This window comes from Streptomyces sp. SAJ15, assembly GCF_007595705.1.
Lineage (GTDB): Bacteria > Actinomycetota > Actinomycetes > Streptomycetales > Streptomycetaceae > Streptomyces.
Window position 1 is genome coordinate 57,672 of record NZ_NISY01000018.1, and the last position, 49,563, is coordinate 107,234.

The window sequence follows — 49,563 nt, forward strand, 5'->3', positions numbered from 1 at the left end:
GGACGAAGAAGGTCGGCATGATCTTCGTGGACTTCCCCGACGCGCCCGCCACCGAGACCCCCGCTTCCAGCGCGGCACAGATCACGCCCGGCACCGACTGGCTGTGGTACGCCTCCTACGGGAAGACCTGGCTGGACATCACCCAGCACCGGCGCTGGGTGCGGATGCCGCACACGTCGACGGACTACGGCTTCGAGCGCGGCCTCACCCACGAGACGCACGAGGCGTACATCAAGGACGCCGTGGCCGCGGCCGACCGCGGTGTGGACTTCTCCGGCTACGACATGGTGTACGTCGTGGCGACGAAGAACGCGCCGGCCATCTCCTTCACGCCCACCTACCTCCACGAGCCCGGCACGGCGGGCGTGGTCGCCGACGGCAAGCGGATCAAGTGGGCGGTGACCTTCGGCCAGGACATGTGGCACTGGGGACCGAAACTGGTGGCTCACGAGACCGCCCACACCTTCGGCCTGCCGGACCTGTACGCGTTCGACGGCGCCGACGCCCACCGTCACGTCGGCGGCTGGGACGTGATGGGCCTGATAGGTGGCGCCGGACCGCAGTACTTCGCCTGGCACTCGTGGAAGCTCGGCTGGACCGCCGACAGGCAGGTGCGCTGCCGGGCCTCGGCGGGCAGCGACACGGTGCGCCTGACCTCGGTCGCCTACCGCGGTGGCACCAAGATGGCGGTGGTCCGCACCGGTCCCACCACCGCGTACGTCGTCGAGTCGAGGCGAGCGGTCCAGGCGGACTCGGAGGTCTGCTCGACCGGCGCGCTGGTCTACAGGGTCGACTCCTCCGTCCAGACCGGCGAGGGCCCGATCCGGGTGATGGACGCCAAGCCAACCGCCACCCCCGCCGAGGGCTGCCGCCCGCTGGACGACGCGCCGTACCAGGTCGGTGAGTCCTTCAGCGACCCCGCCGCGGGGGTGAGGATCGAGGTCCTGAGCGCGGACGGCTCCGGCGACACGGTCCGTATCACCAGGTCGTAGGCGGTTCCGCAGACACGGGTGCCCTGGATCCCAGTGGGATCCAGGGCACCGCGTCGTTCAGAGCCCCTCGGGGAAGTGGCAGGCGACCTCCCTGGCCTCGCCCGGACGCGCGATCCGCAGCAACGGGGCCTCGGTCCGGCAGATGCCCTGGGCCTTGGGACACCGCGGGTGGAAGGTGCAGCCCGGTGGGGGAGCGGCCGGGCTGGGAGGGTCGCCGAGCAGGGTGATCCGCTCGCGGCTCCGCTCGGCCGCCGGGTCCGGCAGCGGCACGGCGGACAGCAGGGCCCGGGTGTAGGGGTGGGCCGGGGCCGCGTACACCCGCGCCTTGTCGCCGATCTCCACGATGCGGCCCAGATACATCACCGCCACTCGGTCGCAGACCCGCTTGACCACCGACAGGTCGTGGGCGATGAAGAGGTAGGCGAGGCCGAGCTCGCGCTGGAGCCGCTCCATGAGGTTGACGATCTGGGCCTGTACGGAGACGTCGAGGGCGGAGACCGGCTCGTCGGCCACCACCAGGCGGGGGCTGGTGGCCAGTGAGCGGGCGATGCCGATGCGCTGGGCCTGCCCGCCGGAGAACTCGTGCGGATAGCGGTCGATGTGCTCGGGGATGAGCCCGACCAGCTCCATCAGCTCCACCGAGCGCTTGCGGGCCTGCGCCGCCGAACTGCCCTGCACCATGAGGGGGTCGGAGATGATCCGGGCCACCGTCTGGCGCGGGTTGAGGGACGAGTGCGGGTCCTGGAAGACCATCTGCAGGTCCCTGCGCAGGGGTTTGAGCGTGCGCTGCGTCAGATGGCTGATGTCGCGTCCGTCGTACGTGATGGAGCCGGAGGTGGGTTCCAGGAGCCGGACGATGAGGCGGCCCGTGGTGGACTTGCCGCAACCGGACTCGCCGACCAGGCCCAGGGTCTCACCGGCCGCGACGTCGAAGCTGACGCCGTCGACGGCCCGGACCGGGGCTGAGCGGGCCCGTCTTCCGGGGAACTCCATCGTCACGTCGCGCAGGGAGAGCAAGGGCCGGGTGACCGTGGCGGTGGCGGTGGCGGTGGCAGGGGCGGTGGTGGTCATGAGGCGACGCCTTCGAGTGCGGGGAGATGGCAGGCGACGGGGTGACCGGCGGGCTCGCCGAACAGCGGCCGCTCGCTCTCGCAGCGGGACCGCTCCTCACGGGAGGCCGTCGCGAGGCGGGGGCACCGAGGCGCGAACGCGCAGCCGGGAGCCGGGACGAGAAGGGAGGGCGGGCTGCCGGGGATGGCCCGCAGCGGCTCGTCGTCCTGGTCGTCCAGGCGGGGCAACGAGTCGAGGAGACCCCGGGTGTAGGGATGGGAGGGGGCGGCGAACAGCATGTCCACCGGCGCCTGTTCGGCGGCCCGGCCGCCGTACATCACCAGCACGTCGTGGGCGACGCGGGCGACCACCCCCAGATCGTGCGTGATCATGATGACGGCCAGGCCCCGGTCCTGTTGGAGCGTGGCGATCAGCTCCAGGATCTGCGCCTGGACGGTGACGTCGAGCGCCGTGGTCGGCTCGTCGGCGATGAGCAGATCCGGCTCGCACGCGAGCGCCATGGCGATCATCACGCGCTGGCGCATGCCGCCGGAGAACTGGTGCGGGTACTCGCCCGCCCGGCGGCGCGGCTCGGGGATGCCGACCTCGGCCAGGGCCTCGACCGCCCGCGCGCGGGCGGCCTTGCGGCCGGAGCGGAAGTGCACCCGGTGGTGCTCGGCGATCTGCTCGCCCACCGTGTAGTACGGATGCAGGCTGGAGAGCGGGTCCTGGAAGATCATGGCCATCTTCCGGCCGCGCAGTCGGTTCAGCTCGCGCTCCGGCAGGTCGACCAGCTCCTGCCCGCCGAGCCGTACGGAGCCGGTGATCTCGGCCCCGGTGTGCAGGCCCATCACCGCCATCGAGGTGACGGACTTGCCGGAGCCGGACTCGCCGACGATGCCGAGGGTCCGCCCCCGGCGCACCTCGAAGCCGAGAGAGTCCACGGCCCGGACGGGACCGTGCCGGGTCGGGAAGGTCACGCTCAGGTCCGTCACGGACAGCAGCGGCGCGGAGTCGTCCCCGGGAAGGCCGGCCGTCATCACGGGAACCGCCTTCAGTCGATCGGCCATCAGTACCTCACTCGCGGATCGATGACGGCGTACAGCAGGTCGACCGCCAGGTTGGCGACGACGATGAAGGTGGCGGCGAGGAGCGTCACGCCGAGGATCACCGGCTGGTCGCCGCTGGACAGCGCGCCGTAGAAGAGCCGTCCGATGCCGGGGAGCCCGAAGATGGACTCGGTGATCACCGCACCGGCGAGGAGGCCGCCCAGGTCCATGCCGAAGATGGTCAGGATGGGGGTCATCCCGGCGCGCAGCCCGTGCTTGACGACGACGGTGCGGCGCGGCAGGCCCTTGGCGCGGGCCGTGCGAATGTACGGCTCCGCCATCGTCTCGATCATCGAACTGCGGCTCTGCCGCGCGTACATGGCCGCGTACAGGACGGCCAGCGCCAGCCAGGGCAGCAGCAGGTTCGACGCCCAGTCCACCGGATCCTCGCCGAAGGGCACATAGCTCGGGTAGGGCAGCAGCCCGGCCGTCCGGATCACCCCGTAGATCAGCATCATCGAGGTGAAGTAGACGGGTAGCGAGGCGGCGGCGACAGCGCCGACCATCAGGGCCTTGTCGACGAGGGTGCCCTTGCGCAGGGCCGCGACGACACCCGCGGACAGACCGAGGGTCAGCCACACCACGGCGGCGCCCAGGGCCAGCGAGGCGGAGACCGGGAGACGGTCCATCAGCAGGTCCCAGACGGACTCGCTGTTCTCGTAGGAGTAGCCCAGGCACGGGAACTCGCAGTGCAGCTCGTACTGGCCGGTTCCCATGGTGCGGCCGGTGAAGATCCCGGTGACGAAGTCCATGAACTGCCGCCACAACGGCTGGTCGAGCCCCATGTGCTCGCGGATCGCCGCCAGCCGCTCGGAGCTGCACGACTTGCCGCAGGCCGCGGCGGCCGGGTCGGACGGCAGGACGTAGAAGATGGTGAAGGTGACGGCGGCGATGGCGATGAGCACGCCGGTCACCCCGAGCAGCCGGCGCACGATGTAGACGGTCATGTGCGACTCCCTCGCGGGTCCAGGACGTCCCGCAGCGCGTCGCCGAGCAGCGTGAACGCGAGCACGGTGAGGAAGAGACAGGTGCTCGGGATGACGAAGTACATGGGGTCGGTGTCGTAGAAGTTGACGCTCTCGGCGATCATCTGGCCCCAGGAGGGGGTGGGCGGGCGGACGCCGACGCCCAGATAGCTCAGCGCCGCCTCGGTGGAGATCATCCCCGGGATGATCAGGGTGGTGTACGCGATGACGGGTCCGGCGACGCCCGGGAGGATGTCGCGGGTCAGGATCCGCCAGGGGCCGGAGCCGCCGACGCGGGCGGCATCGACGTACTCGCGGTGTTTGAGCGAGAGGGTCTGGCCGCGCACCACGCGGGCGATGCCGGGCCAGCCGAACAGGCCGATGACCGCGATCATCAACACGATCCGGTTGACGTCCCGCGCCACCGACATCATCGCGATCATGAAGATGAGCGACGGGAAGGACATGGTGAGGTCCATCAGCCGGGACAGGACCCTGTCGGTGCGACCGCCGAAGTAGCCCGCGGCGATCCCGGCGGCGGTGCCGGTGACGACGACGATCGCGGTGGCGGCGACGGCGATGAGCAGCGAGACCTGGGCGCCGTGCACGACCCGGGCGAACAGGTCGCGGCCGGTGACGGGTTCCACGCCGAGCCAGTGGTCGGCGGAGACCCCGCCGAGCGGGCCGATCGGCTGCCCGCCCAGGTAGGGATCGACCGCGGTCTTGTCGAACTCCTCGGGCGACCAGCCGCCCAGCCTGCTGAGCAGCGGGGCGGCTACCGCCATGACCGCGAAGAGCGCGATCACGACGAGGGAGATCTTCACGGAGGTGCGCCGGCTCAGCTCCCGGCGGGCGAGCTGCCAGGGGCCGCTGCCCGCCGCGGCGGCCCCGGCGGCCGGGGTGTCGAGTGTCGTGGTGGCCATGGCGGGGTTCAGCCCTCGCTCTTGGAGGGGTCCTTGAGGCCGACCGAGGCGTAGTCGAGCTGGCCGCCGAAGGACGTCTGCCCGTACGCGCCCGCGATGTTGGTGCCCACCACCAGCGGCCAGCGCCGCACCAGGACCGGGACGGCGGGGGCCTTGGCGAGGATCTCGCCGTCCAGCTCCCGCCAGGCTTCCGCGGCCTTCCCGGCATCGGTCATCGCGGCGATCTCGTCCATCCGCCGCATGGTCGCCTTGTCGCGGAAGAGCGAGTGGTTGCCGGTGTTGCCCTTCTCCTTGATGTGGCGGCCGTCGAAGACGAACGGCAGGAAGGTGGAGCCGGACGGGTAGTCGGGGCACCAGCCGGTGTACACCATGTCGGTGCGGTTGGTCGTGTCGCCGATGGTGGTGTAGAAGGCGGCCGGGTCGACCGTCTCGATGGTCACCTTGATACCGGCCTTGCCCAGGGCCTGCTGGATGGCCTCGGCGCGGCCCTTGTCGCCGTTGGACACGGTCATCTTCGTGGTGAAGCCGCCCGGCTTTCCGGCCTGCTTCAACAGCTCCTTGGCCTTGTCGACGTCGCCGGTGACGGGGATCTTGAGCGTGTCGGGCTGCTTGCCGTCGAAGAGGGTGGCGGGCATGTAGGCGGTGGAGGCGTTGTTGAAGGCGGGGCCGCCGGAGGAGTTGACCACGATCTCCTTGTCGAGGGCGTACTGCACGGCCTGACGGACCTTCATGTCGTCGAAGGGGGCGCGGCCGGTGTGCATCTGCACCATGTCGGTGCAGTTGGTCGACTCGGCGAGCAGCCGCTTGCGCACCGCGGCGTTGGGCAGCACCTTGACCCCGCTCTCCGGCCGCAGCGCGTACCACGAGACGGCGGAGGCGTCCGCGCCCTGGCTGGCGATCATCCGGTCGTCGATCTGGTTGTGCTTGAGCCCCATGACCATGACCAGCTTGTCCGGGTACGCCTTGCGTATCCCGTCCGTCTTGGGGTCCCAGTGGGGGTTGCGGACCAGGACGAGCTTCTTGTTGCGCTGGTACGTCTGGATCTTGTACGGGCCCGAGGAGAACGGGCGGCTGTCGTACCTGGGCCCGGTGTCCCTCTTCTTGGGCACCGGCGCGAAGGTGGGCATCACCGTGGCGTTGGCGAACTCGGCGAAGGGCTTGCGAAGTTCGAAGACGATCGTGCGGTCGTCCGGCGTCTTGATGGAGTCGAGGTGCTCGCCGTCGGCCGGTCCTCTGTAGCCCTCGGCACCCTTGAGGTAGCGGGCCGCGTAGTCGGCGCCGCCGTACAGGTCGGGGGAGAACGACCGCTCCACGTTGTACTTGACGTCCTGGGCGGTGACCGGGGTGCCGTCCTCGTACCTGATCCCCTTCTTGAGGCGGAAGGTCCAGGTCTTGGCGCCGTTGGACGGGGTGCCGAGGTCGGTCGCGAGGTCGGGGACCAGCTCGCCGCCCTCGGCCCCCGGGGCCGCCTTGTAGGTCACCAGGGTGCGGTAGAGCAGCCGGGTGCCGAACTCCATGTCGCTCATGGTCCAGTTGCGGGCCGGGTCGAGGTGGGTGAAGTCCTGGTGGGACAGGACCGTGAGGGTGCCGCCCTTCTTCGGGGTGCCTCCGATCACCGCGCCGAGGTTGGCGGTGGCCGGGTTCTTTCCCTTCCGGCCGTCGCTGGAGCGCTTGCCGCTGGAGCAGCCGGTCGTGCCGAGGGTGAGGGCCACCGCCACGGCGGTGGCGAGGACGGTACAGGTGCGCTTGTTCATCAGGGTCACTCCGTGAACAGTCGGACAGCACAGTGGCTGGAATGTGACCTGTAACATAGTAATGTGAAATTGCACTGGCAAGGTCTTCTCGACTTTGTTCTGTAGTCGTGCCCCTCGCCTGGGGCCCGTGACCGGCGTCGGGCGCCCCGCTCGCCGCAACTCCCGGCGCCCCTCCGGGGTGTGAATCGCGGTCGACCTCTTGGTATCGCCGGTGCAATGTGAAATATTACTGCCGTGCTCACGAGAGATTCCGCGGATGTCATCGTCGTCGGGGCCGGCATGGTCGGCGCGGCCTGCGCCTACTACGCCGCCCGGTCCGGCCTGCGCGTCACCGTGGTCGACCGCGGCCCCGTAGCGGGTGGCAGCACGGGGGCCGGGGAGGGGAACCTGCTGGTCTCCGACAAGGAACCGGGGCCCGAACTCGACCTCGCGCTGCTCTCCACCCGGCTGTGGCGGGACCTCGCCCAGGAGCTTCCGCTCGGGATCGAGTACGAGGCGAAGGGCGGCCTGGTCATCGCCTCCCGCGAGACCGGGATGGCCACGCTGCGGGACTTCGCCGCCGCCCAGCGCACGGCGGGCGTCACGGCGGAGGAGGTCGCGGCGGACCGCCTGCACGACCTGGAGCCGCATCTGGCCCCCGGCCTGGCAGGCGGCTTCCACTACCCCCAGGACGCCCAGGTCATGCCCGCGCTGGCCGCCGCGCACCTGCTGCGTGCGGCCGGTTCCCGGGTGCGGCTGCGGCTCGGCGAGGAGGTCACCGGCCTGCTCGTCGGCGGGTCGGGCGAGATCCAGGGGGTGCGGACGGCCGCCGGGCCGGTCCACGCGCCCTATGTGGTGAACGCCGCGGGCACCTGGGGCGGCGAGTTCGCCCGCCTCGCCGGCGTGGAGCTGCCGGTGCTGCCCCGCCGGGGCTTCGTCCTGGTCACCGAGCCGCTGCCGCGCGTGGTGCGCCACAAGGTGTACGCGGCGGACTACGTCGCCGACGTGGCCAGCGGCTCCGCCGCGCTGCAGACCTCGGCGGTGGTCGAGGGCACCGCCGCGGGTCCGGTCCTCATCGGCGCCAGCCGGGAGCGGGTCGGCTTCGACCGCACGCTGTCGGTGGAGGTCCTGCGTCGCCTCGCCGCCCAGGCCACGGCCCTCTTCCCGGTCCTCGCCGGGGTGCGGGTCATCCGGACCTACCCCGGGTTCCGCCCGTACCTGCCCGACCACCTGCCGGCCATCGGCCCCGACCCGCGCGTGCCCGGGCTGCTGCACGCCTGCGGCCACGAGGGCGCCGGCATCGGCCTCGCCCCCGCCACCGGCCTGGCCGTCGCCCGCGCCCTGGTCGGCGGCGAACCCCCGCTCGACATGGCTCCGTTCCGGCCGGAGCGTTTTCCCTCAGCCGCCTGAGTCCGTCCGTCACGTCCGTCACGTCCGTCACGAGAGGAGGGCCACCGTGGCCCGTACCCCCGCCGAACTGGTCGGCGCACAGCCCGGTCCACCGTTCGAGATCACCATGGACGGCCGCACCGTGACCGCCCTGCCCGGGCAGTCCGTCGCCGCCGCCCTGTGGGGTGCCGGGATCGTCGCCTGGCGCTCCACCCGGAACGGCGGGCGCCCGCGGGGCGCGTTCTGCGGCATCGGCCAGTGCTACGACTGCCTCGCCACCATCAACGGCGAGCCCAACCGCCGGGCCTGCCTGGTTCCCGCCCGGCCCGGCGACGCCATCACCACGCAGGAAGGACACGGCCGTGCCGCTCTCGGCGTCTGAAGCGCATGAGGCGTCGAACGCGCGTGAACCGTACGACCTCGCGGTGATCGGCGCGGGCGCGGCCGGCCTCGCGGGCGCCGTCACCGCCTCCGAACTCGGCCTGTCCGTCGCCCTGCTGGATGCCTCAGGCCAGGTCGGCGGCCAGTTCTACCGCACCCCGGAACCGGGCCTCGGCGCCGCCCGGCCCGAAGCCCTGCACCACGACTGGGCCGCCTTCGCCGACCTGCGCGAGCGCCAGCGCGCCACAGACGGCATCGACCACCTCGCCGGACACCACGTGTGGACGGTGGCCCGGCGGAGCGACGAGCTGTGGGCGGTGCACGCCGTGACCGGTGCCGACGGGGCGGAGGAACGGCCGGTGCGCGTACGGGCGCGGGCGATCCTCATCGCGACCGGGGCCTACGAGCGCCAACTGCCCTTCCCCGGCTGGACCCTGCCCGGCGTCGTGAGCGCCGGAGGAGCCCAGGCGATGCTCAAGTCGGGTCTTGTGCTGCCCGGCAGACGGGTCGTCGTCGCGGGCAGCGGGCCGCTGCTGCTCGCCGTCGCCTCCTCGCTCGCCGCCGCCGGGGCGCGGGTCCCCGCCGTGGTGGAGGCGGCCGGCTACCTGCGCTACGCCCGCCATGTCCGCGCCCTCGCCACCAACCCGCACAAGCTCGCCGAGGCGGTGGTCCACGGCTCGGCGCTGCTGCGGCACCGGGTGCGGCTGCGCACCCGCAGCGCGATCACCGAGGTGCACGGCGATCAGCGGGTCGAAGCGGTGACGATCAGCCGGCTCGACGGCGACTGGCGGCCCGTGCGGGGGACGGGCCGCCAGATCGAGTGCGACACGCTGGCGGTCGGGCACGGCTTGGCCCCCCAGATCGACCTCGCCGTGGGACTCGGGTGCTCCACCCGCCCCACCGCGGACGGCGCCCTCGCCCTGGTCCTCGACGGACTCCAGGAGACCACGGTGCCCGGCGTATGGGCGGCGGGCGAGACCGGCGGGGTCGGCGGCGCCCAACTGGCCCGGGTCGAGGGCGAACTGGCCGCCATCGCGGTCGCCGCCCGGCTGGGCGGGCGATCGGTAAGGGCGCGGTCCGCGCGCGTGGCGCGGCTGCGCCGCACCCGCGACCGCATGCGCCGCTTCGCGGACGCCATGGCCGAGGCGCACGCCCCCGGTCCCGGCTGGCCCGAGTGGCTGGCCGAGGACACCGACGTGTGTCGCTGCGAGGAGGTGACCGCCGGGCACATCCGCGAGGCGGTCACCGACCTCGGGGCCCGCGACGCGCGGACCGTCAAGCTCCTCACACGAGCGGGGATGGGGTGGTGCCAGGGCCGGATGTGCGGTGCGGCCGTGGCCTGCCTCGCGGCCGGGGCGGACGGCCCCCCGGCGCCGCCGGCCGAGCGCCGCCCGCTCGCCGCTCCGGTTCCGCTCGGCGCGCTCGCCTCGCTCGAGCCTGCCGAGTCACCCGAGAAGTCCGTCGGGTCCGACCGCTGACGACTCGCCCCCGCTCACCCTCCCAGGTGCCCATCGGGCACCCCCGGCACCGCTATAAAATGTCACATGCCACAGAAGGGCTCATTCGCATGACCACCACCACCTGGAACTCCTCCCGTCCCTGGCGCGGCATCATGGTCGCCACCGCGCTCCCTCTTCGCGACGACCTCTCCGTCGACTACGACGCCTACGCCGAGCACGTCCGCTGGCTCGTCGACAACGGCTGCGACGGCGTCGTCCCCAACGGCTCGCTCGGCGAGTACCAGACCCTCACCGACGAGGAGCGCGCCCGCGTGGTCCGTACCGCGGTCGAGGCGGCGGGCGACCCGGCGCGGGTGATGCCCGGTGTCTCCGCGTACGGCAGCGGCGAGGCACGTCGCTGGGCCGAGCAGGCGGGCGAGGCCGGCTGCGGCTCCGTCCTCCTGCTGCCCCCGAACGCCTACCGCGCCGACGAGGCGTCCGTGCGGGCCCACTACGCCGAGGTGGCCGGGGTCGGAGTGCCCGTCGTCGCGTACAACAACCCCATCGACACCAAGGTCGACCTGACCCCGGCCCTGCTCGCCGGGCTCCACGCCGACGGGCACATCGTGGCCGTCAAGGAGTTCAGCGGCGACGTCCGGCGCGCCTACGAGCTCGCCGAGCTCGCCCCGGAGCTCGACCTGCTGATCGGCGCCGACGACGTGCTCCTCGAACTCGCCGTGGCCGGGGCCGTCGGCTGGATCGCCGGTTACCCGAACGCCTTCCCCGCCGCCTGCGCGCGGCTGTACCGGGCCGCCGTCTCCGGCGACCTCCGGACGGCGCTGCCCCTGTACCAGTCGCTGCACTCGCTCCTGCGCTGGGACTCCAAGACCGAGTTCGTCCAGTCGATCAAGCTCTCCATGGACATCGTCGGGCGCCACGGCGGTCCGGTCCGCCCGCCCCGCACCGCGCTCACCGGTGCGGACGAGGTCGCGGTACGCACCGCGACCGAGAAGGCCGTCGCCGAGGGCCACCGCTGACCGCCGGATCGCCACGCGGCCGGATCCCCGGCCCCATCCGACCCCCTGACCTTCCGACAGTCGAAAGGAGCCACCGGTGCGTACACGCCATGTCTTCCACGCGGTGGACTCGCACACCGAGGGCATGCCCACCCGCGTGGTCACCGGTGGTGTCGGGGTGATCCCCGGCGCCACCATGGCCGAACGACGACTGCACTTCATCGAGCACCTGGACCACATCCGTACGCTCCTGATGTACGAGCCGCGCGGCCACTCCGCCATGAGCGGCGCGATCCTCCAGCCGCCCACCCGGCCCGACGCGGACTACGGCGTCCTCTACATCGAGGTCTCCGGGCTGCTGCCGATGTGCGGCCACGGCACCATCGGGGTGGCCACCGTCCTGGTCGAGACCGGGATGGTGCCGGTCGTCGAACCCGTCACCACGGTCCGCCTCGACACCCCGGCGGGCCTGGTCAGCGTCGACGTACACGTCGAGGACGGCGCGGCGAAGGCGGTCACGCTCACCAACGTCCCCGCGTTCTGCGTCGGCCTGCACCGCCGAGTCGACGTCCCCGGCTTGGGCAAGGTGACCTATGACCTCGCCTTCGGCGGCAACTTCTACGCCTTCGTCGAACTCGACGCACTGGGCCTGCCGTTCGACCGCGCCCGCAAGGACGACCTGCTGGCCGCAGGGCTCGCCGTCATGGACGCCATCAACGCCACCGACCGGCCCGTGCACCCCGAGAGTCCGGAGATCGGCGGGGTGAAGCACGTCTATCTGGCGGCCCCCGGCTCCGACGCCGCGCACTCCCGCCATGCCATGGCCATCCACCCCGGCTGGTTCGACCGCTCGCCGTGCGGCACCGGCACCTCCGCCCGGATGGCCCAACTGCACGCCCGCGGCGAGCTGCCGCTGCACCGGGACTTCGTCAACGAGTCCCTCATCGGCACCCGCTTCACCGGCCGCCTCATCGGCGAGACGGAGGTCGGCGGCGTGCCGGCCGTCGTCCCCGCCATCACCGGACGCGCCTGGATCACCGGGACCGCCCAGTACTTCCTCGACCCGGACGATCCCTTCCCCGGAGGTTTCCTCCTGTGACCACCACCCTGTCCCCGGTTGTCTCCCGCAACCCGGCCGACCCCGCCGACGTCGTCGCGCACCTGCCCGCCGCCGGAGCGTTCGGCGCCGCCGAGGCCGTGGAGCGGGCCCGCGCCGCGCAGCCCGGCTGGCTGCGCGGCGGCGCGGCCGCCCGCTCGGCCGCCCTCGCCTCGATCGCGACCGCCCTCGAGACCGCCATGGACGAGCTCGCCGCGCTCGCCGTGCGGGAGGTCGGCAAGCCGTTTGCCGAGGCCCGTGCCGAGGTGGCTCGGACCGTCGCGATCTGGCGGTACTACTCCCAGGCCCCGTATGAACCGTCCGGCGCCGTCCACGAGATGGCCGCCGGGGCCGGGCTGCTGCTGACCCGCCGCCGCCCGCACGGGGTCGCGGGGCTGATCACGCCCTGGAACTTCCCCTTCGCCATCCCGAGCTGGAAGGCCGCCCCGGCGCTCGCGGTGGGCAACGCGGTCGTCCTCAAGCCCGCGCCCGAGGCCACGGCCTGCGCCCAGCGGCTCGCCGAGATCGTCCAGCGGGTGCTGCCGGAGGGGGTGTTCACGGCGGTGCCCGGTGGCGCCGCCGAGGGTGCCGCCGTGGTCTCCGCCGCCGACGTCGTCTCCTTCACCGGCTCGACCGAGGCGGGCCGGGCGGTCGCCCGCGCGGCCACCGCCCGCGGCGTTCCGCTCCAGGCGGAGATGGGCGGCCTCAACGCGGCCATCGTCCTCCCGGACGCCGACATCGCGCGGGCCGCCGCGCACCTGGCCGCCGCCATCGCCGGATACGCGGGCCAGAAGTGCACCGCCACCAGCCGGGTGATCGCCGTCGGCGCCGCCGCCGACCCCCTGCGGGAAGCCCTCACGGAAGCGCTGCGGAGCGTCCCGGCCGGGGATCCGGCCGACCCCGCCACGGTGTGTGGCCCGCTCATCTCCGAGCAGGCCCGCGAGCAGGTCGGCGGCGCCTGGGCCGGTCTGTCGGTGCTCACCGGCGGCATCCTCCCGGACGGCCCGGGCTGGTACGCGGCCCCGACCCTGGTCGAGAAGGTGCCCGCGGGCCACCGCCTGCTGCGCGAGGAGGTCTTCGGGCCCGTCGCCGCCCTGCTGAGGGCCGACGATCTGGCCGACGCGGTCCGCATCACCAACTCCGTGCCGCACGGCCTGGTCACCTCGGTGCACACGACCGACCTCGACGCGGCGCTGTACGGCCTCGACGAGCTGGACACCGGCATGATCCGCGTCAACGCCCCGTCCACCGGCGTCGACTTCCACCTGCCGTTCGGCGGCACGAAGTCCTCCGGCTACGGCCCGCGCGAACAGGGCCGCGCGGCGCTGGAGTTCTACACCGCCAGCCGCACGTACACCCTCTCACCAGGTAAAACCATGTGACATTGTACGCTGGTCCGGTCCAGCCAAGGCGCGAAGGGAAGACCGTGGGCCACCTGAAGCAGCACACCCTCATCACCACCAGGGAGCGCCTGCGCGACCAGGTCGCCCACGCCCTGCGTGCCGCCATGATCTCGGGCGAGCTGCGGCCGGGCCAGGTCTACTCCGCCCCGGGCCTCGCCGAGGACTTCGGCGTCTCCGCCACCCCGGTGCGCGAGGCGATGCTCGACCTGGCCCGCGAGGGCCTGGTCGAGCCCGTCCGCAACAAGGGCTTCCGGGTCACCGAGGTCACCGAGAGCGACCTCGACCAGTACACGGAGATCCGCGCCCTGATCGAGATCCCCACGGTGGGGCGCGTCACCCGGACCGCGACTCGCGACGAGCTGGAGGCGCTGCGGCCGGTGGCCGAGGAGATCGTGCGCGCCGCACGCGAGCACGACCTGATCGGCTACCTGGAAGCCGACCGACGGTTCCACCTCGCGCTCCTCAGGCTCTCCGGGAATGACCGGCTGGTCGAGACCGTCGGTGACCTGCGCAAGCGCACCCGCCTGTACGGCCTGAGCGCACTGGACGAGCGGGACCGGCTGATCCCGTCCGCCGAGGAGCACCTGGAGCTCCTCTCCCTGATGCTGGCGGGCGACGCCGAGGGCGCCGAGCGGTGCATGCGCCGACACCTGGGGCACGTGCGCTCGCTGTGGGCGACGTCTGAGTGAGCGCCCGCGTGGGCCACGCATAGCGGCACGTTATGCGGATCCGAGGGCTCCTGTGGACCGGCTCACCGCGCCAGGCTCTTCGTACGACGCCGTCCCCGTACCAGCTCACCGCCTGCGCCCGCCGCCCGCCACGTCCCTCAGGAGCCGAACCCTTGAACCCCGCGTACGCCACCGCCGACCATGTCTTCACCGTCCCCCTGGACCACACGCGCCCCGACGGCCCGACCATCGAGGTGTTCGCCAGGGAGGTCGCCGACCGGTCCCGGGCCGCCGACAAGCTGCCCTGGCTGCTCTATCTGCAAGGCGGGCCCGGCGGCAAGTCCCCCCGTCCGTACCGCGGATCGCCCGGCTGGCTGCCGCACGCGCTGAAGACCCATCGGGTGCTCCTGCTCGACCAGCGCGGCACCGGACGCTCCACCCCTGTCACGGCACGCGCGGCCGCCCGGATCGCCGACCCGGCGCGGCTCGCCGCGTACCTCACCCACTTCCGCGCCGACGCCATCGTCGACGATGCCGAGCTGATACGTCGTCAACTCTGTGGGGATGACCCCTGGGAGAGCCTCGGCCAGAGCTACGGCGGCTTCGTCACCCTCACCTACCTCTCCCGCGCGCCCCAGGGCCTCAGGGCGGCCTACGTCGCGGGCGGCCTGCCGGGCCTCGACGCGACCGCCGACGACGTGTACGCCCGCACCTACCCCCGTGTCCGCGACCGCGGGCGGGAGTTCTTCGCCCGCTACCCCGCCGACGCGGACCGGCTGCGCCGCATCGCCGACCTGCTCACCGCCACCGAGGTCCGCCTGCCCGACGGCGACCGCCTCACCGCCCGCCGCCTGCGCACCCTCGGCCTCGCCTTCGGCATGGGCGACGGCTTCGAGCGTGTGCACTGGCTCCTCGACGAGGCCCTCGACGCCCATGGCGAGCTGAGCGACACCTTCCTCCACCAGGTCATGAGTCTGACCGGCTTCACGGACAACCCGCTCTTCGCCGTCCTCCAGGAGTCGATCTTCGCCCAGGGGGCCGCCACCCGCTGGGCGGCGGACCGCGCCCTGTCCGCCTTCCCGGAGTTCACCGCCGACGCGGACCCCCTGCTGCTCACCGGCGAGATGATCTACCCCTGGATGTTCCGGGACATCGCGGGCCTGCGCCCTTTCGCCGACGCCGCCGACATCCTGGCCGACAAGGCCGACTGGCAGCCCCTGTACGACCACGCCGCCCTCGCCGCCAACCGGGTCCCCCTCGCGGCCGCCGTCTATCACGACGACATGTACGTCGACGCCGGCCTCTCCCTCGCCACCGCCTGCCAGGTGGGCAGCACCCGTGTCTGGGTCACCAACGAGTGGGAACACGACGGCATCACGGCCTCGGGCGACCGAGTCCTCTCCCGCCTGATGAAACTGGCACACGAGATCGACTGAGCGTGACGTGTGTGGGCAGGGGCCCACTGCTCGTCGGTCAGCGGGCGTGGGCGCCGCTCGTGATCACCGAAGCCTGTAGGCGGTGGCCAGCACGGAGACCGTGACCCAGCCGGGCAGGAGGCCGCCCTCGTTCAGCTGCGCCCGGCTCACGTGCCGTGCGCTCGGCGTCATCCCCACCAGGTCCAGGACTTCCCGTCAGGAGGCCGGCGTAGCCGTGGCGGGCGATGTCGAAGGTATGGCCCGCCGGACAGCGCAGTGCGCCGCGCTCGGCGTGCAGCAGGCGTGTGCGGCACGTCGGGCAGCGCAGCGGGTCGAGGGACAGTTCGAGGGCGGGGGGAAGCAACACGGGCACGAGGCACTCCTGGCAAGGGCGAAGGGAAGAGACCGTGCCTGCGCGAGCCCACAGAGGGCCACTGCCTCAGAAGGGAACGGGCAGTCCCAGGAAGGTGGTTCGCGCCGCAGGCACACCAAGGAGGGCGACGCCGTCCGACATCGCCCTCAACGCCTTCCGATCACAGGAAGCAGTAGTGCGGGGTGCTCATGAATGCCACACCATGAGTCTACGATCCTCGACGAGCCCTTATGCCCGCCGAAGTTCAGCAGTCGCACCACTCCCACGCACGGCACCACACCCCGAAGGGAGCGATCGGCACATGCCCAAGCCTGAGAGCGCGGGATACGACTACGACGTCGTCATCAGCGGAGCCAGCCTCGCCGGCAGCGCCGCGGCGATCCTGCTCGCTCGACGCGGTGTCCGCGTCGGACTGCTGGAACGTCGCTCGGACCCCGAAGCGTACAAGGTGCTCTGCACCCACTCCCTCCAGGCCAGTGCCTACCCGGTGCTGGACGAACTCGGTCTCATCCCCGCTCTCGAGAAGGCGGGGGCCGTCCGCAACGAGGCCCGCTGGTACACGCGCTGGGGATGGATCGAGCCGAGGGCCGCGCCGGCGGGTCCCGAGCTGCCGTACGCGTACAACGTTCGGCGCAGCACCCTCGATCCCTTGATCAGGTCCCACGCGGCGGAGACACCCGGCGTCGATCTGCTCCTTGGCCACCATGTGACCGGGCTGCTCCGGGAAGCCGGGCGAACCGAGGGGGCGCGCGCGTCGACACCACAGGGCGAGCGTGAGCTCCGGGCACGGCTGGTGGTCGGCGCCGACGGCAAGGACTCGGCCGTAGCGAAGTTCGCCGGGGTGCCCGCTCGGCAGTACGAGAACGCGCGGTTCGGCTATCTCGCGCACTTCCGCGATCTTCCGCTGCACGGCGGGTTCAGTCACACCTGGTTCCTCGAGCCCGACATGGCGTACGCGTTTCCCAACGACGACGGGGTGACGGTCATCGCGGTGCTCCCGGACAGGAAGCGGCTGCCGGCCTTCCGAGAAGACCTGGAGGGCAGCTTCCTCGACTTCGTCCGCGCCCTACCCGAGGGACCGCCCCTCGACTTCGCCGAGCGCATCACGAAGATCACCGGCACGGTCAGGTATCCGCTGCACAGCCGCAAGCCGACCGCGCCGGGCGTCGCGTTCATCGGCGACGCCGCCCTGACCGGCGACCCCCTGTGGGGAGTGGGATGCGGGTGGGCCCTGCAGTCCGCGCAATGGTTGGCGGAGTCGGTCGCCTCGGCCGCAACCGGTCGGGGTGACCTCAACAGGTCGCTCATGGCGTACGCACGCAGACACCGGCGCCGGCTGCGCGGTCACCAGTACCTGGCCGCCGACTTCGCCAAGGCCCGCCCCTTCAAGCCCCTGGAACGGCTGATGTTCTCGGCGGCGGCGCGCGACGGCGCGACACATGCACCTGTTCGCGTCCCGCCTGATCGGCCCACTGCGCTTCTTGAACCCCATGGCGGTCGCCAAGGCCGCGGCCGTCAACATCAGGCACCACGGGACGGCCGCGCCCCCCGTGCACCCGCCACACACAGGGGCATGACGGGCTCCGCCCTGGAGGTGAAACGCCGAGGGCGCTGACGGCGGCTCCTCAGCGCGGCGTTGTCTTGTCCTCCTCCAGGTGTACACGGCCTCGTCCACCGCCAGGGCAGTCGAGAGCTTCCAGGTCCAGCTCGCGGGCGCCTACTTCGGGGCCGTCGGTGCCGTCCAGGCGGACCCTGTAGGGGAAGGGGGTGGCGTACGGCCGTACCCAGGTGACGGTGCCTGTGGCTCCGGGGGACACACGATGGCGGACGATGCCCCTCTCACCCGGGTCCTGAAGCAAGCCGTCTTCGAGGTGCGGGTACGCGCCGACCAGTGCGGCCGTGAAGCGGACACGGTCGCCCCTGGCGAAACGCCGGGATGTGGGGTGCCGGTCCCCCTGTCGGACCACGCCCACCGGGCGCTGTTCGATATGGGCGGACAAATCCCGCGACGCATCTGTCATGACCACACCGTATGGAAGCCCTGACCAGGTAGGGAACGCAAAACTATGTGATCTTGGCCCCTGCATTCCGGCCATGAGGCCGAATCCCGCTCACGCGGGCAGCCGGCCCTGGTCGCGCCAGGTAGCCGTGCAGGCGGCGGTGGCGAATCCCGGTCCGAAGGCGAAGAGCACGCCGCGGGCGCCTTCGGCGGGCGGGTCGTCGTAGGTCCGGGCGAGGACGTCGAGGATGGCGACGCCGCCGAGGTTGCCGCGCTGGCGGAGGCTGGCCCAGGAGTGGCGGGTCATCTTGGCCTCGTCGTCCACGCCGGGTTCCTGGTCGATACCGAGGCCGCGTTCGGCGTCGGCGATGATGCGCGGGCCGCCGGGGTGGACGGCGACGAACTCGGGGGTGTCGATGCCGGCCCGGTCCAGGAACTCGTGGAGGGCGGGCATCACGTCGGTGGTGGACTCCGTTGCCGCCTTCGTGCTGAGGAAGTGCAGGCCCGTCGCGTCGAGCCGCCCGCGGTACCGGTCGCGGCTGACGGGGAGCACGTACTCCCACACGCTGTCGACCTCCAGGCCGGGCCCGAGTGGGGTGTCGGTCACGACGAAGGCGCCGGCCGAGTCGCCGAACAGGGCCTTGTAGATCATCGACTCGGTGGTGGTGTCGGCGTGGTTGTAGACGCTGCTGAGCGCTTCGGCGACGACCACCAGGACCCGGCTTCCGGGGTAGGCGGCGACGTGGTCGACGGCCTTGACGAGGGCTTGTGCTCCTCCGACGCAGCCGAGGGTGCTCATGGGGACGCGGCGGACGTCGCGCCGTATCCCGAGTTCGTCGAGCAGATGGACGTCGAGGCCGGGGACGGTCCAGCTCGTGGTGTGGCTGGTGATGACGCAGTCGATGTCCGTCGGCTCGAGGCCCGTCTGGGCCAGCGCTCGGGCGGCCGCGGTGGCGGCGAGTCGCGCGGCGTCGTGGTAGGCCGCGGCGTTCCGCTCGGTGATCGGCGCGTCGCCGGATATGGTCCGGTCACCGAGGGGTCTGGTGAAGCGGCGGGTGGCGACCTTGGTGGCGCGGGCGATACGCAGAAGGGCCGCCAGGCGGGGGTGGTCGTGGTGGGCGCGCGCGATGTCGGCGCAGATCTCGTCAGTGGTGATCTCGTGCTGGGGGTGCGCCAGGCTGGGACGAGAGATGTAGGCGGGGGGCACGACGGGCTCCATCAACAGGCGGTGAGGTGGGGAACAGGCTCGCGAATCGGCATAACGTCTCATATCGCTGATGAGGGGTCACCGGCCGGCCTCACTTCTTGATGTCGGCGCGGAGTACGGCGGGCGGCGAGGGGCGCTGCTCTCCCCGCCGGAAGGGCAGGATCATGAGTCGTGCGTCGGGGCTGTTGAACGGGCTGGCCGCGCACACGGTGACCCAGCCGCGACCGTGAGTGGGGTGGTCCAGCGGTCGCTCGTCGCCGTCCGGGTGGACGCGGACATCGGGGCCGTCACGGTAGATCGGGCCGGCGATCTCGTCGGCCAGGACGTCCCGCTCGATGGCCGCCAGGGTGGCGTTGGCGGGTCGTGCCGCACGCATGGCGCGAAGCTGCGGAGCGATGAACGGGGCCCAGCTGGTGGCCCAGTCCACCATCACGCCGCGGGCCTCCCGGGCCAGGAGCATCCACCTCATGGTGTTCTCCGGGACCCTGCGGTCGGGGAAGAGCTCCGCGAAGGCCGAGTTGTAGTGCAGGACGTTCCACGCGGCGTCGTTGAGGTAGGACATCTCGGTTTGGGCGTCGACGACTCGCGCCCATGAGCCGTGGACCTCAAGGCCGGCGTCCCGGGCGAGGGGCCGGGGTGGGTTCTCTCCGCGGGCGTAGCGCCACAGGATGCTCCACTCCTGCTCGGTGAGGCGGAAGAGTCGGCCGACGGCCAGGAGCAGTTCGAGTGGCGGCGTGGTCAGCGCGGCGCGTTCCAGTCGTGCGTACTTGCCGTGGCTGCCGAGGAGTTCCTCGACTTGGGTCTGGCTCAGGCCGGGGGCCCGCCGACCCGACCCCTCGGTGCGAGTGGTGAGCCCGACGTCCTCGGGGTGGATGGCGGCGCGACGCTCTATCAGGAATTTCTGCAGTAGTCCTGGATTGCCGACCATGCTTCTTCTGCCCTCCTCGGAGTTTGACAGCGCGCTGTCACTTTTTGGTTAAAAATATGCCCCTGGAAAATGCCAAGCGACTCCGCAAGGCTATCTGCTGGGGACCGAGAGTGATCTCTGTCCTTGTTCCAGGAACATGTCTAGGGGGAGTGAGCTGTGCGAACTCGTACGTCAAGAGGCGCCGGGCGCTCCGTGCTCGTCACAGGTGGTAACCACGGCCTCGGGCTCGTCATCGCGCGGACCCTGGCGGCGGACGGCGACACCGTGGCGGTGACGTATCTGTCCGGGCGACTGCCGAAGGGGGTCCTCGGTGTGCCCGCGTACCTGGGGGACCCCGGGTCCGTGGACAAGGTCTTCGACACGGTCGAGGAGGAACAGGGGCCGGTCGAGGTCCTGGTCGTCAACGCCTGCACGATCCACGACACCCTGATGCGAAGCATGCCGACCTGGTTCTATGAGCGCACTCTGACGGAGAATCTGAACAGGGCCCGTTGGATGATGGGGCGGGTCATACCGGGCATGGTGCACAGAGGTGGCGGCCGCATCATCATGGTCGCCTCCGCGGCGACCCTGGATGGCGAAGCCGAGTGGGAGGCGGGCACCGGGCACCTCGAGTTGACGCGCGCCGTCGCCGCGGAGGTCGCGCCCTACGGCATCACCTGCAACCTCGTCCGCCCCGATCTGCCGCCTTCCGGCCAGGGCAGGGTGGAGCGGACGGGGGAGCGGTACGGGTGGATGGCGGACGAGGTGCCGGCCAGCGCCGGCGAGGCGGCGGTGGCGGCGACCGTCGCGTTGCTGGCCTCGCCCTCCAGCGGCGGCATCACGGGAACCGCCGTACCCGTCGTCGGAGCGTCGGGCATCGAGGCGACCGGGGTCGTCGCGTCTTCCGCCGGGCGTGCGGGGACACGAGCGTGAGCACCGAGCTGGAGTAGCCGGCCGAGCGCTTGCGGCTGTCCGACGTCAGCCGGTACGAGACGTTCGGCATGGTCGCCGCGGAAGCCTGGCCACCGCCACCCCGGTGCTCGCCTTCGACATCCCCTGTCTCCGCGACCTCGTCACCGACGACGTCGGCGTACGGGTGCCATCCGGCGACGTCGACGCGTACGCCGAGGCCCTCGTCACCCGGGCCGGCGACCCCGCCCGCTGCGCCGCCGGCCTCACGCAAACCTGGCTCCAACTCCCTTCGAACAAACATGTGTTGACGGAACGTCAGTGTTGACCTTGCGTGGCCATGCCACCTAACATCACGTGAACGCTGTTGTCTGAAGGGAGTCATGATGGCAATGAGTCACGCCCCAGCAATTGGCGCCACCACGGAATCAGCCACCTATGAATCACTGGTCGAGGACGCGCTGCGCGAACTCTCCGCCGCCGAGTCGGACGCGGTTCTCGAGCCGGTGGGGAGTGGCGACGAGGGTCCCCTGATGGCCTGGTTCGTAGCCACCTGATCATTCCTGCAGGGCTATGGGGAGTTCCAGCCGCAGGAGATTCCCGCGGCTGGGACTCCCATCGCAACGACCACAGGCCATGGGGAGCAAGTCTTGAGCGTTGTGCAGCCCAGCCGCGAAGTGCGGGCTGGAGTCGATTCACTCCTCGACCGGTACGTCGGCATCTCGGACCGCGATCACTGCGTCGTCGCCTTCTCTCCGGACAGTCGGGAGGCGGCCGCCTGGCTGGTGGCCGGACTGAAGCAGCGAAACCTCAGCACACAGCTGATCGGCATGCGGCCGCTCGTGGACTACGAGTTCGCCCAGCGTCTGAACTCCGCGGTAGCGGCGGCCGACCCCCTGACCGGTCGGCTCGTCATTTTCACGCTCGAACGAGACACGATGTCTCACTTCTCGCCCCTCCTTGACGTGCTGCAACGGTTCGGCGGTGACCGATGCATGGTGGTGCGCGTCATCAGCGCGTCGCGGGAGTTCTTCGAGAAGGCCCTCAACCTCGGACCAGACGAACTCAGCGCCCGGAATGCCGCACTGCTGACGCGACTGACCAAGGCGCGCAGTATCAGGGTCCGCACTCGTGGCGGCACCGACCTGCGCATCCGACTCGACTCCGATCGATTCGACTGGATCAGCAACCGCGGCGTATGGCGGCCCGGCGGCTTCACCATTCTCCCGGCGGGGGAGATCGCCACCTATCCCGCCAGAATCGACGGCCGCCTGGTGGCGGACGGCGCGCTCAACTGCAACGTCATCACTCGGATCGACACCAGGCTGGCGGCTCACCCGTTGACGGTCGACATCGCCGACGGGCGCGCCACGGGCTTCGAGTGCGCCGATGACGACATCCGCGAGCTGGTGGAGCTCTGCTTCAAACAGCCACACGGCACCCGCGTGGGCGAGCTCGGCTTCGGAACCAACGCGGGGATCGACCAGTTCATCTCCGCCAACTCGCACATCAACGAACGACGAGTGGGAGTACACATCGGCTTCGGCCAGCACAACCAGGACCGTTCCGTGGTCGGCTACGAGGAGAAGGTGCATCTCGACCTCATCACGGATGGCGCGGAGATCTATATCGACGATGAGTCATCGCCTGTGGATCTGGCCGACATCCCGTTGACCGGGGACGCGCATCCCGAGCTGGTGAGGGACGAGGACATCACGGGCGACTGCTGCGGGTTCGGTTACGGTCAGTTGACCGACCCTGCCTCGGCGGCTTCGATCGGCTGAGCATGCCCAACCTGAGCAAGATGCTTACCGGACGCATGGCCGGCAGCGCCATGGAACTGCGCGACTTCCGCTTTCTCTGGGCCGGCCAGGCCGTCAGTGCCGTGGGGGACCAGCTCTTCACCGTAGCCGTGTCTCTCCGGGTGATCGAGGTCGGCGGTGACGCCGGCGACGTCGGGCTGGTGATCGGCGGCCGAATCCTGGCCATGGTCCTGTTCGCGCTCCTCGGCGGTGTCTGGGCGGATCGTGTGCCCCGGCGAAGGGCGATGATCTTCGCTGATGGATTCCGGCTGGCGGCCATCACCGTGGTCGTGCTGGGAGCGTTCGACACGGCCACACTTCCACTCGCCGTCATGACCTTCCTGGTGGGCAGCGGTGAGGCGTTCTTCCGCCCCGCATACGGCGGGCTGGTGCCTTCACTCGTCCCCGAAGAGCGGTTGCTCAGCGCGAACGCGTGGCGAGGCGCCACGGAGAGCGCAGCAGCCGTGATGGGGCCGGCGCTTGGCGGGCTGTTGGTGGCTACCGCCGGGACCCGGTGGGCGTTCACCATCAACGCCGCCACGTTCGTGGTCAGTCTGGTCTGCGTCCTCGCGGTCACCGAACCGCCGATGCGACGGCCGGAGACCCGCTCCTCCATCATCCACGAGACGCGAGAAGGTCTGTCGGCGGTGCGCCGCGTTCGCTGGACGTCGGCCGTTCTCGTCATGACCGCGGTGCAGACCATGTTCGTCGTCGCGCCCCACATGGTGCTGCTGCCGGTCATCACTCAGGAGGAGTTCGCGGGGCCTTCGGCCTACGGTCTGGTGATCGCCATGTTCAGCCTCAGCGGCCTCATCGGCACGATCGCCGTCGGGCGCGTCCCCCTGCGGCGCCCCGGAACGAGTGCGATCATCTTCAACGCCCTCTTCACCGCCGTTCCCCTGGTACTGCTCACCCCGTTCTCCATCTGGTGGGTGATGGGCGGATACATCATCGCGGGACTCGCGATGATGCCTTTCAACGTCCTCTTGCAAACCGCACTGCAGCGCCAGTTCCCCCCGTCGCTGCTCGGCCGGGTGACCTCGGTCGACTGGCTGTGCAGCCTCGCCCTGCTACCGATCGGCCTCGCGGCCGCCGGGCCCCTGGCGGACGCCGTGGGGCGCACGACAGTGCTGGTCGTCGCCGCGGTGGTGCAGCTCGGTGCCTCGGTGGCGGTGCTGACTGTGCCCGGGGTACGCGATTTCCATCAGGATGAACCGTCAGCTGTCGAGAATTCGGAGGTAGCCGGAGATGGCAGTCGAACAAGTTCTTGATGATCCGTCCATGCTGGCATCTATTCGGGACAAGCAGCCGCATGTCAGCCGCAACCTGGGTGATCTCGGCGAGGTGTTCTCCACGGAGATCGCGCAACGACTCCTTTTCGAACGAGGGCTGCGCACTCCCTATATCAGGCTGTGGCGCCACGGCGACGACATAGGAGTCAGGGACGCCGCCAAGACCAAGGGCGGAGCCGACGAGCGCCGAGTGCTGGCAGGCCTCGCGGACCCGCAGTACGTCGTGTCGCAGATGCGCGCGGGAGCGACGCTCGTCTTCCAGGCGATGTCCACGTACTGCCCCGAGGTGGCGACCTTCTGCGCGGATCTGGCTGAGGACGTCGGATGCCCCGTCGCGGCCAACGCCTTCCTGACGCCGCCACACGCGCAGGGCGCCCCGGTGCACTACGACATGGCCAGCGTCTTCATACGACAGCTGGCCGGCTCCAAGACATGGCGACTCCATGAACCACCCAAGCAATGGCCCATCAGGCGTTCGAAGCCGGGCGACAAACCGGAGACTCCACTGTCTCAGGAAGTCACTCTCCACCCAGGTGACTGCCTCTACCTGCCGCGTGGTTACTACCATGAGGGGATCACGGGAGACCAGGGGTCCGTTCACATCACGTTCTCCGACGGAGTGGAGGACCACTGGCTGGAGATCCTGCATGACGTGCTGGATCTGGTAGCCGAGCGGACCGAATCGTTGCGGGGTCGGCTGCCCGGCAGGTCCGAGGCGTTGAGCGGCCAGTCGAAGGCGATCTGGCAAACCGTCCGAGAGGATGTGTCGCGTGCCCTGGATGACCTGGGCGACGAGATGATATCCGCCCTGATCCTGCGGCGACTCCAGGCGCGCGAGCAGGAACTCGCGAGGACCGAAGCGACCTCGCTTGCTGACATCCTGGTAGTGGAGTCGAAACCCGGTGACGAGTGATGGGGGTCGGCCGCGACGAGGTGATCCGGGTCGGAATGACGTCGACCGGGACCGTGAGCCTGGTCCGAAGCTACCAACGGGCAGTCCTCCGGCGCCTCGAACCCCATCTCCCGGCAGGGCACGCACCCTCCTGCCTGCACCCCGCGCTGGTGTGGGAGGCGACACGGATATCCGCCGGGAGTGGTGCGGACCACGCTTCCGGGACCACGGCGGATCGCGAGCGCATCGCCGACCTGATCCGTGGTCTGGCCACCGCGGGCCCCCTGCCGGCGCTTGAGCATGTCGCGCTCGACGCGACGTCGTGCCCCGACTGGTGCCTCCAGGGCGCCCAAGAACTTCTGTCGGACATTCAGCGGACAACCGGCGCGAGTGATGCCGCCTTCAGCGCACCGAACATGACCGAGGCGACCGCGCACCTGGAAGCCGCCCGGGAGACCCTGCGAAGGGTATGGCCGGAGGCCGCCCTGGAAACGGATCTACTGATCCGCGTCATCGTGTACGTGCAGGCCGGCGCCTTCCGTTCGGCGACGCTTCGACAGACCTTCGGAGCCGTCTACCTCGGGACCGCCAGCGTCGAAAGCACTCCCGCCGCCTTCGAGGCGCTCCTGCACGAAACCGGCCACCACGCCCTCTACCTGCGAAACCACTTCGAGACGTTCGTGACGAACGGCGACGACATGGTGACCCACCCGCTGCGGGCCGATCCGCGGCCGGTCGCCGGCGCCGTACACGCCGCGCATGTCCTCGCGCGCATGACGTACGGACTCGCCCGCTGGGCACGGGAGCGGTCAGCGCCGCCGGAGGTCTCCGAGAGGCGTGACAGCGCCCTCCGACGTCTCCAGGGAACCATCGCGGCACTGAAGCCGGTCGCCGAGTGGACGGACAGAGGTCGGTTGTACTTCGACGACCTCCTCAGATGGGAGCAGGAACTGACGGACGCGCACCCCGGCTGATCGACGGCGGTTCGTGAAGCTCCTGCGAAGGCCGACGCGGCGCGAGCCCGCCCTCCTGCGACAGGCCGACAGACGGTCCTGCCGAGTGAGCCGGTTCGCGCCGCCCCGGTCACCGCTCGCCTGCGACGACCGCGCCGGACTCGTACGCGAACACGACGACCTGGGCGCGGTCGCGAAGGCCGAGTTTGGCGAGGATGCGTCCCACATGGGTCTTGACGGTCTGCTCGGCGAGGACGAGGGACTCGGCGATCTCGATGTTGGACAGGCCGCGCGCGATCAGGCGGAGCACGTCGGTCTCGCGTGGAGTCAGCGCGCTCAGTGCGGCGGGGCTCGGACGGTCGGTGGCGCGTCTGCGGGCGAAGTCCGCGATGAGGCGGCGGGTGATGGACGGCGCGAGGAGCGCGTCGCCGGCGGCGACGACCCGTACGGCGTGCATCAGTTCGTCGGCGGGCGCGTCCTTGAGCAGGAACCCGCTGGCGCCGGCGCGAAGCGCTTCGTAGACATAGTCGTCCAGGTCGAAAGTGGTGAGCATCAGGACCCTGGGCCGGTCGCCTCCGTCGTGGAGCAGCCGGCGGGTCGCCTCCAGCCCGTCCATCACCGGCATCCGGACGTCCATGAGGACGACGTCCGGTGCGAGGCGCGCGGCGGCGTCCAGCGCCGCCGCGCCGTCCGCGGCGTCGCCGACGACCTCGAGGTCCGGCTGGGCGGCGAGCAGCGCGCCGAAGCCCTGGCGGACCATCGCCTGGTCATCGACGATCAGGATGCGGGTACTCATCACACTCCGCGCAACGGCAGGGAGACGGCGACCCTGTAGCCGCCGTCCTGGGTGGTTCGGGCCGAGAACTCGCCGCCGAGCAGGGTGACGCGTTCCCGCATGCCCATCACACCATGGCCGCTTCCCGCCAGGGTGAGCGGCTGTCCGACAGCGGGACCGTTGTCGACGGAGAGCCGCAGCAGGTCGGGGGACCTGTGCAACCGGACCTCGACAAGCGCGCCCGGCGCGTGTCTGCGCGCGTTGGACAAGGACTCCTGGAGAACGCGGTACGCGCACAAGCCCACCGTCGGTGGCACGCCCTCCACATCGCCGACCACGTCCAGTCGCACTCCCGATCCGGCCTCGGCGACCAACGCGGCGACGTCGTCCAGCGCGGGCTGCGGCGCACGCTCGGCATCGGTGCCTTCGCCGCGCAGCAGGCCGAGCAGTCGGCGCATGTCGGTCAGCGCCTCCCGCGCGGCGCCGCTGATGGCCTTGAACTCCTCATGTGTCTCGCCCGACGTGTCCGGGAGCCGGTACGGCGCCGTCTCCGCGCGCACCGCGATCAGCGACATATGGTGCGCGACGACGTCATGCAGCTCCCTCCCGATGCGCGCCCGCTCTTCGAGCAGAGCCCGCTTGGTCCGCTCCGCCTCGCTGATCCGCTCTTGTTCGGCCAGACGCCGCCGGGTTCGGTCACGGTCGCGCAGGACCTCGGCGGCGGCCAGCACGATGCCGACTCCCACGACGGCCACCAGCAGGTCTGTCCAGTCCCCACGCGTCGGGAACAGCACGAGCAGCACCGCGGTGGCGGCCGTGAACGCCGCGCCGAGCCCTACCGCGAGCGGCCGACCCACCCGGCTCGCCGCCGCGAGCATCACCGTCAGGTACGCGGCCAGGCTGGTCACCCCCCACGGCCAAGGCTCGGCGACGGAGACCGGGCGGGTGACCACCGCCGTGACCACCACGGCCGCGAAGGACACGGACCACGCCAACAGCGGCCGCGACCGGCACCACAGCAGCGGGGCCACCCGGAGCACGGTCAGTGCCAGCGTGACGTCCGCGTCCGTCGCATAGTGCTGGCTCAGGTCGAGCCAGCCCAACACCAGCAGGACCAGCGCCCCCGCCGGCCAGATCACCGCACGCAGCCGCCTCGACGCGAAGAAGTCGTCCATCGCGGATCAGGCTATCCCGGTCGGCCCAGGCCCCCGCCGCGGTGTGCGGGGCCGGTGGCTGACGCGCGCCTGAAGCCTGGTCAGCCCCGCGACGACGCAGGTCAACACGCACAGGAACGCGTAGGCGCCGGCGGCGTGCACGGCCCACGCCCCGACAAGGGTCGGGCCACCCCATGAGTCCGGAGAGTGTCCGGGCAGGCCGACCAGGGGGCGAAGTGGGTACAGCGCACTGGCCAGCATGGTGAACCACGCGTAGCCCGTCGTGACGACGATCGCCAGGCTCACCGCCACGGCGGCCGACACGCGGAGCACCGACAGCCGGTGCGCCGCCCGCACGCCCGCCCTCGGGGCGGCGACCGCGCGAGCAGCGCCGCGCCACACAGGGGCGGAGACCGGAGCGCACAGCACTCTCCGGACCGTCGACGCGCGACCCACCAGTACCTTGTCACGGCCCATCATGGGAACGAACGACATGGAATCCTCCCGCTCACGTCGACCACCGATCGTGGTCGCCGACAGAGGCAACCGTAGGTTTCGGGGGTACGCCCCCACGACCTACGACAGAGCCAACCCGCGGGTGATACCCGGGTAGGGGGTCACCGCCGATCCGGAACGCCGGGGGAGGCGCCCACAGCCCTCGCGCCCACGGGCCTCGCGCCCACGGGCCTCGTCTCCACTCGCCGGGCCGTCGGCCGCCGGCAGTCAACTCTCCTGGCCGGCAGGGCATTTCACGCTCTCACCAACCCTCGGGGAGCGTGGCGCGCGCCTGTGTGATGGGGTGTTCCCCTCGGGCAACCGTGCGAAGACGACAGGCTACAGACGCAAGGGACGCGATCGGTGAGACCAGGCTCAGTGACCCGCTACGACCGGAGCGGTGCCCAACTGCTCGCCCTGCTGCTGGCCGGGGCCGCCCCGGGCGACGCCGGGCGGATACGTCGCCGACTGGACGAAGCGGAGCCCCGCTACCTCGCCTGGGTGCCCCTCGCCGCGGAGGCCCGGGCGAAGGCGGCCCGCGACCCCGACGCGCAGGTACGGCGAACCCTGGCCCGGGCCGAGGGGCTCACGGTCGACGACCTGGCCGCGCTGCTCGAACGCCCCGACCCCGTTGTCGATCAGCGCGTGTACGAACACGCCGAGGCCCGCCCCTGGATGCGCCGTCTCATCCTCTCTCCCGGGCGGCACCCCGAGCCCACCGCCCTCGACCCGCTGCTGGCCCGGATCCGCGCGACCACCCGGGAAGTGCCGGGGCTTCCCCGTTTCGTCGGTGCGGCGGTGGTGAGCGACGCACCCGAGTTGGCCGAGCACGCCCTGCGCGTCTGCGGCCGCGCGCTGACCACCGCCGAGCAACTGCATGCCGTACTCGGGCTGTTCGCGCACCCCGACCGGCTGCGCGGGCTGCTCGACCCGGAAACCGGCCCGGCCGCCCTGCACCCCGCCGTCGCCGACCTCGCGCGCAGCGCGCTCGACAGCGACAGCGACAGTGACAGCGACGGCGACAGCGACAGCGACGGCGACAGCGACCTCGGCGGTGACCGGCTGCGCGCCGCGGTGGCGGCCGCCGAGGGGCCGGAAGGCATGGTGGCCGGGCTTCGCGCGGGCGAAGCCGAACCGGCCTGGCGCCGTACCGTCGACTGGGACGTCATCCTGACGGCTCATCGGTCCGCGCCGCTGCCGGAGTCGGCCGTACGCGTTCTCGCCGCCCACCCCGACTGTCCCGAGCGACTGCTCGCCGACCTGTACCGCACCCATTCCGCGGTGGTCGCCGAGGCCGCACCCCCCTGCCCGGCCTTGCTGCGCGCCGCCGCCCGCACGCCCGGCCACCCCGAGCTCCTCCGGATCGCCGCCGGCCTGGGCCCGTCCGACGACCGCGCGGACCTCGGCGCACTCGTCCTCGACACCGTCGCCCCCGCCCGCACAGCGGCCCGGGCGCTGCTCGAACTCGGCCCCGGCGCCCCCCTGCGCGCCCTCCTCCACCGACGGCTCGGCGGCGATCCGCGGCGCTGGGCCACCCTGCGCACCTCCCTGTCCCGGTACAAAGGCACCCTCGCCGACCTCTTGGCGGGCATCGCCGACGGCGCGGTCCCCGAGCCCGCACCCTCGGTCACACCACCCGCCCTGACCAAGCCGTACCGGTTCCTGCTGTACGCCGCCGAACCCGACGACCTGCGCGAGCTGCTCCCGCACCTGCCCGACGAACTGCTGCACGCCCTGCTCGGCAAGGGCTCGCTGCCGGCGCACGCCCTGGAGACCGCGCTCAAAGCCTCCGACCCTCGCGTGCGGGCCGCCGTCGGCGGCAACATCACTCTCGGCATACGCGATCTGCGCCGACTGACCGAGCGCGACGAGCCGGCGGTCAACGCCGCCGTGTACCGCAACCAGAAGGCCACGCTGTCCCTGCGCCGCGCGATCGCCTCCGGCGTCCCCCGCACCCCCGGCAGCACCGAGCCCGTCCCGTTCGACGCCGGGCTGCGCGCCGAACTCCTCGCCACCGAGGACCGGTTCCGTCGCAGCCCGCTGATCACGAGCGGCGACCCGGAACTCGTCCTGCACTCCTGGGTCTCCAAGGGATGGCGGGCGAGCGACGGCGCGCGCCGCTTCTCCGTGGTCCGGGTGTGGGAACGCGGCGGCCCGGACGCCGTACGCCGGCTCCTCGACCTGGTCCCCGCCGACCCGCCCGCGATCCTGGCCGAGGCGGCCGCCGCACTGGAGCACCCCGACGGCCTGGACCGGTTCCGGGAAGGTCTGGAGCCCTACGAGGACCCCGAAGCGCTGCCCCGGGTCTTCGCCGCCCCGCGCGGCCGCAACGCCACCCGCCGACTGATGCGGGAGATCGTGCACGAGCCCTATGTGTACGACTTCCCGCGCCTGGTCGCCGCCCACCGCGAGCACCCCTTCCAGCCGGAGCCCCTCGAAGAGCTCCTCCGCCACGAGGACGTCGACGAGGCGGTCCGCCAGGCACTCACCACCCACGCCGGCGACCCCGACTCCGAACCCATCGATCACCTGCGCTCCAGGGCATACGACGCCAACCTGCACGGCTGGTTCGTCGACGCCGTCGAGCGGGACCTGCTCGGACCCGAGCGGCTCGTCGACACCGCCCGGCCGGCCGCGGCGGCCCTCGCCCACCTCCGCCCCACCGCCGCCGGCACCCGGGCCCACCGGCACGCCGTCGACCTCGTACACGAGCATCTGGCCGGCCACCCGGAGGCATGGGTCGTCGCGCTCGACCTGGTCGGAACCTTCGCCGGCTCGCTCGCCGAACTGATCACCACGGCCGCGCGGGCGGCCGGTCCCCGGCCCGACGCCGAAGAGCTGGCCCGCCTCGACATGAAGGCCCGGAACACCGAGACCCCCCAGGCGGCCGAGGCACCCGCACCCGCCGCTCCCACCCTCACCTACGCCGAACAGCGGGAGCGGAAGAAGGTCCTGGACCCGGAGGCGGCCCTCGCCTCCGCACACCTGCTCCGCGGGCTCGTCGCGGGGGCCCCGCTGCCCACCGACCCCGGTGTGCTCGACGCCCTCGCCCGTACGCACCCGGCCGACTTCCCCGGCCCCGTCCCTCCCGACTGGCTCGTGGAGGCGTGTGACCGGTATGCCTCGCCCGACACGCGCCGGCGCCTCGCCGAGAAGACGGGTGACCGAGCCGAGAAGGACGAACTGTTGGCCTGTCGGCAGGGGATCGTCACGCCGAGCGACCTGGTCGCCCGGACGCCGGCACGCGAGATGTCCCCGCTGCCGAGACGCTGGTTCATCCGCGACGTGCCGGCCGCCGCCGTCGTGCGTGCCGCGCGCCGGCTGGTCGCCGACCGGCTCGGCACCGACCCCGAGCGGTGGCTGCGCGCGCTCGCCGCGATGGACGGCGACGGCGCCGAGCGGCCTTTCGTCGAGGTGCTCGAACACGGCAGCACGAACACCGTCGCCACGGTGCTCACCCCGGCAGGCGCCGGGCTCCTGCTCCACGCGGGCACCGACGCTCTCGCGGCCGTACTGCCGCGGCTGGACGCGCGGGCCACGCTCACCCTCACCGAGCGCGCCCGCGAGACCGACCACATGCCCGACACCCTCCTCGACCACCTGTTCGCCCACGACGACCGCTCCGCGCTGCTCGTCCTCGCGCGAAGCTCACGCCGCCGGGACCTGAATCTCAGGCTCCTGGCAGTCGACGACCCCACGATCAACGCGACGCTGTACGGGGTCGTCCACAGCGGTGGCTCGACCGTCGAGATCCGCCGCGTCATCCTCTCCCGCCAGCCCCAGGGCCGCGCCGCCGAAGGGCCGGACGACCTCCTCCCGCTCGCCCCGGAGCTCCGCGAACGGCTGCTCGCACGGCATCACTTCGACAAGCGGTCGGCGAAGTACCACCGCGTTCTGGTCGAAGCGGCCGACCCCGAACTCGTGGAGCACGCGCTCGCCTCGTGGGGCAGGCGCGTTCCGCTGCCCGACCACCTCCTGGCCGCGCGCAACGCCCTTCGTCACGGTGGTCCCGACCGTCTGCGCTCGCTGATCGACCGCGGCCTGCTCAGCGCGGGTGCCGCCAAGGTCGCCACGAAGGCGCTGGCCGCGCCCGACCCGGACGCCGTCCTCACCGCCCGTCTCGACAGGGAACTGGGCACGGAACGCCTTGTCGCCAAGCTCCGCACCTGTGGGGAGTACGAACACGAGGAGATCCTGGACCTCCCCTACACCCGCGACTGGGACGTCCTGATCAAGGCTCACGAAGAGGAGCCGTTCCACTTGCGGGTATGGGGCGCCATCGCCCGGCTGCCGGACGCTCCGGAGGAGCTCGCGCCGGCGGCCTTCGCGTACTGGTCCTGCTTCATCGACCGCACCCTCACCGACCGCGGCCCCGGCTGGGCCCGTGCGGCCATCGGGAACATCCCGAACCTGTCACTCGCGCGCAAGGAGTGGGCCGCCGTCCTCGACGCCCTTCTGGAACAGGGCCTGCTCTCCGGCAAGGAGATCATCCACGGCGGCGCCATGGCCAACCGCATGCTCCAGTACCTCGCCGAGGCCACCGTCCGCCAGGAACTCCCCACCGCCCTCCGAGCAGCCGTTCAGGACGCCACCGACGAACTCGCCGCCCTGGCCGGCAGGCTCCTGGGCACGGACGACGCGGCCTGGCAACGTCTCTTCGCCGCCCTGACGGGCAAGGACCCCCACTGGCCGCTGACCGACTCCCACACCACCGCCGCCGCCCTCCTCCACCACGCAGCCCGCACGCCCCTCGTCCCTCCCCGCCCCTGACGTCCCACACGAGGAGGAAGCGCGGGCCGCGGGCGGCCGGGCCGACGTAACCGAGGTACCGACCCGGCCGCCCGCGGCCCCATGGTGCGGCGGGGTCGGCGTGGCGCAGCGCCGTCGTGTCCCGGGGGATGGTGAGGATACGAAGGCGCTGCGCCGGTGGGGGCCGGGACTCCAGGACGGCCCGCTCACCGGACAGCACACACCATGCGCTCGGCGCCACCGCCCGATTGCCCCGATCATCGGCGTGGCGCCGGCCGTCGCGGGCGGGCGGGATTCCACCGCCCGGATGGGCGCCTCCTCTTGCTCCGGGGGCCCGACCGGCACACGCTGAGTACAAACCCGTAGAAACCACAGAAAGCCGGAGTGTCATGCCCAGAGGTTCCAGCCCCAAGCGTGAGCGGCAGTACGAGCACATCAAGGACAGCGCGAAGGATCGGGGCGAGAGCGAGAAGCGGGCCAAGGAGATCGCCGCCCGCACGGTCAACAAGGAACGAGCCCGCTCCGGCGAGTCCAAGTCCGCCAGCCGCAGCTCCACCCAGGACATGTCCTCCGGGAAGCGCGGCGGGCAGCGCTCCGGCAAGGGCTCACAGGGTCAGACCTACGACCAGCTCTACGCCGAAGCCCAGCGCCGCAACATCGAAGGCCGGTCCAGCATGAACAAGGACCAACTCAAGCGGGCCCTCGGCGGCGGATGACACCACCGCCCGAACGAGGCGACAGGCGACGGCGCCCGACGAGCCGAGCGGGCGAGAGCGCGTACGGCGAAAGTCTCGAGCACCGATGCGATCAGCGGCCCCGCCGGGCACACGGCCGTCCTCGCTGCCGCGCGCCAGCGCGCCGGACGCGCTCCGCGTCGCGACACGTCTGTTGCTGCCGAGCGTCGTCGGAGGGCGGCCCGCTGCCCGCGACGCTCGACCAGCGTGTCGTCCACCGGGCGGAGACCGCCGTGAGGTGACAATGGGGCGGTATCGACACCGCTAGGGAACAGGAGCGGCCGTGGCGCAGGGCACCGTCAAGTGGTTCGACGCCGAGAAGGGCTTCGGCTTCATCCAGCAGGACTCCGGCCCGGACCTCTTCGTCCACTACTCCGAGATCCAGAGCGCCGGCTACCGCACGCTGGAGGAGAACCAGCGCGTCGAATTCGAGGTCACCCAGGGCCCGAAGGGGCCCCAGGCGACGGCCGTGATCGTCATCTGACTCGTCGAGCCCTTCCCCGGAAGCGCGGCGGGAAGCCGGGCGGGTAGGAGCGTCGGACGGGCCGGCGGGTGGGGGCCGGGATCTCGGCCCCCCTTCACGCCACCCTGCCTTGCCACGCCAAGGCAGGGGAGTAGCGGCTCCGATCGCGGGAAGCCGCACGGGAGGTGACGATGAAAGTGCCACCGGACAGGACCTCGATCTAACGGGAGGCTGATCATGACCGTGGCGAAGGACATCATGCACCCGGGTGCCGCGTGGATACCCCGTGACACGGACCTCGCCGAAGCGGCCCGCAGGATGCGGGACCTGGACGTCGGTGCCCTGCCGGTCGCCGACGAGAGCGAGCGGCTGTGCGGCATCATCACCGACCGCGACATCGTCGTGAAGTGCGTCGCGGACGGACGGACGCCCTCCGAGCTCACCGCGGGCGACCTGTCCGAGGGCACCCCCCGCTGGATCGACGCCGACGCCGACGTCGAAGAGGTGCTGCGCGAGATGGAGAACAACCGCATCAAGCGACTGCCGGTCATCGAGAACAAGCGCCTCGTCGGCATCATCACCGAGGCGGACCTGGCCCACCACCTCAGCGACGAGCAGATCGCCGAGTTCGTCGAGAAGGTGTACGCCCGCTGAAGCGGATCCGTGATCGGGAGAATCGCGCGATGACCGCCCGCCAGCCGCCGAACCCGGTGGAGCAGTACCCGCGACCGGAGTTCCCGCAGCAGGACCAGCCGCACCCCGGCGACACCGAGCGCATGGAGCCCCGGCCCGACCACGGCGAGAGTTCGTACCGGGGCAGCGGCCGCATGGAAGGGCGGCACACGTTGATCACCGGCGGGGATTCCGGCATCGGCCGCGCCGTCGCCCTGGCCTTCGCCCGGGAGGGGGCCGATGTGGTCTTCACCCATCTCCCCGAGGAGGAGCGGGAGGCGGCGGAGACGGCGCGGCTGGTGACGGATGCCGGACGCCGGGCCGTCGCCGTGGCCTGCGACATCCGCGACGAGGACGCGTGCCGATCGCTGGTCGAACGTGCGGTCTCGGAGTTCGGCCGCATCGACGTGCTGGTGAACAATGCCGCGTACCAGATGTCGCAGCCCGAGGGCATCGAGGAGATCAGCACGGAACAGTTCGACCGGGTTCTGCGCACGAACCTCTACGGGATGTTCTGGCTGTCCAAGATGGCGTTGCCGCACATCCCCGAGGGCGGCAGCATCATCAACACCACGTCGGTCCAGGCGTACCAGCCGAGCCCGCATCTGCTGGACTACGCGACGACCAAGGGAGGGATCGTCACCTTCACCCAGGGGCTCGCGCTGATGCTGGTGGACCGGGGGATCCGCGTCAACGCGGTCGCGCCGGGTCCGGTGTGGACTCCGCTGATCCCCGCGACGCTGCCGGACACGGAGTCCTTCGGGAAGCAGGCGCCGCTGGGCCGGGCCGCCCAACCCGTCGAGATCGCCCCGGCGTATGTGTTCCTCGCCTCCCAGGAGTCGAGCTACATCACGGGGGAGATCATGAACGTGACAGGTGGCACCCCCCTGCCCTGACCCACCCGTGGGGGGCGCGCAGGTCCACGGCCGGTCGCCACGGACCGGCTCCCGCTGCCGTACGGCCTGTCCGACGGGGCCGTAGCTCACCACGTCGGACAGGCCGGACACGTCCTTGAGACCCGCTGGCTGGACACGGTGCCTGATACCGCGCGAAGCGCCCACCACCAGTGCGACATGACTCAGACCAGTTCGGGTCGCGGTTCCGGGTCCGGTCGCGGCGCCGGCACGGTCTTCGGCTCCCACCGTTTGGTGGTCCGTGCGTAGCCGTAGATCACCGAGGCCATCGCCAGAAGGAGGAGCGGTCCGAACAGCCACGGGTGCCGGGCCATTTCCATCGGCAGATAGCGATAGGACACCAGGAGCACGGCGAAGACCGTGGTGCCGTAGGCGACCAGCTGTAGGCCCGAACGATCCCAGCCACGGTCGTAGGAGCGCAGGGCGGCCTCGACCGTGAGCGCGAACACCACGCCGGCAATGAGATCCACGCCGTAGTGGTAGCCGAAGCCCAGCGTCGCGCCGAGCGTGGCGAGCAGCCAGAACGTGCCCGCGAACCGCAGAATCCGTGAGCCCGCGCGGGAATGGATGAAGATCGCGAGAGCCCACGCCGTGTGCAGGCTGGGCATGCAGTTGCGGGGGGTGATCCCGTCGTACGGCACGGGGTGCGGGGTGGTGATCGACGGCGGCGTGTCCGGCCACAGGTTGGCCACCGCCCACTCCACGCCGCCGGTACCGGAGGTGCCCGGGCCGTAGGCGAAGATCGGTCCGACCACCGGGAAGATCATGTAGACGGCCGGCCCGAGCATGCCGATCACCAGAAAGGTGCGCACCAGGTGATGGCGTGGGAAGCGGCGCTCGACCGCCACATGACGCAGCTGGTACACCGCGACGACGATCGCGGCCACCGCGAGCTCGGCGTAGACCCAGTCGAGAAGATGGGTGCCGATCGGGGCGGTGGCCTCGAGCATCCGGCCCGCCAGCCACGACGGGTTGCCCAGCGCGTGATCGGCGGTCGCCACGTACGGGTCGAGCACCTCCGGGCGCGTCTTCGAGGTGATGAGCAGCCAGGTGTCGCCGATCTTGCGGCCGGCCACCAGCAGGAGGCCCAGCCCGACGCCCTTCAGCAGCAGGACACGTTCCCGGCCGGTGCGGCGCGTGACGGCGATGACCGCACAGCCCAACATCACCCACAACGCGCCGTTGCCGAAGTAATGGCCTTCGGGTACCTCGGCGTCGACCGCCCACCGCACCAGCACGAAGACGATGTCGATGCCGATCGCCGCGCCCGCCGCGATGAACCGCTGCCGCCAGGTGAGCACCACCAGCATCAACGCCATGCCGCCGTACAGCGGACCCGGCTTGGGGGGGAATATCACCTCTCGGGCCTGGTTGGTGATCGGCCCCGGTTGGCCGCTGTAGTGGCGCGCGGCCACCTCCAGCGCGATGAGGAATCCGAGGGCGACCACGCCCGTCGCGGCCCACAGTATCGCCCGTGGTTGGCGCCACGCGGAGAACTTTATTCTGTTTATTCGCGAAAACACCCGCGATGCTATAGGTATCAATTCTTTGACCGATTTATTAGATGTTTAGTTAAAGAGGTGACTTCGTGCCGGATTGCGTGGTTTTCCGGTGAAGGACGGGCGATGAGGGCGCTCGTCGAGGGTCCGATCATCCCATCGGTGCGGTGCGGGTGGCTTCGCCGGTGGTCGGGGGAGAAAAACGCCCGCGCGAGCGCGAAGAGGGCCGCACCCGCCGGGTGCGGCCTTTCACGTTCCAGAAAGTGTTCAAACGGGCTTTCCCCGATCACTGGTCGGCCGGGCCGAGGGTCGCTGTCACGAGCCGACGCGCGTACGCGATGTCGAGCCCATGGGGGCGGAAGAGGATGCGGTACATCAGGGGGGCGACGACGTGGTCGATGACCGTTTCGACGTCGGGTGTCCTCTCCCCGCGTTCGGTCGCGCGACTGAGGATGACGTCGATCTGTTCGGCGGCATACGCGGAGCACCGGCCGGCGTTGCTGCCGTCCGGGTCGCCGAGCAGGGCGTCGCGGATGTAGGCGCGACCGGTGGGCGAGGACATCTCGTCGAGGAACTGCTCGGTCCAGGCCGTCAGGTCGGCCGAGAGGGCACCGTGGTCCCGGGGCGCGGTGTCGGGTCTCAGGCGCTCGACCGCCACGTCCGACAGCAGCTCCCGCAGGTCCCCCCAACGACGGTAGATCGTCGACGGGGTGACGCCCGCGCGCTGGGCGATCAGCGGTACCGTCAGGGCGTCCCGGCCCATCTCCGCTTCGAGTTCGCGTACCGCGGTGTGCACCGATGCCTGGACCCGGGCGCTGCGCCCACCGGGACGCACCATCTGCCTGCTCACGCGACCCACCTTAACGCGAAATCGTTGCTTCTAGTGGGCTTCCGCCTGGGCTTCCGCCTGGGCTTCCGCCTGGGCTTCCGCCTGGGCTTCCGCCTGGGCTTCCGCCTGGGCTTCCGCCTGGGTTTCCGTCTGGGTTTCCGCCTGGGCTTCCGTCTGGGCGAGCCCGCGGGCGGGTCGGGTCTGTTCGTAGGCGTGGCCGACGCGGAGAAGCACGCGCTCGCCGAGAGGCCGCCCCAGGAGTTGCATGCCGATCGGCAGACCCGCCGCGTCGTGGCCGACCGGCACGGACAGGGACGGGACTCCGGTGATGTTGGCGGGGGACGAGAGGCGCACATAGGCGTCGGAGACACCCTCGACGGTGCCGTCGCCCCAGGTGATCACCTCCTGGCCGGCCCGCACGGCGGTCGCCGGGACGGTGGGGGCGGCGATCAGGTCGACCTCCCGCAGCAGGCGGGCCCATTCCCGCCGCATGAGGGTGCGGGAGCGCTGGGCGCGCAGGTAGTCCCCGGCGGGCATCAGCGCGCCGGCCTCCAGGAGGACGCGGACGTCGTCCTGGTAGAGCTCCGGGACCGTGCGCAGCGTGGCTTCGTGGTAGGCGGTGGCCTCGGGCACCATCAGGCCCCACTGGGTGGCCTGGACGTAGCGGGCCATCGGGATCTCTACGTCGACGAGGCGCGCGCCGAGGGCCTGGAGCTGGTCGATGGCGCGACGGACGGCGGCTTCGACCTCGGGGTCGACGCGGTCGAAGTAATAGGTGCGCGGCACGCCGATCCGCAGCCCCGCAAGGCTCGCGCTCGCGGTCGGCCGATAGTCGACGGCGGGCGTGGCCAGTGAGGCGGGATCGCGCGGGTCGTGCCCGACCAGCGCGTTCAGGACCAGGGCCGCGTCCTGGACGGTGCGGGCGATCGGGCCGACGTGGTCCAGCGACCAGGACAGGGACGTGACGCCGTGGCGGGGAACGAGCCCATAGGTCGGCTTGAGGCCGACCGTTCCATTGAGTGCGGCGGGCACCCGGATCGACCCGCCGGTGTCGGTGCCCAGGGCGAAGGTCGCGGCGCCCGAAGCCACGGCGACGGCGGATCCGCCGCTCGACCCGCCGGCGACCCGGTCGTGGTCCCAGGCGTTGCGCGTCTGCGGGGTGGTCAGGCCGTACCCGAACTCGTGGGTGTGCGTCTTGCCGAGCAGGACCGCGCCGGCCGCCGTCAGGCGCGCGGCGACCGTGCTGTCGGTCTCCGCGCGGTGGCCGGCGCGGACCCGGGAGCTGGCCGATGTCGCCATGCCGGTCACGTCGATCAGGTCCTTCAAGCCCATCGGAACGCCGTGTAGCGGACCGCGGTAGCGGCCGGTCGCGATGTCGCGTTCGGCTTCACGCGCGGCCCTGCGGGCGTGCTCGGCGGTGACGGTGACGTATGCCTGAAGGCGTGGTTCCACCCGTTCGACGCGCTCCAGGACGGAATCCGTCAGCTCGACGGGAGACAGCTCTCGAGCGCGGATCGCGTCGGCGGCCGCGGCCAGGGGCAGTTCATACGGCTGCATCGTGCTTCTCCTCTTCCACGCGGTAGGCGGGGGCGGGCGGGGTGTCCCCGAAGTCCAGCTCGCGCAGGACCGCGACGACGGAGTGGATGTGACGGGCGACGGCGGCGACCGCGGCGTGGCGGTCGGCGGGCAGCGGAAGCCCGGCGCGGGCGGCCCACCGGGCGGCGTCCGGCGGGGCGAGGTCAGAGGCGGACATGGACTTCTCCCCTCGGGCTGGAGCGCAGGAGCACCCCAACGGCCTAAAGCTAAAAGTTTGCGTTAGTTGACTCTAGAGCCCTACGGTGACTTAAAGCAATCCAATTGCGTTTAGCGTTTCGGGAGCCGCTCCCGAGCCAGCGCCACAGAGACCAGGGAGAAGAAAGTCATGAGCACCCGGCCGGCCATCCACCCGACCGCCATCCCCACCTGGACCGTGGGCGACGTCACCGTCCACCGCATCGACGAGACACTCCTGCCGCCCGCCACCGGATCGTGGCTGCTGCCGGACGCCACCCCCGCGGTCGTCGCCGGACAGGGCTGGCTGCGCCCCCACTTCGCCGATGACCAGGGCGTCCTGTACCTCGACAGCCACAGCTTCGCGGTCGCCGTCGGGGGGCTGCGCGTCCTGGTGGACACCGGCATCGGCAACGGCAAGGAGCGGGCCAACCCCGCCTGGCACCACCTGGACACCGACTACCTTCAGCGCCTCACCACCGCCGGATTCCCCCCGGAATCGGTCGACCTGGTGATCCTCACCCACCTGCACGCCGACCACGTCGGCTGGAACACGCGCGAGGTGAACGGAGCGTGGGTCCCGACCTTCCCCCACGCCCGCTACGTCACCTCGCGCGTGGAGAGGGATTTCTGGGCCGGGTACGACATGGAGGAGGCGCGCAGGCAGATGTTCCAGGACTCCGTGGTTCCGGTGGAGGAAGCGGGTCTGCTCGACCTCGTCGACGTCCCCACCGAGGGAGCCGACATCGCCCCGCACCTACGCCTGCTCCCCACGCCCGGCCACACCCCCGGCCACCTCGCCGTCGAGCTGACCAGTCGCGGTCAGACGGCTCTGATCACCGGCGACTGCGTCCACCACCCCGTCCAGCTGGCCCATCCCGCCATCGGCGCCTGCGTCGACATCGACCCCGAACAGTCCGAGTCCTCGCGCCGCACACTGCTCGGCTCACTCGCCGACACGGACACCCTCGTCATGGGCACTCACTTCGCGCCGCCCACCGCCGGCCACGTCGTCTCCCACGAGGGCGCCTACCGACTCTCGCCCGTCCCCGCCGACGTCATGCCCAGGGCGACCATGCCCTAGAGGTCGGGCCTGAGACCGGTGCGGCGCCGCACGGGGTCGGTGATCTCCCGGCGCGCTGTCGGTGCCAGCGGTTACGGTACTGACCATGCGCTGGCTTGGGGAGGGAGCGCACGTTGAACTTACCTTTCGACCAGATCGATGAGGCCACGGCGCGATCCGCGGCAGGCGGTGCCGAACTGCCGATGTTCGACCCGACGTTTCCGGCGCGCGTCGCCGTTCTCATGAGGTCCCGCCCGATCGCCGACGCCGCCGCTGGCGGCGTGCGGCAGGACTGGCCAGACGCCACCTACGACGTCGCGACGTTAGCGCTCGCCGCCATCGACATGATCATCGCCCGGCAGGGCTTCGAGGACGAGGCGAGCTACCGGGACGTGATCGCCGGGCTTGCCGACCTCGCCCGCCGCGCGGCTCCAGGCCGGTCGGTGGATGAGCACGAGAAGGTCGCCGCCTACACCCTGGACGCGCTGCTCAACCGTGCTCAACGCGAAGCGCCGTTCACCTACAGGATCAGCGACTACGGCCGTGAGGACGGCGCCCATCAGCAGCGGCAGGTGCAGTTCCGGTTGCTGATCGAACGAGAGGACCCCGTTCGGGGCGAGGTCGTTCTCAACGCGACCAGGGACGCGGTCAACGCGCTGGTCGGCGGACTGGAATTCGATGTCGAGGACGAGCAGGTCGCCAATGAGCTCATGCTGGAGCGCCAGCTGGCCAAGGGGGCGTTCGCCGCGGCGGAGAAGGCCGCCGTCCGTGCCCGGCTGCTGTCGGTCTCCCTCGCCGACGACCTCAACAGGTTGATCAAGGACACTCGCCGAGACCTCCGGTCGGTACTCGAGCAGTGGGCCAACGACGTTCCCGAGCGCCTCGACGCGGCACGCGACCACATCTCCGCCCGCCTGGAGTCCGAGCACCGCCTCCTGGTGAAGGTCCGCGAATCACTCGATGCCGAGGACGAGCAGGTGACCGCCGCAGCGGCCCGTATCGCCGGCATTCTGACGGAGTGCGCACGCCGGCACGAGGCACTGCATCGCCAGGTGATCACCGCGCGGGGCGTCTTCCTCGAGGAACAGAACCGCCAGGCGTTCCGGCCCCCGGCAGGGGGCTACCTGCCCGACCTCGGGCAGGAGGTGCTCCAGCCGCTGCTCGGCTTGGACACGGATACGGCCCGCACGGTAGTCGACCGATGGCTGTCCGACATCACCGGCCCTCGGCCGGTCAAGCTCCCGCGGCTGTACCGGCTGCTCGATGATCTATGGGCCGCACGCGGTCCCCTGGACGAGACGCGCGATCTCGTCGAAGCCGAAGAAGAGATCGGCGACCCCGACCCGCCGACCATCCCGCCCGAGGTCATCACCGCGGCCCAGCACATCATCACCCGGATTGGCTTGCCCGCCCGCCTGTCGACGCTGATAGCAAGTGCTCTCACCGGCGAGGACCTGACCAACTCCGAGCAACGGCGGCAAACCGCGGAGATTCTCGCCCTCACCGCGCTCTGGAGCTATGCCCCCGAGGAGCTGGAGCCCGGCCAGCCGGTCTCCGCCGACCTCGCCGCCCAGATCCTCGGCCCGCGCGCGGCAGCCGACACCGACGGGCTGCCGCTGCGCCTTCCCGGATGGGACGGCGACGATCTCATCATCGCCGCACACCCGGACGCCCTGGAGACCGCCGACCCCATACCGGTCACCACCCTCCATCTCTCTGCCCAGGAGAGCGCATGACGCTGACACAGACGGACCACACCGACCTGGGCACGCTCATCGGGTACGCGCTCCAGCCAACGCAACGGCCCGGACGCAGCCCCGAATACCGGCGCCTGCTCGGCCGCTACCGCAGCGAACCGGACTTCCGCACTGCCACGGACTCCGTCCTGCACGGTCTCGGCACGCGGGTCCTGTCCGACGGAGACTTCGGTCTCGTCCTCGGCGTCGAACCGGAGTCTCCGTTCGCCTTCCGCGTCACCGACATGCCGAACGCCGGAACCCGCACCGGTCGGCTGCTCGCCGGCCTCCTCCTCGTCGGGGTCGCTGCCTACGCCTATCCCACCCCGGCCGAGCTCGACGACGACCGCGTCCGCAGGGTCCCTGACGCGGAGTTCGAACAATGGATGCGATCGTTGTGCGAGCGCCTCCAGGTGACCGACCCGGCCGGTGAGACCATCCCGGAGGAGGGGCTCGACCAAGCCTGGCGCGTCTACCACGAAATGCCTTCCACTCTCGTCGGCGACCGCGGACGCGGATCGGGACGCCTGTCGCCCAAGTGCACCCTGTACTGGGTCCGCAACATCCTCGGCTGGCTTGTCGAACAGGGCATGGCCCGCACCGACAGCACCGACGGCACATGGATTCTCACCGAACGCTTCCGGATCCAGGTCAAGGACATGGCGAGCGAACCCGCATACACCTACCTCGCCGCGCTTGCGCGGGGGGAACACACACCTCAGCGCCTGACAAACGTCTCCCGAAGCGACGAGCACACAACGGGGGAGCAGTGACCTACCACCTTGCCGCGCTACGACTGCACTCCATCGGCGAACGTTCCGCCCGCTTCACCGACGTCACCCTCGACCTCACCGCCCCGCACGGCGTCGTCGCCGTTCCGTCAGACTCGATCGTGTGGCTGCGTAACGGAGGCGGCAAGTCCTCGCTGCTCTCCCTCTTCTACACACTCATGCTGCCCAGAGCGACCGACTTCATGGGCCGCGTCGTCAAACGCAGCCTGACGGATTATGTCGACTCCGGCGACACCTCCCATACCGCCGCCGTCTGGTACCCCGCGACCTCACAGACGCTCGACGGGCAGCCCGACCACGTCCTTGTCACCGGCGCCGTCTACGAGTGGGTCGACCTCCGTCGCCCTGCCGACGCCGACCGGGCGCGGGACAAACTCGAGACCACGTTCTACGCCTTCTACGCCGTCCCCGGTGTCATCGACCTGGAACGGCTGCCTATCAGTGATGAGACCGGTGCACCCCGCAGACGCGCGACCTTCATCGCCAAACTGAAAGAGGTCGCCTCTCTTCACCCCCAGGCGATGGACCTCGTCACCACGGAGCGGCAACACGAGTGGACGACACAGTTGGCCAACCGGGGCCTGGACCCCTCCCTGTTCCGAACCCAGAAGCAGATGAACCACGTCGAGGGTGGGGTGGATGAGCTTTTCAAGTTCGCCTCCGCCCGCGAGTTCATCGACCTCCTCATCGACCTCACCGTCTCCCCAGACGACGCGGCCAACGTCGCCGAACGGCTCTCCTCCATCGCATCCCTGCTGGCCACCAAGCCGGCCAAGGAAGCCGAGCGAGAGTTCTGCCTGGATGTCGTCACTGGGCTGGAACGAGTGATCATCGCCCAACGGGAGATGGACGACTCCCAGCAGCACCGTGAGCACCTGATTCGCGAAGGGGAGGCCCTCGCCGCCGCGTTCAGCGCCACCATCGCCGAGTCCCAGAGCCATCAGGAAACGCTCTTCGAGCACAAGGCGCGAGCGGAAGCCCGCAAGTCGGCTGCGGAGACCGAGCGTGGCGTCGCCTACGACCTCGTCTACCTCTACGAGAAACGCGCGGCGGAGCTACGGATCACGGACGCGAAGGAACGACGCCGTAAGGCCGACGAAGCGGTCGCCGATGCGGCCGACCATGTGGCCGCTTGGGAAGCCAGCCAACATCTGGCAGCGAAGACCGAAGCCGCATACGCCCTCGAACTCACCCAGAAGGAGGCCGCGGCGGAACGGGTGCAAAGCGCACCGCAGCGCCGCGAGCACGACGAGCACACCGCGCGCCTGCGCCGCCGGCTCAGCCATCTCGCCGAGGAACACCACACGCGGGCCAGGACGGCCACCGAGGCCGGCACGGCGGCGGCCACAGCACGCGACGGTCTCCTCCGGCAAGCCGCGACAGCGCGAAGTGCCGCCGCGGCCGCCGACAGTGACATCGCCAAGGCCCGCGCCCATCTGGAAGGACTTGCTGCGGACCTGCGGTCGGCGGCCCGCGACGGGGTACTTCCCACCGAGACAACCGATCCAGCCGCACACGACGCCGAGCTCGAGCAGCGGCTGGACGCCCTTGACCGCGTTGCGGAGGACATCCGAGAACGGCGTGCCCGGCGCCCCAAGGCGCGTACCGAGCTGACCAACAAACTGGCGGCGCTCACCGCGGAGCGCACCCGTCTCGACAGCGACCGGACCGCACTGACCGCCGAGCACGCGGCCCTCTCCCTGCGTGCCACCGAACTCGCGGCCACCCGTCGCATCCGAGATCTCATCGAGGCCACCGACGACTCTCCAGCGGACCTGTGGGCGGAGACAGAAACGCTCACGAGGCGGCTCACGAACGCCATCCTCGAGACGGACCTCGAACTGGTACGTCTGGAAGCGGAACACCTCGACGACAAGCGCATCCTCGACGTCCACACCCGGACTGGTTTGCTTCCCACCACCCGTGACGCGGAACGCGTCCAGACGACTCTCGCCGAACACGGCATCACTGCCGAAACCGGCTGGCAGCACCTGAGGACCCTGCTCCCAGACTTCCGGCTTGCCGACGCCCTCACCGACCGGCATCTGTCCCGGATCGGCGTCGGTCTCGTCATAGCGAGCGACCAGGAAGAGGCAGCCACCAGCGTGCTCGCGTCCGTCGACGCCGCCACCACCGCGCTCGTCGGCGTCTACACCTCACAAGCCGCGTCCGCCATCGCCGCTCGAGGACCCCACCCGTCGGCCTGTGGAGTTCCCGGCCCGGCCTGGTCCGGACTCCACCGTGGACTGATCGATCCCACATCCACCGACACCACGATCCGCCAGGTCATATCCCGGACCGAGACCCATGCCGCCAAGCAGGCCGCGCTGACCGAGGCCCGAACTGGTGATCGCGACCTCCTCGATGCCGTCACCTCGTTCGTCGCCGACTGTCCGGCCGGCCATCTGACCGCCCTCCAGAGCCGCATCGACGATCTCGACCAGGCGATCAGCGCACACGACACCGCACTCGACAACGCTCAGAGGTCGCTGAAAGACCTCGATCAGGCCGAGGCCGAAGACGCGACCCGACAGGACACCACCCAGGACGAAATAACCCGCGTGGTGAAAAAGCGGGCCAAAATCGGCGGCCTGATCAAACGAACCGAAGCCGCGTCCACCTGGCGAGAAGACCTCTTGGAGGCCGAGTCCCGGTCCACCACGGCACACGACCGCGAGCGGGAACTCACCGACCGGGCCAACGCCGCCTTCGAAGCAGGAATCCACTCCCAGTCGCTCGCCGAGAAGGAACAGGGCATCGGCGACAGCATGCGCAGGGAGGCCGGCGCGCTGACCTACCTCGACACCGAGCCGGCGGTCGACGACAGCCCGGAGATCTCCCTCGAAGCGCTGCGCAAGCGACACCAGGACGCCCAACGCGCTTGGCACGTACGCGCTGCCCGGTCGGTTCTGGCGGAACGCGAGAGAACGCTCACCGACCTGCTGGCCAGGGCGAACGCCACCCTTGCCACCATCCCCGGGAACATCCAACAGCACGCGGCGGACCTGCTTCGCACCGCGAACGGTCAGACCGCTCAGCAGCGCGCAGCCGCTCTCACTGACGCCCGTACCGCCGAGCGGGAGGCACTCGACCGCGGAGGACGAGCTGCCGCCGACGTGGAACGCCACACCAGCGCGCTCAAGACCATCGAACAAAGACGCGCCGAGTCACCACGCCGGACCCTGCCCACTGAGCCAACCAGCGCCGACCACGCGGACTCCCTCGCCGCCGAACAGGAGCAGGCCGGCCAAAGCGCGATCGAACGCAGGACCGCGGCAGAGCGTGAGATCTCCGACCTCGACAAGAAGAACACCGAACTCGAAGGCGTCATCAGCCTCTTCGGTCTTCTCACCGACGGCCTTCCGGAACCACACCAGACCGCTGCCGCACCGTTCACGGGCAACGGTACCCAGGCGCAGCAGCGTAAGCGCGACATCACCGAGCGGATTCGCGCCGCCGAACACGGCAGCACGGAGGCCGCGGCCCATCGAACCAAGGCGGTAGCCGCCCTGCGAACCCTCGGAGCCAGGTACCCGACCGTCGCGACTCCTGCCAAGGACCGCATTCTGCACGACGGCGAGGAGATCCTTGCCCGCAACGCGGGCCATCTGGCCAACCAGCTCACCCTGCGCGGAGACATGATCGACGGTGAACTGGCCGGCATCGCCAAGGACCAGGAGATCGTCACGGACTCACTTGCGCGCCTGGTCTCCAACACTCTCGACACCCTGCGGAAGGCGGAGCGCTACTCACGCGTCAACACCCAGAACGGCGGCTGGGCCGGCAAGCGGATGCTACGCGTCTCCTTCGACGCACCCGCCAGCGACGCGGATCTGCGTACCTATGTGAACCGCGTCATCGAAAGGCGGGTCGCGCAAGGCGTCAAACCCGAAGGACTGCCCCTCCTGAAGGAGGCCGTCCACGAAGCAGTCGGTCCCCGCGGTTTCACTGTCAAGGTGCTTAAGCCCAGCCGCGACACGGTCGCCACCACTGAGGACATCACACGCCTCGGCAAGTGGTCTGGTGGGGAAAAGCTCACGGTCTGCGTGGCTCTCTACTGCACCATCGCAGCCCTGCGCGCCGCCAACGCCGGCCGCAAGGACCGCTCCGGCGGCGTTCTCCTCCTGGACAATCCGATCGGCCGTGCATCCCACGGCGACCTGGTGCGTCTCCAGCGTGCCGTGGCCGCCGCTCACAAGGTCCAGCTCGTCTACACCACGGGGGTGAAGGACCCCAACGCCATCTCCCTCTTCCCCAACGTCGTCCGTCTCGACAACCGGCCGGGCCGCACACACAACCGTCGCTACGTCGTCCCCGACTCCTCCGCAGTCTCCGAAGAGGCCGTACGGGGCTTCATCACCGGCGCCCGAGTCGCCCACGACGAAGCGGTCGGCACCGATGGTGAGACACGATGACGCGCCCCCTCATCGACATTCTGTCGGCCCACATCGCCGACCAGCCGGCCCAGCGCATCCAGGTCGACGCGCTCCTTCGTCAGGCAGCCGTGACCGACCCAACCCTGCTGGGGGATCCCAGCGCCCGGAACAGGGTCGCCGAGGCGATCACCAAGCTCGCCGCCGACGGTGTCATCCAGCTTCCCAAGGCCCGGACAGGCTGGGACGACCGTACACAGCCACCCCTCCCGCGCTGGCTTGGCAAAACCACGCCCCGCCCCCGAAGGCACCGGCCCCCCGTCAGGGTCTGGCCTCAGGTACTCGAGCGAGCGGCGGGCATCGCCAGGCGGTCCGACGAGTACGACCTCCTCGACCACGTAGCCATCTGGCTGCGCGACAACCCCGACCCCGAACCCGTCCCCATGGAGGAACGCTCGCTGGAGCTCCTGGACGACGAAAAGGCCCTCGCCACCCACACCACGAGGCGGCTCTTCACCAGCGGCGCTCTCACCCTCGACCTCCTGGCCTGCTACCCGACCCCCGTGCCGTTCCCCTCTCAGTACGTCCCCGGCATGGGCGAGCCGTGTCTTCTCGTCGTCGAGAACAACGCCACCTTCCACTCTCTCCTGACCATCGCCCGCAGCCTCGAACCCGCCGCGCGCCCCAATCTCCACGTCGCCTGGGGCAGCGGGAACCAGTTGCCGGTCTCCATCACCTCGCTCACACTCCTCGACCCCCTGCCCACCGCCACCTTCTACTTCGGCGACCTGGACGCGGCGGGCCTGCGCATCGCGGCGAACGCAGCGATGACCTCAGAGCGGAACCATCTACCACCGTTCCGACCGGCCGCAGCCCTCTATTACTGGCTGCTCACCCACGGCAGCCCAGGTCCGGACAAGTCGAACCCGGGGCTCAGCGACCCCGCATCGCTCCTCACATGGCTCTCCGCGGACCTGCGCGCGGCGACCATGGACCTGCTCGTCGCACGCCAACGGATCCCGCAGGAACGGCTCGGTCTCCGAGCCCTGCGTGCGGACCCGTCCCTGCTCACACAAGCAGTGAGGGGTCGCACTGCCTGAGAGGCCGGCCCTCGGCTAGCACTCACGCCGGGCGTCTAGTAGTGTTCTCCGAGTTGTCCGGACGTGAGCGCCGCCTCTGAGGCGGACCCCGGGCAGCCATCCCCAGAACCATTCGAACGAACGACGTGCTTTGTCGTCTCGTTTTTCATGCGTATCCGTGGATGAGGGATCCAGGTCCTAAGGCGTGGCGCCGATTAGCCACGAGGGCACGGGTTCCGCTAATGTCTCACTCCCCGGAGGGGCCCAAAAGCCCCGAAGGAAAACCCGCTGACTGGGAGTCAGGGCCCGAAAGGACCTGATAGAGTCGGAAGCGCCGAAAGGGAAACGCGAAAGCGAAGAACCAGAAAGCGAAACCCGCTTCGACCGGGAATCGGACACGAAAGAGTCTGATAGAGTCGGAAACGCAAGACCGAAGGGAAGCGCCCGGAGGGCCCGGTGAGACGGGACCGAAGGAAGCGTCCGTTCCTTGAGAACTCAACAGCGTGCCAAAAGTCAACGCCAGATATGTTGATACCCCGTCGAAGGGCCAT

The 49,563-nt window shown here is 70.7% G+C and carries 42 protein-coding genes and 1 pseudogene (1 of these 43 cut by a window edge); 27 read left to right on the top strand and 16 right to left on the bottom strand.

Going from position 1 to position 49,563, the window contains the following annotated elements; all coding sequences use genetic code 11:
- On the top strand, window positions 1-992 hold the 3' portion of the coding sequence (locus tag CD790_RS30630; RefSeq protein ID WP_144386650.1) for a M6 family metalloprotease domain-containing protein. Its footprint begins 253 nt before the window's first position; the window shows 992 of its 1,245 coding nt (coding positions 254-1,245); its start codon lies beyond the left edge, outside the window; the stop codon is at window positions 990-992.
- Window positions 993-1,049: 57 nt separating this feature from the next.
- Here the strand turns inward: CD790_RS30630 and CD790_RS30635 are convergent, their stop codons facing one another.
- The 5 genes from CD790_RS30635 to CD790_RS30655 are packed head-to-tail and all read right to left on the bottom strand — an operon-like array spanning window position 1,050 to window position 6,793.
- Window positions 1,050-2,063, bottom strand: coding sequence for an ABC transporter ATP-binding protein (locus tag CD790_RS30635; protein WP_144386651.1), 1,014 nt, complete (start codon window positions 2,061-2,063; stop codon window positions 1,050-1,052).
- On the bottom strand, window positions 2,060-3,082 hold the full coding sequence (locus CD790_RS30640; RefSeq protein ID WP_144386691.1) for an ABC transporter ATP-binding protein: 1,023 nt from the start codon (window positions 3,080-3,082) through the stop codon (window positions 2,060-2,062). Before CD790_RS30640 ends, CD790_RS30635 begins: the two co-directional genes overlap by 4 nt.
- A 29-nt stretch (window positions 3,083-3,111) precedes the next feature.
- Window positions 3,112-4,098, bottom strand: a complete 987-nt coding sequence (locus tag CD790_RS30645; protein ID WP_144386652.1) for an ABC transporter permease — start codon at window positions 4,096-4,098, stop codon at window positions 3,112-3,114.
- Window positions 4,095-5,039 carry an ABC transporter permease gene (locus CD790_RS30650; protein WP_144386653.1) on the bottom strand — a complete coding sequence of 315 codons (945 nt, stop codon included), beginning with the start codon at window positions 5,037-5,039 and terminating at the stop codon, window positions 4,095-4,097. The genes CD790_RS30645 and CD790_RS30650 overlap by 4 nt, the downstream gene beginning before the upstream one ends.
- A gap of 8 nt (window positions 5,040-5,047) precedes the next feature.
- A complete protein-coding gene (locus CD790_RS30655; RefSeq protein ID WP_144386654.1) occupies window positions 5,048-6,793 on the bottom strand; it encodes an ABC transporter substrate-binding protein in 1,746 nt (581 codons plus the stop codon).
- A 234-nt stretch (window positions 6,794-7,027) separates the two neighbouring features.
- Between CD790_RS30655 and CD790_RS30660 the strand changes: the two genes are divergently transcribed.
- The 8 genes from CD790_RS30660 (at window position 7,028) to CD790_RS30695 (ending at window position 15,600) form a co-directional block, all read left to right on the top strand.
- The gene (locus tag CD790_RS30660; RefSeq protein ID WP_144386655.1) at window positions 7,028-8,182 is read left to right on the top strand and encodes an FAD-binding oxidoreductase; all 1,155 of its coding nucleotides are present in this window, start codon (window positions 7,028-7,030) and stop codon (window positions 8,180-8,182) included.
- A 46-nt stretch (window positions 8,183-8,228) separates the two neighbouring features.
- The gene (locus CD790_RS30665) at window positions 8,229-8,543 is read left to right on the top strand and encodes a (2Fe-2S)-binding protein (RefSeq protein ID WP_144386656.1); all 315 of its coding nucleotides are present in this window, start codon (window positions 8,229-8,231) and stop codon (window positions 8,541-8,543) included.
- Window positions 8,524-10,020: an FAD-dependent oxidoreductase gene (locus CD790_RS30670; protein WP_144386657.1), complete on the top strand. Its 1,497-nt coding sequence runs from the start codon at window positions 8,524-8,526 to the stop codon at window positions 10,018-10,020. Before CD790_RS30665 ends, CD790_RS30670 begins: the two co-directional genes overlap by 20 nt.
- Window positions 10,021-10,109: 89 nt before the next feature.
- Window positions 10,110-11,018 (top strand): dihydrodipicolinate synthase family protein, encoded by a 909-nt coding sequence (locus CD790_RS30675; RefSeq protein WP_144386658.1) that lies wholly within the window; start codon window positions 10,110-10,112, stop codon window positions 11,016-11,018.
- A 76-nt stretch (window positions 11,019-11,094) separates the two neighbouring features.
- Window positions 11,095-12,096 (top strand): proline racemase family protein, encoded by a 1,002-nt coding sequence (locus CD790_RS30680; protein ID WP_144386659.1) that lies wholly within the window; start codon window positions 11,095-11,097, stop codon window positions 12,094-12,096.
- Complete coding sequence (locus tag CD790_RS30685; protein WP_144386660.1) at window positions 12,093-13,475, top strand: aldehyde dehydrogenase; 1,383 nt, start codon at window positions 12,093-12,095, stop codon at window positions 13,473-13,475. The genes CD790_RS30680 and CD790_RS30685 overlap by 4 nt, the downstream gene beginning before the upstream one ends.
- Before the next feature lie 44 nt (window positions 13,476-13,519).
- Window positions 13,520-14,185: a GntR family transcriptional regulator gene (locus tag CD790_RS30690; RefSeq protein WP_144386661.1), complete on the top strand. Its 666-nt coding sequence runs from the start codon at window positions 13,520-13,522 to the stop codon at window positions 14,183-14,185.
- Window positions 14,186-14,337: 152 nt separating this feature from the next.
- The gene (locus tag CD790_RS30695) at window positions 14,338-15,600 is read left to right on the top strand and encodes an alpha/beta fold hydrolase (RefSeq protein ID WP_144386662.1); all 1,263 of its coding nucleotides are present in this window, start codon (window positions 14,338-14,340) and stop codon (window positions 15,598-15,600) included.
- 163 nt (window positions 15,601-15,763) lie between these two features.
- Here CD790_RS30695 and CD790_RS36350 read toward each other — a convergent pair.
- Window positions 15,764-15,952, bottom strand: a pseudogene (locus CD790_RS36350) (putative RNA methyltransferase); the annotation flags it as partial.
- A gap of 301 nt (window positions 15,953-16,253) precedes the next feature.
- Here CD790_RS36350 and CD790_RS30705 point away from each other — a divergent pair.
- Window positions 16,254-17,567 (top strand): NAD(P)/FAD-dependent oxidoreductase, encoded by a 1,314-nt coding sequence (locus tag CD790_RS30705; RefSeq protein ID WP_260868018.1) that lies wholly within the window; start codon window positions 16,254-16,256, stop codon window positions 17,565-17,567.
- Between the two features lie 10 nt (window positions 17,568-17,577).
- Here CD790_RS30705 and CD790_RS30710 read toward each other — a convergent pair whose 3' ends face one another.
- From CD790_RS30710 to CD790_RS30720, 3 genes are all read right to left on the bottom strand, one after another.
- Window positions 17,578-17,973: a hypothetical protein gene (locus tag CD790_RS30710; protein WP_144386663.1), complete on the bottom strand. Its 396-nt coding sequence runs from the start codon at window positions 17,971-17,973 to the stop codon at window positions 17,578-17,580.
- Between the two features lie 90 nt (window positions 17,974-18,063).
- Complete coding sequence (locus CD790_RS30715) at window positions 18,064-19,158, bottom strand: PhlD (RefSeq protein ID WP_260868019.1); 1,095 nt, start codon at window positions 19,156-19,158, stop codon at window positions 18,064-18,066.
- A gap of 91 nt (window positions 19,159-19,249) precedes the next feature.
- Window positions 19,250-20,086 carry an XRE family transcriptional regulator gene (locus CD790_RS30720; protein ID WP_144386665.1) on the bottom strand — a complete coding sequence of 279 codons (837 nt, stop codon included), beginning with the start codon at window positions 20,084-20,086 and terminating at the stop codon, window positions 19,250-19,252.
- A gap of 192 nt (window positions 20,087-20,278) precedes the next feature.
- On the opposite strand from CD790_RS30720, the gene CD790_RS30725 reads away from it, so the two are divergent.
- The 7 genes from CD790_RS30725 (at window position 20,279) to CD790_RS30750 (ending at window position 25,937) form a co-directional block, all read left to right on the top strand.
- Window positions 20,279-21,001 carry an SDR family NAD(P)-dependent oxidoreductase gene (locus CD790_RS30725; RefSeq protein WP_186319317.1) on the top strand — a complete coding sequence of 241 codons (723 nt, stop codon included), beginning with the start codon at window positions 20,279-20,281 and terminating at the stop codon, window positions 20,999-21,001.
- A gap of 103 nt (window positions 21,002-21,104) precedes the next feature.
- On the top strand, window positions 21,105-21,305 hold the full coding sequence (locus tag CD790_RS30730; protein WP_144386667.1) for a glycosyltransferase: 201 nt from the start codon (window positions 21,105-21,107) through the stop codon (window positions 21,303-21,305).
- Between the two features lie 55 nt (window positions 21,306-21,360).
- A complete protein-coding gene (locus CD790_RS34985; protein ID WP_186319318.1) occupies window positions 21,361-21,534 on the top strand; it encodes a hypothetical protein in 174 nt (57 codons plus the stop codon).
- Between the two features lie 93 nt (window positions 21,535-21,627).
- Window positions 21,628-22,761, top strand: coding sequence for a hypothetical protein (locus tag CD790_RS30735; protein WP_144386668.1), 1,134 nt, complete (start codon window positions 21,628-21,630; stop codon window positions 22,759-22,761).
- A 2-nt stretch (window positions 22,762-22,763) separates the two neighbouring features.
- On the top strand, window positions 22,764-24,050 hold the full coding sequence (locus CD790_RS30740) for an MFS transporter (protein WP_144386669.1): 1,287 nt from the start codon (window positions 22,764-22,766) through the stop codon (window positions 24,048-24,050).
- The gene (locus CD790_RS30745; RefSeq protein ID WP_144386670.1) at window positions 24,028-24,984 is read left to right on the top strand and encodes a JmjC domain-containing protein; all 957 of its coding nucleotides are present in this window, start codon (window positions 24,028-24,030) and stop codon (window positions 24,982-24,984) included. Before CD790_RS30740 ends, CD790_RS30745 begins: the two co-directional genes overlap by 23 nt.
- A gap of 395 nt (window positions 24,985-25,379) precedes the next feature.
- The gene (locus tag CD790_RS30750) at window positions 25,380-25,937 is read left to right on the top strand and encodes an aKG-HExxH-type peptide beta-hydroxylase (RefSeq protein WP_144386671.1); all 558 of its coding nucleotides are present in this window, start codon (window positions 25,380-25,382) and stop codon (window positions 25,935-25,937) included.
- 109 nt (window positions 25,938-26,046) lie between these two features.
- Here the strand turns inward: CD790_RS30750 and CD790_RS30755 are convergent, their stop codons facing one another.
- The 3 genes from CD790_RS30755 to CD790_RS30765 are packed head-to-tail and all read right to left on the bottom strand — an operon-like array spanning window position 26,047 to window position 28,340.
- Window positions 26,047-26,712: a response regulator transcription factor gene (locus CD790_RS30755; RefSeq protein ID WP_144386672.1), complete on the bottom strand. Its 666-nt coding sequence runs from the start codon at window positions 26,710-26,712 to the stop codon at window positions 26,047-26,049.
- Window positions 26,712-27,866 carry a sensor histidine kinase gene (locus tag CD790_RS30760; RefSeq protein WP_144386673.1) on the bottom strand — a complete coding sequence of 385 codons (1,155 nt, stop codon included), beginning with the start codon at window positions 27,864-27,866 and terminating at the stop codon, window positions 26,712-26,714. Before CD790_RS30760 ends, CD790_RS30755 begins: the two co-directional genes overlap by 1 nt.
- Before the next feature lie 6 nt (window positions 27,867-27,872).
- A complete protein-coding gene (locus CD790_RS30765; protein ID WP_144386674.1) occupies window positions 27,873-28,340 on the bottom strand; it encodes a hypothetical protein in 468 nt (155 codons plus the stop codon).
- Window positions 28,341-28,703: 363 nt separating this feature from the next.
- On the opposite strand from CD790_RS30765, the gene CD790_RS30770 reads away from it, so the two are divergent.
- The 5 genes from CD790_RS30770 to CD790_RS30790 all read left to right on the top strand — a co-directional run bounded on the left by CD790_RS30770 (window position 28,704) and on the right by CD790_RS30790 (window position 35,854).
- Complete coding sequence (locus CD790_RS30770) at window positions 28,704-33,110, top strand: hypothetical protein (protein ID WP_144386675.1); 4,407 nt, start codon at window positions 28,704-28,706, stop codon at window positions 33,108-33,110.
- Between the two features lie 368 nt (window positions 33,111-33,478).
- Window positions 33,479-33,805 carry a plasmid stabilization protein gene (locus CD790_RS30775; protein WP_144386676.1) on the top strand — a complete coding sequence of 109 codons (327 nt, stop codon included), beginning with the start codon at window positions 33,479-33,481 and terminating at the stop codon, window positions 33,803-33,805.
- Between the two features lie 301 nt (window positions 33,806-34,106).
- Complete coding sequence (locus CD790_RS30780) at window positions 34,107-34,307, top strand: cold-shock protein (protein WP_144386677.1); 201 nt, start codon at window positions 34,107-34,109, stop codon at window positions 34,305-34,307.
- A gap of 216 nt (window positions 34,308-34,523) precedes the next feature.
- Complete coding sequence (locus tag CD790_RS30785; RefSeq protein ID WP_144386678.1) at window positions 34,524-34,940, top strand: CBS domain-containing protein; 417 nt, start codon at window positions 34,524-34,526, stop codon at window positions 34,938-34,940.
- Between the two features lie 29 nt (window positions 34,941-34,969).
- Window positions 34,970-35,854: a glucose 1-dehydrogenase gene (locus CD790_RS30790; protein ID WP_144386679.1), complete on the top strand. Its 885-nt coding sequence runs from the start codon at window positions 34,970-34,972 to the stop codon at window positions 35,852-35,854.
- 182 nt (window positions 35,855-36,036) lie between these two features.
- Here CD790_RS30790 and CD790_RS30795 read toward each other — a convergent pair whose 3' ends face one another.
- The 4 genes from CD790_RS30795 to CD790_RS30810 all read right to left on the bottom strand — a co-directional run bounded on the left by CD790_RS30795 (window position 36,037) and on the right by CD790_RS30810 (window position 39,953).
- Window positions 36,037-37,395, bottom strand: a complete 1,359-nt coding sequence (locus tag CD790_RS30795; RefSeq protein WP_144386680.1) for a phosphatase PAP2 family protein — start codon at window positions 37,393-37,395, stop codon at window positions 36,037-36,039.
- Window positions 37,396-37,657: 262 nt separating this feature from the next.
- Window positions 37,658-38,209, bottom strand: a complete 552-nt coding sequence (locus CD790_RS30800) for a TetR/AcrR family transcriptional regulator (RefSeq protein ID WP_144386692.1) — start codon at window positions 38,207-38,209, stop codon at window positions 37,658-37,660.
- A gap of 42 nt (window positions 38,210-38,251) precedes the next feature.
- A complete protein-coding gene (locus CD790_RS30805) occupies window positions 38,252-39,757 on the bottom strand; it encodes an amidase (protein ID WP_144386681.1) in 1,506 nt (501 codons plus the stop codon).
- Complete coding sequence (locus CD790_RS30810) at window positions 39,744-39,953, bottom strand: hypothetical protein (RefSeq protein WP_144386682.1); 210 nt, start codon at window positions 39,951-39,953, stop codon at window positions 39,744-39,746. The genes CD790_RS30805 and CD790_RS30810 overlap by 14 nt, the downstream gene beginning before the upstream one ends.
- A 168-nt stretch (window positions 39,954-40,121) precedes the next feature.
- On the opposite strand from CD790_RS30810, the gene CD790_RS30815 reads away from it, so the two are divergent.
- The 5 genes from CD790_RS30815 (at window position 40,122) to CD790_RS30835 (ending at window position 49,033) form a co-directional block, all read left to right on the top strand.
- The gene (locus CD790_RS30815) at window positions 40,122-41,054 is read left to right on the top strand and encodes an MBL fold metallo-hydrolase (protein WP_144386683.1); all 933 of its coding nucleotides are present in this window, start codon (window positions 40,122-40,124) and stop codon (window positions 41,052-41,054) included.
- Window positions 41,055-41,167: 113 nt separating this feature from the next.
- The gene (locus CD790_RS30820; RefSeq protein ID WP_144386684.1) at window positions 41,168-42,769 is read left to right on the top strand and encodes a hypothetical protein; all 1,602 of its coding nucleotides are present in this window, start codon (window positions 41,168-41,170) and stop codon (window positions 42,767-42,769) included.
- Window positions 42,766-43,542 carry a hypothetical protein gene (locus CD790_RS30825; RefSeq protein WP_144386685.1) on the top strand — a complete coding sequence of 259 codons (777 nt, stop codon included), beginning with the start codon at window positions 42,766-42,768 and terminating at the stop codon, window positions 43,540-43,542. The genes CD790_RS30820 and CD790_RS30825 overlap by 4 nt, the downstream gene beginning before the upstream one ends.
- A complete protein-coding gene (locus tag CD790_RS30830) occupies window positions 43,539-47,975 on the top strand; it encodes a hypothetical protein (protein WP_144386686.1) in 4,437 nt (1,478 codons plus the stop codon). Before CD790_RS30825 ends, CD790_RS30830 begins: the two co-directional genes overlap by 4 nt.
- Window positions 47,972-49,033: a Wadjet anti-phage system protein JetD domain-containing protein gene (locus CD790_RS30835; protein WP_144386687.1), complete on the top strand. Its 1,062-nt coding sequence runs from the start codon at window positions 47,972-47,974 to the stop codon at window positions 49,031-49,033. The genes CD790_RS30830 and CD790_RS30835 overlap by 4 nt, the downstream gene beginning before the upstream one ends.
- Window positions 49,034-49,563 lie beyond the last annotated feature (530 nt).

Excerpts from the sequence above, each read along its gene's own strand:
- CD790_RS30635 (WP_144386651.1), bottom strand. The coding sequence starts at position 2,063 with ATGACCACCACCGCCCCTGCCACCGCCACCGCCACCGCCACGGTCACC.
- CD790_RS30640 (WP_144386691.1), bottom strand. The coding sequence starts at position 3,082 with ATGACGGCCGGCCTTCCCGGGGACGACTCCGCGCCGCTGCTGTCCGTG.
- CD790_RS30645 (WP_144386652.1), bottom strand. The coding sequence starts at position 4,098 with ATGACCGTCTACATCGTGCGCCGGCTGCTCGGGGTGACCGGCGTGCTC.
- CD790_RS30650 (WP_144386653.1), bottom strand. The coding sequence starts at position 5,039 with ATGGCCACCACGACACTCGACACCCCGGCCGCCGGGGCCGCCGCGGCG.
- CD790_RS30655 (WP_144386654.1), bottom strand. The coding sequence starts at position 6,793 with ATGAACAAGCGCACCTGTACCGTCCTCGCCACCGCCGTGGCGGTGGCC.
- CD790_RS30675 (WP_144386658.1), top strand. The coding sequence starts at position 10,110 with ATGACCACCACCACCTGGAACTCCTCCCGTCCCTGGCGCGGCATCATG.
- CD790_RS30705 (WP_260868018.1), top strand. The coding sequence starts at position 16,254 with ATGCCCAAGCCTGAGAGCGCGGGATACGACTACGACGTCGTCATCAGC.
- CD790_RS30710 (WP_144386663.1), bottom strand. The coding sequence starts at position 17,973 with ATGACAGATGCGTCGCGGGATTTGTCCGCCCATATCGAACAGCGCCCG.
- CD790_RS30720 (WP_144386665.1), bottom strand. The coding sequence starts at position 20,086 with ATGGTCGGCAATCCAGGACTACTGCAGAAATTCCTGATAGAGCGTCGC.
- CD790_RS34985 (WP_186319318.1), top strand. The coding sequence starts at position 21,361 with ATGATGGCAATGAGTCACGCCCCAGCAATTGGCGCCACCACGGAATCA.
- CD790_RS30740 (WP_144386669.1), top strand. The coding sequence starts at position 22,764 with ATGCCCAACCTGAGCAAGATGCTTACCGGACGCATGGCCGGCAGCGCC.
- CD790_RS30745 (WP_144386670.1), top strand. The coding sequence starts at position 24,028 with ATGGCAGTCGAACAAGTTCTTGATGATCCGTCCATGCTGGCATCTATT.
- CD790_RS30750 (WP_144386671.1), top strand. The coding sequence starts at position 25,380 with ATGACCGAGGCGACCGCGCACCTGGAAGCCGCCCGGGAGACCCTGCGA.
- CD790_RS30755 (WP_144386672.1), bottom strand. The coding sequence starts at position 26,712 with ATGAGTACCCGCATCCTGATCGTCGATGACCAGGCGATGGTCCGCCAG.
- CD790_RS30760 (WP_144386673.1), bottom strand. The coding sequence starts at position 27,866 with ATGGACGACTTCTTCGCGTCGAGGCGGCTGCGTGCGGTGATCTGGCCG.
- CD790_RS30765 (WP_144386674.1), bottom strand. The coding sequence starts at position 28,340 with ATGTCGTTCGTTCCCATGATGGGCCGTGACAAGGTACTGGTGGGTCGC.
- CD790_RS30775 (WP_144386676.1), top strand. The coding sequence starts at position 33,479 with ATGCCCAGAGGTTCCAGCCCCAAGCGTGAGCGGCAGTACGAGCACATC.
- CD790_RS30785 (WP_144386678.1), top strand. The coding sequence starts at position 34,524 with ATGACCGTGGCGAAGGACATCATGCACCCGGGTGCCGCGTGGATACCC.
- CD790_RS30790 (WP_144386679.1), top strand. The coding sequence starts at position 34,970 with ATGACCGCCCGCCAGCCGCCGAACCCGGTGGAGCAGTACCCGCGACCG.
- CD790_RS30800 (WP_144386692.1), bottom strand. The coding sequence starts at position 38,209 with ATGGTGCGTCCCGGTGGGCGCAGCGCCCGGGTCCAGGCATCGGTGCAC.
- CD790_RS30805 (WP_144386681.1), bottom strand. The coding sequence starts at position 39,757 with ATGCAGCCGTATGAACTGCCCCTGGCCGCGGCCGCCGACGCGATCCGC.
- CD790_RS30810 (WP_144386682.1), bottom strand. The coding sequence starts at position 39,953 with ATGTCCGCCTCTGACCTCGCCCCGCCGGACGCCGCCCGGTGGGCCGCC.
- CD790_RS30815 (WP_144386683.1), top strand. The coding sequence starts at position 40,122 with ATGAGCACCCGGCCGGCCATCCACCCGACCGCCATCCCCACCTGGACC.
- CD790_RS30825 (WP_144386685.1), top strand. The coding sequence starts at position 42,766 with ATGACGCTGACACAGACGGACCACACCGACCTGGGCACGCTCATCGGG.
- CD790_RS30835 (WP_144386687.1), top strand. The coding sequence starts at position 47,972 with ATGACGCGCCCCCTCATCGACATTCTGTCGGCCCACATCGCCGACCAG.